Annotated in this window: 57 protein-coding genes (2 of these 57 cut by a window edge); 41 read left to right on the forward strand and 16 right to left on the reverse strand. The window is 61.3% G+C overall.

The annotated features are described in order from the left end of the window. On the forward strand, positions 1 to 1,172 hold the 3' portion of the coding sequence (rlmN, locus tag EPK99_RS21930; protein WP_128445226.1) for a dual-specificity RNA methyltransferase RlmN. 67 nt of this gene lie to the left of the window's left edge; 1,172 of the gene's 1,239 nt are visible here — the last part of the coding sequence; the start codon falls outside the window, past its left edge; it ends in the stop codon at positions 1,170 to 1,172. Positions 1,173 to 1,395: 223 nt separating this feature from the next. Beyond that, positions 1,396 to 1,521, forward strand: coding sequence for a hypothetical protein (locus tag EPK99_RS25950; protein ID WP_281033489.1), 126 nt, complete (start codon positions 1,396 to 1,398; stop codon positions 1,519 to 1,521). A 1-nt stretch (position 1,522) separates the two neighbouring features. On the opposite strand, the gene EPK99_RS21940 is transcribed toward EPK99_RS25950, so the two are convergent. Both EPK99_RS21940 and EPK99_RS21945 read right to left on the reverse strand, forming a co-directional pair. Further along, positions 1,523 to 2,164 carry a LysE family translocator gene (locus EPK99_RS21940; RefSeq protein WP_128445227.1) on the reverse strand — a complete coding sequence of 214 codons (642 nt, stop codon included), beginning with the start codon at positions 2,162 to 2,164 and terminating at the stop codon, positions 1,523 to 1,525. A 69-nt stretch (positions 2,165 to 2,233) separates the two neighbouring features. Then, on the reverse strand, positions 2,234 to 3,091 hold the full coding sequence (locus tag EPK99_RS21945; RefSeq protein ID WP_128445228.1) for an SDR family NAD(P)-dependent oxidoreductase: 858 nt from the start codon (positions 3,089 to 3,091) through the stop codon (positions 2,234 to 2,236). 125 nt (positions 3,092 to 3,216) lie between these two features. Between EPK99_RS21945 and EPK99_RS21950 the strand changes: the two genes are divergently transcribed. Next, a complete protein-coding gene (locus EPK99_RS21950) occupies positions 3,217 to 3,474 on the forward strand; it encodes a type II toxin-antitoxin system ParD family antitoxin (protein WP_245582531.1) in 258 nt (85 codons plus the stop codon). Between the two features lie 202 nt (positions 3,475 to 3,676). After that, entirely contained in the window at positions 3,677 to 4,900 is a 1,224-nt protein-coding gene (locus EPK99_RS21955; protein ID WP_128445230.1) for an argininosuccinate synthase, read from the forward strand. 70 nt (positions 4,901 to 4,970) lie between these two features. On the opposite strand, the gene EPK99_RS21960 is transcribed toward EPK99_RS21955, so the two are convergent. Then, positions 4,971 to 5,462, reverse strand: coding sequence for a MarR family winged helix-turn-helix transcriptional regulator (locus EPK99_RS21960; RefSeq protein ID WP_128445231.1), 492 nt, complete (start codon positions 5,460 to 5,462; stop codon positions 4,971 to 4,973). A gap of 12 nt (positions 5,463 to 5,474) precedes the next feature. Then, positions 5,475 to 5,639, reverse strand: a complete 165-nt coding sequence (locus EPK99_RS25390) for a hypothetical protein (RefSeq protein WP_164901839.1) — start codon at positions 5,637 to 5,639, stop codon at positions 5,475 to 5,477. Between EPK99_RS25390 and EPK99_RS21965 the strand changes: the two genes are divergently transcribed. The 4 genes from EPK99_RS21965 (at position 5,638) to ppa (ending at position 11,144) form a co-directional block, all read left to right on the forward strand. Continuing rightward, positions 5,638 to 7,725 carry a M3 family metallopeptidase gene (locus tag EPK99_RS21965; protein ID WP_128445232.1) on the forward strand — a complete coding sequence of 696 codons (2,088 nt, stop codon included), beginning with the start codon at positions 5,638 to 5,640 and terminating at the stop codon, positions 7,723 to 7,725. The genes EPK99_RS25390 and EPK99_RS21965 overlap by 2 nt on opposite strands. Before the next feature lie 222 nt (positions 7,726 to 7,947). Further along, positions 7,948 to 9,771 carry a translational GTPase TypA gene (gene typA / locus EPK99_RS21970; RefSeq protein ID WP_128445233.1) on the forward strand — a complete coding sequence of 608 codons (1,824 nt, stop codon included), beginning with the start codon at positions 7,948 to 7,950 and terminating at the stop codon, positions 9,769 to 9,771. A gap of 197 nt (positions 9,772 to 9,968) precedes the next feature. Continuing rightward, positions 9,969 to 10,475 carry a GNAT family N-acetyltransferase gene (locus EPK99_RS21975; RefSeq protein ID WP_128445234.1) on the forward strand — a complete coding sequence of 169 codons (507 nt, stop codon included), beginning with the start codon at positions 9,969 to 9,971 and terminating at the stop codon, positions 10,473 to 10,475. Between the two features lie 132 nt (positions 10,476 to 10,607). After that, a complete protein-coding gene (gene ppa / locus EPK99_RS21980; RefSeq protein ID WP_128445235.1) occupies positions 10,608 to 11,144 on the forward strand; it encodes an inorganic diphosphatase in 537 nt (178 codons plus the stop codon). A 2-nt stretch (positions 11,145 to 11,146) separates the two neighbouring features. Here the strand turns inward: ppa and EPK99_RS21985 are convergent, their stop codons facing one another. Beyond that, the gene (locus EPK99_RS21985) at positions 11,147 to 11,461 is read right to left on the reverse strand and encodes a DUF167 domain-containing protein (RefSeq protein WP_128445236.1); all 315 of its coding nucleotides are present in this window, start codon (positions 11,459 to 11,461) and stop codon (positions 11,147 to 11,149) included. Further along, positions 11,458 to 11,748: a YggT family protein gene (locus EPK99_RS21990; RefSeq protein ID WP_245582524.1), complete on the reverse strand. Its 291-nt coding sequence runs from the start codon at positions 11,746 to 11,748 to the stop codon at positions 11,458 to 11,460. Before EPK99_RS21990 ends, EPK99_RS21985 begins: the two co-directional genes overlap by 4 nt. A gap of 134 nt (positions 11,749 to 11,882) precedes the next feature. Here EPK99_RS21990 and EPK99_RS21995 point away from each other — a divergent pair, with 134 nt between their 5' ends. Further along, entirely contained in the window at positions 11,883 to 13,145 is a 1,263-nt protein-coding gene (locus tag EPK99_RS21995) for an MFS transporter (protein ID WP_128445238.1), read from the forward strand. On the opposite strand, the gene EPK99_RS22000 is transcribed toward EPK99_RS21995, so the two are convergent. The 6 genes from EPK99_RS22000 to hemC form a co-directional block, all read right to left on the reverse strand. Next, entirely contained in the window at positions 13,133 to 13,903 is a 771-nt protein-coding gene (locus EPK99_RS22000; protein WP_128445239.1) for a glutamine amidotransferase, read from the reverse strand. The genes EPK99_RS21995 and EPK99_RS22000 overlap by 13 nt on opposite strands. 13 nt (positions 13,904 to 13,916) lie before the next feature. Continuing rightward, entirely contained in the window at positions 13,917 to 14,411 is a 495-nt protein-coding gene (locus tag EPK99_RS22005; RefSeq protein ID WP_128445240.1) for a tellurite resistance TerB family protein, read from the reverse strand. Positions 14,412 to 14,433: 22 nt separating this feature from the next. Beyond that, the gene (locus EPK99_RS22010) at positions 14,434 to 16,053 is read right to left on the reverse strand and encodes a heme biosynthesis protein HemY (protein WP_128445241.1); all 1,620 of its coding nucleotides are present in this window, start codon (positions 16,051 to 16,053) and stop codon (positions 14,434 to 14,436) included. 14 nt (positions 16,054 to 16,067) lie between these two features. After that, positions 16,068 to 17,429: a COG4223 family protein gene (locus tag EPK99_RS22015; RefSeq protein ID WP_128445242.1), complete on the reverse strand. Its 1,362-nt coding sequence runs from the start codon at positions 17,427 to 17,429 to the stop codon at positions 16,068 to 16,070. Between the two features lie 88 nt (positions 17,430 to 17,517). Then, positions 17,518 to 18,222, reverse strand: coding sequence for a uroporphyrinogen-III synthase (locus EPK99_RS22020; RefSeq protein WP_128445243.1), 705 nt, complete (start codon positions 18,220 to 18,222; stop codon positions 17,518 to 17,520). A gap of 5 nt (positions 18,223 to 18,227) precedes the next feature. Next, a complete protein-coding gene (gene hemC / locus EPK99_RS22025; protein WP_128445244.1) occupies positions 18,228 to 19,157 on the reverse strand; it encodes a hydroxymethylbilane synthase in 930 nt (309 codons plus the stop codon). 71 nt (positions 19,158 to 19,228) lie between these two features. Between hemC and tsaD the strand changes: the two genes are divergently transcribed. From tsaD to EPK99_RS22055, 6 genes are all read left to right on the forward strand, one after another. Continuing rightward, the gene (gene tsaD, locus EPK99_RS22030) at positions 19,229 to 20,326 is read left to right on the forward strand and encodes a tRNA (adenosine(37)-N6)-threonylcarbamoyltransferase complex transferase subunit TsaD (RefSeq protein WP_128445245.1); all 1,098 of its coding nucleotides are present in this window, start codon (positions 19,229 to 19,231) and stop codon (positions 20,324 to 20,326) included. Next, the gene (locus EPK99_RS22035; RefSeq protein WP_128445246.1) at positions 20,323 to 21,306 is read left to right on the forward strand and encodes an NAD(P)H-dependent glycerol-3-phosphate dehydrogenase; all 984 of its coding nucleotides are present in this window, start codon (positions 20,323 to 20,325) and stop codon (positions 21,304 to 21,306) included. The genes tsaD and EPK99_RS22035 overlap by 4 nt, the downstream gene beginning before the upstream one ends. A gap of 33 nt (positions 21,307 to 21,339) precedes the next feature. Beyond that, entirely contained in the window at positions 21,340 to 21,669 is a 330-nt protein-coding gene (locus EPK99_RS22040; protein ID WP_128445247.1) for a YciI-like protein, read from the forward strand. A gap of 8 nt (positions 21,670 to 21,677) precedes the next feature. Further along, complete coding sequence (locus EPK99_RS22045; RefSeq protein WP_128445248.1) at positions 21,678 to 22,118, forward strand: EVE domain-containing protein; 441 nt, start codon at positions 21,678 to 21,680, stop codon at positions 22,116 to 22,118. A 7-nt stretch (positions 22,119 to 22,125) separates the two neighbouring features. After that, complete coding sequence (locus EPK99_RS22050; RefSeq protein ID WP_128445249.1) at positions 22,126 to 22,773, forward strand: class I SAM-dependent methyltransferase; 648 nt, start codon at positions 22,126 to 22,128, stop codon at positions 22,771 to 22,773. Between the two features lie 66 nt (positions 22,774 to 22,839). Continuing rightward, positions 22,840 to 23,130, forward strand: coding sequence for a DUF1330 domain-containing protein (locus EPK99_RS22055; protein ID WP_128445250.1), 291 nt, complete (start codon positions 22,840 to 22,842; stop codon positions 23,128 to 23,130). A gap of 2 nt (positions 23,131 to 23,132) precedes the next feature. Here EPK99_RS22055 and EPK99_RS22060 read toward each other — a convergent pair whose 3' ends face one another. Continuing rightward, a complete protein-coding gene (locus tag EPK99_RS22060) occupies positions 23,133 to 23,684 on the reverse strand; it encodes a hypothetical protein (RefSeq protein ID WP_128445251.1) in 552 nt (183 codons plus the stop codon). 283 nt (positions 23,685 to 23,967) lie between these two features. Between EPK99_RS22060 and sdhC the strand changes: the two genes are divergently transcribed. The 15 genes from sdhC (at position 23,968) to EPK99_RS22135 (ending at position 40,499) form a co-directional block, all read left to right on the forward strand. Further along, positions 23,968 to 24,360, forward strand: a complete 393-nt coding sequence (gene sdhC / locus EPK99_RS22065) for a succinate dehydrogenase, cytochrome b556 subunit (protein ID WP_128445252.1) — start codon at positions 23,968 to 23,970, stop codon at positions 24,358 to 24,360. A 12-nt stretch (positions 24,361 to 24,372) separates the two neighbouring features. Continuing rightward, entirely contained in the window at positions 24,373 to 24,753 is a 381-nt protein-coding gene (gene sdhD, locus EPK99_RS22070) for a succinate dehydrogenase, hydrophobic membrane anchor protein (protein ID WP_128445253.1), read from the forward strand. Positions 24,754 to 24,760: 7 nt separating this feature from the next. After that, a complete protein-coding gene (gene sdhA, locus EPK99_RS22075) occupies positions 24,761 to 26,617 on the forward strand; it encodes a succinate dehydrogenase flavoprotein subunit (protein WP_164901840.1) in 1,857 nt (618 codons plus the stop codon). Between the two features lies 1 nt (position 26,618). Then, the gene (locus EPK99_RS22080; RefSeq protein ID WP_128445254.1) at positions 26,619 to 27,542 is read left to right on the forward strand and encodes a hypothetical protein; all 924 of its coding nucleotides are present in this window, start codon (positions 26,619 to 26,621) and stop codon (positions 27,540 to 27,542) included. Next, entirely contained in the window at positions 27,535 to 28,314 is a 780-nt protein-coding gene (locus EPK99_RS22085) for a succinate dehydrogenase iron-sulfur subunit (RefSeq protein WP_128445255.1), read from the forward strand. Before EPK99_RS22080 ends, EPK99_RS22085 begins: the two co-directional genes overlap by 8 nt. 157 nt (positions 28,315 to 28,471) lie before the next feature. Continuing rightward, the gene (locus tag EPK99_RS22090) at positions 28,472 to 29,005 is read left to right on the forward strand and encodes a protease inhibitor Inh/omp19 family protein (protein ID WP_128445256.1); all 534 of its coding nucleotides are present in this window, start codon (positions 28,472 to 28,474) and stop codon (positions 29,003 to 29,005) included. A 24-nt stretch (positions 29,006 to 29,029) separates the two neighbouring features. Continuing rightward, on the forward strand, positions 29,030 to 30,193 hold the full coding sequence (gene zapE / locus EPK99_RS22095) for a cell division protein ZapE (RefSeq protein WP_128445257.1): 1,164 nt from the start codon (positions 29,030 to 29,032) through the stop codon (positions 30,191 to 30,193). 173 nt (positions 30,194 to 30,366) lie between these two features. Next, a complete protein-coding gene (mdh, locus tag EPK99_RS22100; protein ID WP_128445258.1) occupies positions 30,367 to 31,329 on the forward strand; it encodes a malate dehydrogenase in 963 nt (320 codons plus the stop codon). Between the two features lie 20 nt (positions 31,330 to 31,349). Then, positions 31,350 to 32,543 carry an ADP-forming succinate--CoA ligase subunit beta gene (gene sucC / locus EPK99_RS22105; protein WP_128445259.1) on the forward strand — a complete coding sequence of 398 codons (1,194 nt, stop codon included), beginning with the start codon at positions 31,350 to 31,352 and terminating at the stop codon, positions 32,541 to 32,543. Between the two features lie 20 nt (positions 32,544 to 32,563). Further along, entirely contained in the window at positions 32,564 to 33,466 is a 903-nt protein-coding gene (sucD, locus tag EPK99_RS22110; RefSeq protein ID WP_128445260.1) for a succinate--CoA ligase subunit alpha, read from the forward strand. 186 nt (positions 33,467 to 33,652) lie between these two features. Beyond that, positions 33,653 to 36,652, forward strand: a complete 3,000-nt coding sequence (locus tag EPK99_RS22115; RefSeq protein ID WP_128445261.1) for a 2-oxoglutarate dehydrogenase E1 component — start codon at positions 33,653 to 33,655, stop codon at positions 36,650 to 36,652. Between the two features lie 54 nt (positions 36,653 to 36,706). Beyond that, entirely contained in the window at positions 36,707 to 37,960 is a 1,254-nt protein-coding gene (gene odhB / locus EPK99_RS22120) for a 2-oxoglutarate dehydrogenase complex dihydrolipoyllysine-residue succinyltransferase (RefSeq protein WP_128445262.1), read from the forward strand. A gap of 27 nt (positions 37,961 to 37,987) precedes the next feature. Further along, positions 37,988 to 38,401, forward strand: coding sequence for an MAPEG family protein (locus EPK99_RS22125; protein ID WP_128445263.1), 414 nt, complete (start codon positions 37,988 to 37,990; stop codon positions 38,399 to 38,401). A gap of 33 nt (positions 38,402 to 38,434) precedes the next feature. Then, the gene (lpdA, locus tag EPK99_RS22130; RefSeq protein ID WP_128445264.1) at positions 38,435 to 39,841 is read left to right on the forward strand and encodes a dihydrolipoyl dehydrogenase; all 1,407 of its coding nucleotides are present in this window, start codon (positions 38,435 to 38,437) and stop codon (positions 39,839 to 39,841) included. Between the two features lie 133 nt (positions 39,842 to 39,974). After that, positions 39,975 to 40,499 (forward strand): DUF2867 domain-containing protein, encoded by a 525-nt coding sequence (locus tag EPK99_RS22135; RefSeq protein WP_128445265.1) that lies wholly within the window; start codon positions 39,975 to 39,977, stop codon positions 40,497 to 40,499. Here EPK99_RS22135 and EPK99_RS22140 read toward each other — a convergent pair. Then, the gene (locus EPK99_RS22140; RefSeq protein ID WP_245582525.1) at positions 40,483 to 41,562 is read right to left on the reverse strand and encodes a TraB/GumN family protein; all 1,080 of its coding nucleotides are present in this window, start codon (positions 41,560 to 41,562) and stop codon (positions 40,483 to 40,485) included. The two genes, EPK99_RS22135 and EPK99_RS22140, sit on opposite strands and share 17 nt — an antisense overlap. 84 nt (positions 41,563 to 41,646) lie before the next feature. Beyond that, on the reverse strand, positions 41,647 to 42,582 hold the full coding sequence (locus tag EPK99_RS22145; protein WP_164901841.1) for a tyrosine recombinase XerC: 936 nt from the start codon (positions 42,580 to 42,582) through the stop codon (positions 41,647 to 41,649). Positions 42,583 to 42,720: 138 nt separating this feature from the next. On the opposite strand from EPK99_RS22145, the gene EPK99_RS22150 reads away from it, so the two are divergent. From EPK99_RS22150 to EPK99_RS22185, 8 genes are all read left to right on the forward strand, one after another. Then, positions 42,721 to 43,644 (forward strand): GNAT family N-acetyltransferase, encoded by a 924-nt coding sequence (locus EPK99_RS22150; RefSeq protein WP_128445267.1) that lies wholly within the window; start codon positions 42,721 to 42,723, stop codon positions 43,642 to 43,644. Positions 43,645 to 43,693: 49 nt separating this feature from the next. After that, a complete protein-coding gene (locus EPK99_RS22155) occupies positions 43,694 to 45,916 on the forward strand; it encodes a primosomal protein N' (protein ID WP_128445268.1) in 2,223 nt (740 codons plus the stop codon). A gap of 70 nt (positions 45,917 to 45,986) precedes the next feature. Then, positions 45,987 to 46,370, forward strand: coding sequence for an AGROH133_08824 family phage infection protein (locus tag EPK99_RS22160; RefSeq protein WP_128445269.1), 384 nt, complete (start codon positions 45,987 to 45,989; stop codon positions 46,368 to 46,370). 261 nt (positions 46,371 to 46,631) lie between these two features. After that, positions 46,632 to 47,198, forward strand: coding sequence for a F0F1 ATP synthase subunit delta (locus tag EPK99_RS22165; RefSeq protein WP_128445270.1), 567 nt, complete (start codon positions 46,632 to 46,634; stop codon positions 47,196 to 47,198). Next, positions 47,198 to 48,727, forward strand: a complete 1,530-nt coding sequence (atpA, locus tag EPK99_RS22170; protein ID WP_128445271.1) for a F0F1 ATP synthase subunit alpha — start codon at positions 47,198 to 47,200, stop codon at positions 48,725 to 48,727. Before EPK99_RS22165 ends, atpA begins: the two co-directional genes overlap by 1 nt. A gap of 40 nt (positions 48,728 to 48,767) precedes the next feature. Further along, complete coding sequence (locus EPK99_RS22175; RefSeq protein WP_128445272.1) at positions 48,768 to 49,655, forward strand: F0F1 ATP synthase subunit gamma; 888 nt, start codon at positions 48,768 to 48,770, stop codon at positions 49,653 to 49,655. 24 nt (positions 49,656 to 49,679) lie between these two features. Continuing rightward, positions 49,680 to 51,110: a F0F1 ATP synthase subunit beta gene (gene atpD, locus EPK99_RS22180; RefSeq protein ID WP_128445273.1), complete on the forward strand. Its 1,431-nt coding sequence runs from the start codon at positions 49,680 to 49,682 to the stop codon at positions 51,108 to 51,110. A 111-nt stretch (positions 51,111 to 51,221) separates the two neighbouring features. Then, the gene (locus tag EPK99_RS22185; RefSeq protein ID WP_128445274.1) at positions 51,222 to 51,629 is read left to right on the forward strand and encodes a F0F1 ATP synthase subunit epsilon; all 408 of its coding nucleotides are present in this window, start codon (positions 51,222 to 51,224) and stop codon (positions 51,627 to 51,629) included. Between the two features lie 81 nt (positions 51,630 to 51,710). On the opposite strand, the gene EPK99_RS22190 is transcribed toward EPK99_RS22185, so the two are convergent. Continuing rightward, complete coding sequence (locus EPK99_RS22190) at positions 51,711 to 52,604, reverse strand: LysR substrate-binding domain-containing protein (RefSeq protein WP_128445275.1); 894 nt, start codon at positions 52,602 to 52,604, stop codon at positions 51,711 to 51,713. A gap of 106 nt (positions 52,605 to 52,710) precedes the next feature. Between EPK99_RS22190 and EPK99_RS22195 the strand changes: the two genes are divergently transcribed. The 3 genes in view from EPK99_RS22195 to EPK99_RS22205 are tightly spaced (at most 10 nt apart) and all read left to right on the forward strand, a layout consistent with a single transcriptional unit that may run on beyond the window. Then, complete coding sequence (locus EPK99_RS22195; RefSeq protein ID WP_128445276.1) at positions 52,711 to 53,856, forward strand: iron-containing alcohol dehydrogenase; 1,146 nt, start codon at positions 52,711 to 52,713, stop codon at positions 53,854 to 53,856. Between the two features lie 10 nt (positions 53,857 to 53,866). Next, entirely contained in the window at positions 53,867 to 55,366 is a 1,500-nt protein-coding gene (locus EPK99_RS22200) for an aldehyde dehydrogenase (protein ID WP_128445277.1), read from the forward strand. A 6-nt stretch (positions 55,367 to 55,372) separates the two neighbouring features. Continuing rightward, positions 55,373 to 55,865, forward strand: the 5' end (the start) of a protein-coding gene (locus EPK99_RS22205) for a mandelate racemase/muconate lactonizing enzyme family protein (RefSeq protein ID WP_128445278.1). Its footprint extends 632 nt past the window's final position; only the first 493 of its 1,125 coding nucleotides appear in the window; it begins with the start codon at positions 55,373 to 55,375; the stop codon falls past the right edge of the window.

The raw sequence follows: 55,865 nt of genomic DNA on the forward strand, positions 1-55,865 counted from the left end.
TCAGCACCAAGCCATCGCTGATCGGCCTGACGCGTGACGATATGGCTGCGGCCCTCAAGGAAAAGGGCGTTTCCGACAAGCAGGTGCGCATGCGCGTGAGCCAGCTCTGGCACTGGCTTTACATCCGCGGCGTTTCCGACTTCGACGCGATGACCAATGTCGCCAAGGATATGCGCGAGATGCTGAAGCAGCATTTCACCATTGCACGCCCGGAGATCGTCGAGGAGCAGGTGTCGAACGACGGCACGCGCAAATGGCTGTTGCGGTTTCCGCCCCGCGGTGCCGGCCGCCCGGTCGAGGTCGAGACAGTCTATATTCCCGAAGAAGGGCGCGGCACGCTCTGCATTTCCAGCCAGGTCGGCTGCACGCTGACTTGCTCCTTCTGTCATACCGGAACTCAGAAGCTGGTGCGCAACCTGACGGCGGAAGAAATTCTGTCGCAGTTGCTGCTGGCGCGCGACCGGCTGGGCGATTTCCCCGGCACGGACACGCCGGCCGGCGCCTATGTGCCGACCGGTGAGCGGAAGGTCACCAATGTGGTGATGATGGGCATGGGCGAGCCGCTCTACAATTTCGAGAGCGTCAAGAAGGCGCTGTTGATCGCGACGGACGGCGATGGGCTTTCGCTCTCCAAGCGTCGCGTGACGCTTTCGACGTCAGGCGTCGTTCCGGAAATCTACCGGACCGGCGACGAGATCGGCGTGATGCTGGCGATCTCGCTGCATGCGGTGCGTGATGAGCTGCGCGACATGCTGGTGCCGATCAACAAGAAATATCCGCTGAAGGATCTGATCGAGGCCTGCCGCAACTATCCGGGGCTTTCGAACGCCCGCAGGATCACGTTTGAATATGTGATGCTGAAGGACGTCAACGACAGCCTGGAAGACGCCAAGGGCTTGATCCAACTGCTCAAGGGCGTGCCTGCAAAGATCAACCTGATCCCGTTCAACCCCTGGCCCGGCACGAATTACCAGTGCTCAGACTGGGCGACGATCGAAAAATTTGCCGACTTCATTAACCAGGCGGGCTATGCCTCGCCGATCCGCACCCCGCGCGGCCGCGACATTCTTGCCGCCTGCGGCCAGCTGAAGTCGGACTCGGAGCGCATGCGCAAGACGGAGCGTCTCGCCTTTGAGGCGATGATGATCGCGGGCCACGGCGAAGACGACTGATAAGCAATCTCGTCCGAAACGAACGGACCAAGCTTACCGCGACCTATTTCAATGGCGCCGCTGTTGCCGTAGCGGCGGTCGGAACCTTGGCGCCGCTGATCTCCAGCCTCAATACACCAGCCGGCATCCCAAATCTTTCGACAGCGATCTCTTGTCTCGTTTGTCTTTTTGCGTCCGGCATACTACATTTTATAGCGAGGCGTCTGTTGAAAGGGTTGATCGAATGAACATCCCAGAGTTCCTGACATTCCTGATCATGCCTGTCGGATTGATTATCTTTGCGGCAATCATGCTTTACGTCACACGGCAAGACCGTATCGACGCAAAGAAGAAGGCGTCGTCGCGCTGACTCACCGCGACTGCGTCAGAAAGATCTTGGCGGCAAAGACCGAGAACACTCCGGCAAACGTATAATCGATGCCGCGCAGGACCTTGGGATTGGCTTGAAGCCAACCTGCAAGCTTGTCTGCAGCCACAATGGCCGCGATGTTGACCGGCATGCAGATGACGATGAAATAGAAGCCCAGGAAGATAAGCTTTTGGGTCACTCCCGGGTCGCCGGCCGTGACAAATTGCGGCAGGAAGGTCATGAAGAAAATGATGACCTTCGGGTTCAGCAGGTTGACCCAGAAGCCCGTCGAAATATTGCCGAGCGCGCTCGTCTTTCCCTGATCGACCCGCTGCACCGAAAGGCTCGATCCGTAGCGGATGGCCTGGATCGCCAGCCAGAGAAGATATCCCGCGCCGCCGGTCTTCAGAATGAAGAAGGCAGTCGGTGACGCGGTAATGAGCGCAGAAATACCAAAAGCCACGAGCAGGGTGTGGCAGACAACCCCAAGGCTCGTTCCGACGACGACAAAAAGAGCCGGCTTCGGGCCCTGTGCCAGCGCGCGGCTGATCGACAAGGTCATGTCAGGCCCGGGCGTCAGGGCAAGGAGCAGGCCAGCGGCAGTAAACGCGATAAGGGTCGCAAGACCAGGCAGGAAATCCATGATGTACTCGAAAGCCGGACGCGGGAACGCATTTGATACCCGGCTTTGGAAACAATGCCAATCGGTCGATCAGCGCCGGGAAATGAATTCCCTGGAGGCTTCCGCGTGATCCGGATGCCAGCGTGACAGGGGAGGGCGGTTCTCGACGATATCGCCAATAGCCCAAAGCATGCGCCGCTCATCCGTTGCACGATCGACATCGTTGTCGGGGCAGAGGATGTAGAAATCGCCTCGTTCGAGGCTCTCCAGCATGAACTCTGCCGTCTGCTTCGGCGTCCAGGCACCGGCCGGCTTTTCAGTTCGCTCACCCTTAGTGAGCCCGGTATAGACGAAGCCGGGGATCAGCAGATGTGCGCTGACCTGACTGTTCGGCGTGTTGCGCAATTCATGCTGAAGGGCTTCGGTGAAGGCTTTGACACCGGCCTTTGCGACATTGTAGGCCGGGTCGCCCGGCGGCGTGGTAATGCCTTGCTTGGAACCGGTGTTGATGATGAGGGCCGGTTCTCCATGCGCGATCATGGCCGGTCCGAAAATACGGCTGCCGTGGATCACGCCCATCAGATTGACCCCGAGCACATTGTCCCAGTTGACCTGCGGGCCGAAGATGCTGCTTCCCGGCTGGATGCCGGCATTGTTCATCAGCACATGGACACGGCCGAAGCGCTGAACCACCGTGCGCTCCAGTGCCTCGATCTCATCCGGCCTGGACACGTCGGTGCCAACCGCGGCGACGTCCTGATCACCATCGTCCGCCAGTGCGGCGACCTCTCGGCAGGCCTCGGCCAGCCGGTCGCCTTCCAGATCGGCGAGCACGACGGACATGCCGAGGCGTGCGAATTCCTTGGCAGCGGCAAGCCCGATGCCGGATGCGGCGCCGGTCACGACGGCGACATTGTCCTTTTTCAGAGCCGGATGAGTTATGGCCATGGATAGTCTCCTCTAACGACGCTGCTGTTCAAAGGTCTTGCGGGATATGGTAGCTTATCAGAACCTGTCAACATGACGGCTATGTCACAGCGGAGCGTCCCATGGGCGAAATTAGTTTGATCAAGGTGGATGAAGGGCTGGCGGATTTCGTCCACCAGCAGATCGAAAACGGCGCCTTTGGTTCAGAAAGCGAAGTGATCGAGGCCGCCTTGCGGCTGCTTCAGGAGCAAGATCAGGACGCGATCGAAGCCATCCGCGCGGCCATAGCCGAGGGCGAGGCATCGGGCGAGCCGCAGCCGTTTGATTTCGACGAGTTTCTCGCCGAGATGCGCCGGAAGCACATCGATCAAGCCGGACGAGCTGCAGACTTGCTCCACCCTTGATCTCCCACTGGATCATCCACAGGAAGCCTGCCTGTAGGTTCTGATCGTCCGCATCCTCCATCAGCGCAGGAACCTGCGTAGCCACCTGTGACTTCCGTACTTCGCTTCCCCTTGCGTGGCTTGGCAAACTCGCTAAAAGTGCCGCCATCCCAAAAGCCGCGCGCTCATGCGCCCCCCACCCGCAGACGGACCTGAAACCGACATGGCACTTCCGAAAGACGTAAAGAAAGTCGTCCTCGCCTATTCCGGCGGCCTCGATACCTCGATCATCTTGAAATGGCTGCAGACCGAACTCGGCGCCGAAGTCGTGACCTTCACCGCCGATCTTGGTCAGGGCGAGGAGCTGGAGCCTGCCCGCAAGAAGGCCGAGATGATGGGCATCAAGGAAATCTACATCGAGGACGTGCGCGAGGAATTCGTCCGCGATTTCGTTTTCCCGATGTTCCGCGCCAATGCCGTCTACGAAGGCGTCTATCTGCTCGGCACCTCGATTGCCCGTCCGTTGATTTCCAAGCACTTGATCGAGATCGCCAGAAAAACCGGCGCCGACGCGATCGCGCACGGCGCGACCGGCAAGGGCAACGATCAGGTTCGCTTCGAGCTTTCCGCTTACGCGCTGAACCCCGATATCAAGGTGATCGCGCCCTGGCGCGACTGGAGCTTCAAGAGCCGCACTGACCTCCTCGAATTTGCCGAGAAGAACCAGATCCCGGTTTCTAAGGACAAGAAGGGCGAGGCGCCGTTCTCCGTCGACGCGAACCTCCTGCACTCTTCGTCCGAAGGCAAGGTTCTGGAAGACCCATCGGTCGAGGCGCCGGAATATGTGCATATGCGCACCATTTCCCCGGAGGCCGCGCCCGACAAGGCGACCGTCATCAAGGTCGGCTTCCGCAAGGGTGACGCCTGCTCTGTCAACGGCGTCGAGATGTCGCCGGCGACCCTGCTTGCGACCCTCAACGATTACGGCCGCGACAACGGTATCGGGCGTCTCGATCTCGTCGAGAACCGCTATGTGGGCATGAAGTCGCGCGGCGTCTACGAGACCCCCGGCGGCACGATCCTGCTCGCGGCACACCGTGCGATTGAGAGCATCACGCTCGATCGCGGCGCCGCTCATCTCAAGGATGAGCTGATGCCGAAATACGCAGAGCTGATCTATTACGGTTTCTGGTTCTCGCCGGAGCGCGAAATGCTGCAGGCCCTGATCGACAAGAGCCAGGAGCATGTGGAAGGCGAAGTGACGCTGAAGCTCTACAAGGGCAATATCATGGTCATCGGTCGCGAAAGCAAGAAGTCGCTCTATTCGGACCAGCTGGTCACCTTCGAGGACGACCAGGGCGCCTACGACCAGAAGGATGCAGCCGGCTTCATCAAGCTCAATGCGCTGCGTCTGCGTACGCTCGCCAAGCGCAACCTGTCCAAGTAAATCCGGCCAAATTGCAAAGGCTCGCTTCCCGTATGGAATGCGAGCCTTTTCATTGTCTCCTGAACGAGGATCAGTCGTTTTGCTCGTCGGGAGTACCATGGTTGAACGTCTGAAGATTGGCGTTGAAGCTTTTCAGGGTTTCAGCCAGGAGGTCGCAACGTTCCTCGTCCATTCCCTGCGTGGCGCGGGCAAGAATATCGCCCAATTCTTGCCGTATGGCAGCCAGCATGTCGATTGAAGCGGGTGTGAGATTGATCCGTTTCGCGCGTCGATCGACGGTGCATGGTTGGCGCTCCACCAGCCCCAAAGCCTGAAGCTTGTCGAGGTAGGTGCAGAGCGTCATCGGTTCCACCCCCATGCGCAAAGCGATGTCGAGTTGCCGGCTGCCGTCCGTCGCGGCGATGTTGATGAGGGCGCGCGCTTCCCCCGGCGTCAGCCCAAGCCCCGATTGGGCTACCCGCTTTTCGAGGGCGGTGCGTAGTAGGCGTGCAGCATCCCCGATCAGGAAAGCCAGTTGCCCAATATCAGCCGGGGGATGTGTGCGGTTGTCAGAGAGTTTCATAAGTCGGGCTTACTATCTTTCCGGCAAGGGCGGAATTGAATTCACCGTGTGCGTGGCGTCATCAACCGCGCTCAGGCGGCTCGACAGATGGTCGTCAAATCCCCATGTTGAGATAAATGCGGATTCTTGCCGCTTTTCCCGAAGCATACGGACCATCTGTTTGAAAGGCTCAATCATGGATCATCTCTCCCTCAATCCTGCCCTTGTGAAATGGCGCGGACATCACGGCCTGCCGCAGTTCGATCAGGTGAAGGACGAGGATTTCGCGACCGGCTTCGAGGCCGCATTGGCGGCGCACGAAGCGGAGATCGATGCGATTGCCGATCATCCGGACGAGCCGAGTTTCGACAACACGGTCGTGGCCATGGAGGTCGCAGGCGACGAGCTTTCACGGGTCTCGGCGCTGTTCTGGAACAAGGCCGGCGCCCACACCAACGAGAATATCCAGGCGCTTGAGCGGGAAATCGCGCCGAAAATGTCGCGTCATTATTCCAAGATCGGCATGAATGCGGCCCTGTTCTCCCGCATCGACCGGCTTTGGGAAACGCGCAAGGATCTCGATCTGACCCTGGAGCAGGAGCGTGTGCTGGAGCGCCACTGGAAGGGTTTTGTGCGGGCAGGCGCCAAGTTGCCGAAGGAACAGCAGGAGCGCCTTGCCAAGATCAACGAGACACTGGCCGGACTTGGAGCAAACTTCGGCCAGAACGTACTGGGCGATGAGAAGGCGTGGTCGCTGAAGCTGACCGATGAAGCCGATCTCGACGGCCTGCCACCCTTTCTGCTCGACGCCATGCAGTCGGCGGCCCGTGAGCGCGGCGAGGACGGCGGCTATATGGTCACGCTGTCACGCTCGATCATCGAGCCCTTCCTGACATTTTCGACACGTCGCGAGTTGCGCGAACAGGCTTTCCGCGCCTGGATTGCGCGCGGGGCCAATGGCGGCGAGCGCAACAATCTGGAGATCGTGCGGGAAACGCTCGCCTTGCGGGCGGAAAAGGCGAAGCTTCTCGGCTACGAGAATTTCGCTGCCTTCAAGCTCGACAACACCATGGCAAAGACGCCCGAGACCGTGAACGAGTTGCTGCGCAGCGTCTGGGACAAGGCCCGCAGGAAGGCGCTGGAGGAGGAGGCAAGCCTTGCAGGCCTGATTGCCGAAGAGGGCGGGAACCATCCCGTCATGCCGTGGGACTGGCGTCATTACGCCGAGAAGCTGCGTGAGCGGATGTTCGATTTTTCCGAATCGGAGCTTAAGCCTTACCTGCAGCTCGAGAAGATCATCGAGGCCTGCTTCGACGTGGCCAACAGGTTGTTCGGCGTCACCGCAGTCGAGGTCAAGAACGTACCGGCCTATCATCCGGACGTGCGCGTGTTCGAGATCCGCGATGAGCAGGGCGATCTGAAGGCGCTGTTCCTCGGCGATTACTTCGCCCGCTCCTCCAAACGGTCCGGCGCCTGGATGAGCTCGTTTCAGGCTCAGCACAAGCTGCCGCTGAAGAGCGGGTTACAGGGTGAACTGCCGATCATCTATAATGTCTGCAATTTCGCAAAGCCCGCTGAGGGCAAGCCGGCGTTGCTGTCGCTCGACGATGCCCGCACGCTGTTTCACGAGTTCGGCCATGGCCTGCATGGCATGTTGTCGGACGTCACCTATCCCTCCGTTTCAGGAACGAGCGTTGCCCGCGATTTCGTGGAACTGCCGTCCCAGCTCTACGAGCATTGGCTGACGGTGCCGGAGATCCTCACGAAATACGCCGTTCATTACCAGACGGGCGAGCCCATGCCGAAGGCGCTGCTGGACAAGGTGCTGGCCGCCCGCACCTTCAATGCCGGGTTTGCCACCGTGGAGTTCACGTCCTCCGCCCTGGTCGATATGGCCTTCCACACGCGGGAGCCGGCCGACAGCCCAATGGACGTACAGGAGGCCGTGCTGCAGGAGCTCGGCATGCCGCAATCCATCGTCATGCGCCACGCGACTCCGCATTTCCAACACGTGTTCTCCGGCGATGGCTATTCCGCCGGATATTATTCCTACATGTGGTCGGAAGTGCTGGACGCCGATGCCTTCGCAGCCTTCGAGGAGTCGGGCAATGCCTTCGACCCGGTCATGGCCCGCAAGCTCAAGAACAATATCTACTCGGTGGGTGGGTCGATCGATCCGGAAGATACCTACAAGGCCTTCCGCGGCAAGCTGCCGGACCCAGGCGCCATGCTGAAGAAGAAGGGTCTGGCAATGGCCGAACAACTGATGGGCAGCGACGCTTAAGGACAGGTCAACATGTTTTGAAGCAGGCTGTCCTTCCTGAAGGATGGCCTATTGCTGTGAAACCATGGAAGACTACATAAGGCCGTATCCATGCTGCGATGCGGCCTGCAGGAGAGCATCGTCGCTCGCCCCCTTTCGCAAATGCGAAAAAGCAGGTAAGAGGCCGCCAAGCGAATTCGGCGCCTCCCAAGCATTGCGCCCCAAACCTTAGAGATCCTGACTATGAAAATGCGAAATATCGCAATTATCGCACACGTCGACCATGGGAAAACGACCCTGGTTGATGAAATCCTTAAGCAGTCCGGCTCGTTCCGCGAAAATCAGCGCACCGTCGAGCGCATGATGGATAGCAACGATTTGGAAAAAGAACGCGGCATTACCATTCTTGCCAAGGCGACCTCCATCGAGTGGAAGGGCACCCGCATCAACATCGTCGATACGCCCGGCCACGCCGACTTCGGCGGCGAAGTGGAACGTATTTTGTCGATGGTGGATGGCGCCATCGTTCTGGTGGATAGCTCGGAAGGCCCGATGCCGCAGACCAAGTTCGTGGTCTCGAAGGCGCTGAAGGTCGGCCTTCGCCCGATCGTTGCGATCAACAAGATCGACCGTCCGGACGGACGCCACGAAGAAGTCATCAACGAAGTCTTCGACCTGTTTGCCAATCTGGATGCGACCGACGAGCAGCTCGACTTCCCGATCCTCTACGGTTCGGGCCGCGATGGCTGGATGAATGTCAGCCCGGAAGGTCCGAAGGATCAGGGTCTTGCTCCGCTGTTGGACCTGGTGCTCAAGCATGTGCCGGAACCCAGCGTCGGCGACGAAGACGGTGCTTTCCGCATGATCGGCACGCTTCTCGAAGCCAACCCATTCCTCGGCCGCGTCATCACCGGCCGTATCCATTCCGGCTCGATCAAGCCGAACCAGTCCGTCAAGGTTCTGAGCCAGGATGGCAAGGTGGTCGAAACCGGCCGCATTTCCAAGATCCTCGCCTTCCGCGGTATCGAGCGCACAGCCATCGATGAAGCCCATGCGGGCGATATTGTCGCCATTGCCGGCCTGTCCAAGGGCACGGTTGCCGACACGTTCTGCGATCCGTCGGTCACCGAAGCACTGGAAGCACAGCCGATCGATCCGCCGACCGTCACCATGTCCTTCCTCGTCAACGACAGCCCGCTGGCCGGCACCGAGGGCGACAAGGTCACCTCGCGCGTCATCCGCGACCGTCTGTTCAAGGAAGCAGAAGGCAATGTCGCCCTGAAGATCGAGGAATCCGAAGGCAAGGATTCGTTCTTCGTCTCCGGTCGTGGCGAATTGCAGCTGGCCGTCCTGATCGAGACCATGCGTCGCGAAGGCTTCGAGCTTGCCGTGTCGCGTCCGCGTGTCGTCATGCACAAGGATGAAGACGGCAATGTTCTGGAGCCGATCGAAGAAGTCGTGATCGACGTCGATGAAGAGCATTCCGGCGTGGTCGTGCAGAAGATGTCCGAACGCAAGGCCGAATTGGCCGAGCTTCGTCCGTCCGGCGGAAGCCGTGTCCGTCTCAAGTTCTTCGCGCCGACCCGTGGCCTGATCGGCTACCAGTCGGAACTGCTGACCGACACGCGCGGCACCGCGATCATGAACCGTCTGTTCCATGATTATCAGCCTTACAAGGGCGAAATCGGCGGCCGTACCAACGGCGTTCTCCTGTCCAACCAGTCCGGCGAAGCCGTCGCCTACGCGATGTTCAACCTGGAAGACCGTGGCCCGATGATCATCGAGCCGGGTGAAAAGGTTTATGCCGGCATGATCATCGGCATCCACAGCCGCGATAACGACCTTGAGGTCAACGTGTTGAAGGGCAAGCAGCTCACCAACATCCGTTCGGCCGGCAAGGACGAGGCCGTGCGCCTGACCCCGCCGATCCGCATGACGCTTGACCGGGCGCTTTCGTGGATCCAGGACGACGAACTGATGGAAGTGACGCCGAAGAATATTCGTCTTCGCAAGACCTATCTCGACGCCAATGATCGCAAGCGTTTCGGTAAGGCGAAGATCGCCTGATCCTCGCTTCAGACGCAGTCTTTTGGACCCCGGCAGCGATGCCGGGGTTTTTCTTTGTCTGCCGGCAGTGGGTCTTGCTGCAAAGGTTAAAAACGAGTTAACTTTCCGATGTCGTCCACATGAGAAGTCTGTGGGCAATCCAGCCGGATCAGCGATTAGGATGGTGGAGCGCCCGCGGCAGGACCTAAAGTCGCGTTATGAAGACGTTGTCGATCGATGTCCGGCGGGCCGAACCGCAAGATGCCCGCGCCATTTCGATGGCGCATCGGGAGTCTTGGGAGCAGGCCTATGCCGGTATCATACCCCACAAACCGTTGATCCAGATGCTGGAGCGGCGGGGCGAAGGCTGGTGGCGCAAGGCAGCCAGTGGCCCTGCCACACTGCTGGTGCTGGATGTGGCGGGCACGATTGCCGGCTACGCCACCATCGGTCTCAACCGGTCGCGGGCGCTGCCCTTTGACGGTGAGATCTACGAGATCTACCTGCGGCCGGAATATCAGGGCATCGGGCTTGGGCGACGGCTGTTTGGGGAAAGCCGGCGGCTGCTGAAGTCGCTCGGCTGCGAGGGGCTCGTCGTCTGGTGCCTGGAAGACAGCGAGCATGCCATCCGCTTCTTCCGCCGCCATGACGGTGCAGATACCGTGGAAGGCATGGAAGACTTTGGCGGTACGAACCTCAAGAAGATCGGGTTCGTCTGGCAATGACTGCCGAGGCCTTTGTCGCCTCTTGTGGCGATGGCGGCTGGGAATGCCTGCGGCCACGCTGAAGGCGTGTTGCCTTGCGGGATAAATCCCGCTATCGACGCATAACTTCAGTGAACCTTATCGGGGAAGAGAATGCGTATCGATGCAATTTCCGTAGGCAAGAATCCGCCTGAAGACGTCAACGTGATCGTCGAAGTGCCGGTCGGCGGTCATCCGATCAAGTACGAGATGGACAAGGAAGCCGGCGCACTGGTCGTAGACCGCTTCCTTTATACGCCGATGACGTATCCGGGCAATTACGGCTTTGTGCCGCATACGCTTTCCGAAGACGGCGATCCGATCGACGTGCTGATCTGCAACACGCGTCCGCTCATTCCGGGCTGCGTCATCAATGTTCGCCCGATCGGCGTCATGGTCATGGAAGACGACGGTGGTCAGGACGAGAAGATCATTGCCGTTCCTGTGCCGAAGCTGACCCAGCGCTACGACAAGATCAAGAATTACACCGATATGCCGGAGATCACGCTCAAGCAGATCGAGCACTTCTTCACGCATTACAAGGATCTGGAGCCCGGCAAGTGGGTGAAGATCGAAGGCTGGCAGGATGTCGATGTCGCCAAGAGGCTGATCGTCGAAGCCATCGAGCGCTTCAACGCTGACAAGAAGTAGGCTCAGCTCTTCAGAAGACCATCGAGCTTTCTCTGCAAATCCTCCGGGTCGCCCTCGATCCGGAGGATTTTTTTGCGCGCTGTTTCGCCGGAGAGGATCGAGACCGAGGATTTGGGGATCTTGAGCGCCTTGGCAAACAGCTCGATCAGCGCCTTGTTGGCCTTGCCGTCTTCCGGCACTGCCGATACCCGCGCCTTGATGAAGCTCTCACCGTCGGCCGCCACCGCAATGCCGTCCAGAGCATTGCGGCCCGCGTTCGGTATCACCCGAATCGCGAGCCGCAAATGATCGGAATGCCTGCTGAAAGGGCTGCTCAAGCAACCAGCGGATAGAGGCTGGTCCACATCAGCGAGCGCAGGAAGAAGATGATCAGCAGCACGATGATCGGAGAAAGATCGATACCGCCAAGGTCCGGCATGACGCGGCGGATCGGGCGCAGAACCGGCTCCGTCACGTTGAACAGGAAGCGGCCGATCGCATCCACGAACTGGTTTCTCGAGTTGATAACGTTGAAGGCGTAGAGCCATGAGAAGATGGCGCTGGCGATCAGCACCCAGGTATAGAGGTTCAAAGCCAGATCAATGGTCTGAAACAGGGCGAGCATGCACGTCTCCATTTCGTTGTTGACAGACATGTAGACATTGGGGAACTAACGAGCAAGTGCCGCTCCTGGCGTCATCGCAGCATGTTTAACGACGGTACGCCCAGCGTTCGTCTTGCCCGGTCGAAAGAGCCTCCATGTCCCTTCCCGCATCGGGTGATCGTTTCGCGGCCTTCAGACACCGATCCTACACCCGCTTCTTTCTTGCCCGGTTCTTCTCCGCCTTCGCCATTCAGATCGTCAGCGTCTCCGTCGGCTGGCAGATGTATGACGCGACACGCAACCCGCTTTACCTCGGGCTGATCGGCCTCTTCCAGTTCCTGCCGTCGCTGGTGCTCATCCTGGTGACGGGTACGGTCGCGGATCGGTACAATCGCCGCATGATCGTCGCGGCCTGCATGGTGGTCGGCGGGATATGCTGCGCGGCCCTGCTGGGTCTCACCATTGCGGATGCTTTTTCGCCTTTGCCGGTGTTTTGCATCCTCGTCGTGTTCGGGATAGAGCGGGCCTTCATGGGACCGGCGGTGCAGTCGCTTGGGCCAAACCTCGTTCCTGCGGAGGATCTGCCCAACGCCGTCGCCTGGAACTCTTCATCCTGGCAGACCGCCTCCATCCTTGGCCCCGTCATCGGTGGCCTGCTCTATGGGTTGAGCGCGACCTCAGCCTATACGATCGCTTTCCTGCTGATGGTCGTCTCCGGCATTCTGGTCTTCATGATCCCGAAGCCGGCTCAGCGCACGTCCGGCGCGGAAGTCAGTTGGGAGCAGATCCTGGCTGGTTTCCGGTTCATCCGCCACGAAACCATTGTGCTCGGCGCCATCTCGCTCGATCTGTTTGCGGTTCTCCTCGGCGGCGCGGTCGCTCTCATGCCGATCTTCGCGCGCGATGTGCTGGACCTCGGTCCCTGGGGCCTCGGGCTGCTTCGGGCAGGCCCGGGCGTCGGCGCTATCGGCGTCGCAATCTGGCTTGCCTTCCATCCTATCCGGCATCATGCAGGGATTGCGATGTTCGTCGGTGTCGGCCTGTTCGGCCTCGGCACGCTGATCTTCGGCCTCTCGTCGACGCCCTGGCTTTCGATCGCCGCGCTGATGCTGATGGGCGCGTCCGACATGATCTCCGTCTATGTCCGGGAAACGCTGATCGCGCTCTGGACGCCGGACGAAGTGCGCGGCCGCGTCAACGCGGTCAACATGGTTTTCGTCGGCGCTTCCAATGAGCTCGGCGAGTTTCGTGCAGGCACCATGGCGTCCGTGTTCGGCGCCGTCCCGGCCGTCGTCATCGGCGGCATCGGAACGCTCGCCGTCGCGATCATCTGGGCTGCCAGCTTTCCGAAGCTGCGCCGCATCGACAACCTGGCCGCTCCCGATCAGCCCGAGGACCAACCGCCTCAGCAGGCCTGAAGATCCGCGTGGCGCGCGTCAGGACGCATCTCGTTTAGTGCTTGCCGCCCGCAGAAGACGAGGTCGAGGAAATTCCAGAGCCAGTCCCTGAGGGGCTGATCGAAGATCATCCGGCCGTCCAGATGCTGTTGGCCCTTTTGGGCATTGGGCATCTCGAAACGTTTTTCACCATGAACGACCCAACGGTGCATCATGGCCCGGGTCAGCTCCGCATGGAACTGCAATCCCCAGGCATTGTCGCCGTAACGGATAGCCTGGTTGGGATATACGTCGCCTTCCGCCAGCAGTTTGGCACCGCGGGGCAGATCGAAGCCCTCGCGGTGAAAATGATAGACCATCCTCGGCCACGGCATGAGGAGCCTGCCCTGTTCCGTTGCCCGTAGCGGATACCAGCCGATTTCGGTGAGCTCGTCGCGATGGGCGGCAACATTGCCGCCGAGGTGACGCACCATCATCTGCGCGCCGAGGCAGATACCCAGATAGGGCTTGTTCTCCGTAAGGGGGACACCGATCCAGTCGATCTCGGCCTTGACGTAAGGTTCCGGATCGTTCGCGCTCATCGGTCCGCCGAAGATCACCGCGCCGGAATGCCTCTCCAGCGTATGGGGAAGGCTGTCGCCCAACACAGGGCGGCGGATGTCGAGGGGGAACCCCTTGTCGAGCAGCATCTGTCCAACGCGGCCCGGCGACGAACGCTCCTGGTGGAGCACGACGAGCACGGGCAGATGTACCCTTGGACCGGAAGCAGGCATCAGCATGAATTAAGAACCCTTACTCTCCTCCCGCTTCGGCTCCCACCATGTCCTCTTCGCCCGCCTGGGCCGCAGCGCGCTGGCGCTGCAGAACCCGGTCGCGCGCAGAAACGCCCAGGAGATCGGCAATGCGCCAGATCACGTGGTCCTCGATTTCGCTGCGCTCGCCATCTGCGTAGACGATGTCCCACAGGATCCCGAGAAGCTCGATACGGTCGTCCTCGTTGACGAGGTGCCGTCTCAGATCGGATGTGAAGCGGTAATAATCAACCGCTTCGCTGCCGGCCTCCTGGCCCGCCTGGATCAGATGCTTCAAGCGATCGTCGCTCAAATCGTAGCGGTCGCGCAGAAGGTCACGGAATTTCTGACGTTCCTTATCGGAAATATTGCCGTCGGCCTCCATGACCTGGAAACAGAGCGCCACGAAGGCAACCCTTGGATCGTCGGGCGCAAATTCCTGCGGCTGGTGAGGGGCGGTCAGAGTGTGGAGGAAGGCCTGGATTCGGTCTAGCATCTCGTCCTCAGGCCCTCGGACTTCAGAAGAGCCGGAGCCTTGTTGCAGATTTCTCGGCGTGTTGATCTTTCACACCGGGATCATCCGGTGCGTTGCCAAAAAAGGGAACGGCCTCCCTCTTGTTTTCGGGCGATTTTTGCTCCTGCGGCATCACATTCCCAGCCGCTGGTGGTTTTGCTGCAACAGCAAACTCCTGTTCTTTTGGCTTGGGAGCTTCCGGAGAGGCAAAGACCTCGACCGCAGCTACCTTTGACGCAACTGGTTCAGGATGACGTTCCGGTTCTTCCGCAACAGGAGGCAGGGTCGCAATGGCTCGTTCGGCGCCAGCCGAACCCTCTTCCACAGGTCCTTCGACCTGACCGAAGGGGATCTTCCACTCGAAGGCATCGATGCGGCCCGTCACCGGGGACACGGGCAGCCAGCGCTCCGAAACGAAGCCGTCAGCCACCCAGGAAGGATCGCGTGGCGCCCGTAATGCCTGCGCCATCCAGTGGCGGATGCGGCCCTGATCGCCGGTCTCGGCCTCCTCGATATCGGCCAGCAGGAGATAGGCGGCCTCGCGCGGCGCCATGCGGGCAGCAGCCTCGGCCTTAGCTCTTGCCTTCTTCAGCTCGCTGGCATCCAGGGCTGCTTGCGCGACCGCAAGCAGGGATTCGACATTATTGGGGCGCAGCGCTTCGAGCCTATCCGCACGCTTCAGCCGATCGATGGTGCTGTCGCCGCTGCGGGCACGAACATAGGCCTGGGCGATCTCGGGATGCGGCTGAAGCTTCCAGACGCCCTCCAGCACGGAGGCCGCCTTGCGAACATTGTCTTCGCGGAGATAGCTTTTGGCTGCGATCACCGCGGCGGGAACCAGATCCTTGGCGAGCTTCAACGCTGCCATGGCATCATCGCGCGCGCCCTTCGGATCGCCTTCCAGGCGCTCTCCCGCCTTGGCGGTTAGGAGTACGGCCTTCCAACGATCCGCCTGCGGCTTTTCGATGATATTCGCCATGCGCTGCTGGTCGAGAAGGCGGATAGCGTCCTCCCAGCGGCCGGACTGGCTGTGCGCCTCTAGCGTGGCTTGTGCCGCCCAGGGCAGATAGGGCGCGTGTTCGACCGCTCTTTCTGCATATTGCCGCGCGGCCTCGTTCGCGCCCAGCCGGCGGGCTTCCATGTAGAGACCGCGCAGACCAAGCTCACGGGTTTCCGGGTCGTTCGACATGTCCTCGAATTTGCGGCGGGCATCGTCGTGCTTGCCTTCGATCAAGGCAGTCTGCGCTTCCAGCAAGTGGATCAGCGGCTCCTGATCGGCGCTCAGCAGACCGCGCGTACGAAGGCTCATCTTGCGGGCGAGAAGCGAATTTCCGGCGCCGGCGGCAATCAGGCCGGTGGACAGAGCCTGGTAGCCGCGATCCCGCTTGCGGGAGCGAAAATAGCGGCGAACCGAGTGCGGCGAGGTCCAGATGACGCCAATGATCCACCAGAGGATCATGACGGCGGCAATCAGGACAACCACCATCGTGGCAGCCACCATGAGGCTCGTCTCGATAAGGTGATCCTGCCAGGTGATCGTGATCAGGCCGGGACGGTCTGCAAGCCAGGAAAAACCCCAGCCAAGGCCCAAGACGACAAGAAGAAAAACAAACAGTCTGATCATCCGGTGTTCAATCCTCAGCCTTTTGTGCCGGCAACGGCGCGCGTCAGGGTTCCGTTCACGAGATCTTCCACCTGTACCCGCGCATCGAGCTTGCGCTTGAAGTCCTGGCCGGCCGCCTTGGCGGGCTCGGGAAGGTTACTCCATTCGCGCGCGGCGGCCGCGAGATCCCCGTCGCGAACAGCGTTTTCGATGCGAGCGACGACAGCCTCGGGCGTGGAGCCTTCGACCTGGCCCACCTGCCGGACCTTTACGACAGAGGCAGCCGACGAGAAGAGGCGCGCTGCCAGGCCCTGGTTCGGAGCGGGCTGCTCGGCAGCCTCCAGCATGGCGTCTGCAGCTGGCGAAAAATCGCGTTGCAGTTCGGCGCGGGAGGGCACGCCGGACGCCGCGAAATCGTGCAACTGCGCGACGACCGGGTCGTCGGCGGCCACATTGGCGAATGTCTGAAGTTCAGGCTCGAAAGGACCGCCGCGATCGATAGCGGCTTTCAAGGCTGCTGCGGCGACTGCGCGCGCGACCTGCTGTTCCGGACCGCGGTCGTTGATCTTGGCTTCCGCTTCATTCAACCGGCGTGCAAGTCCTGCATCACTGCTGGCTGTGGCCTGGGTTGCCGAGCGGACGTCCTGAAGCTGCTTTTCGAGAGATGCGAAGCGCTGCTGCATCTCCTCGGACGCTCCGCTGCTGGCTTGAGCCTGCTCCAGCGCCTGGATGCGGGCGGTCAGTGGCTCATCTCCAGCAGGACGTTGCTTCAGTGCCTCGATCTCCTGTCGAAGTGCATCGAGTTCCGGCGAAGGAGCGGAGGAAGCGTTCCGGCTGTCGTCGCTGGAGGCTGCAGGCAGATAGCCGGCATATTGCATACTGCCGGCCAGGAAGAGGGCGACGAGGCCACCGAAGATGCCGGAGGCGACCATTGCAGGCACCGAAGAGCCGGCGCGTGGCGAAGCGGACGGTTCCCGCTCATACGAATGGGACGGCTCCGGCTCGAAACTGGAAGGTTCAGGCTTCCAGTCGCCCTTCGTACCGGTCGGCTTGGAATCTAAAGTTGCAGGCTCAGGCTCATGGCCGGGCAAGGCAGCCTGTTCCATCAGAGTTTCTTGCCCCAACGGGGTTTCCGCAACGGTGTGGTCCAATGGCGGCGTCTCCGAAGCTGTACTCGATGCAGCTTCTCCGCCTTGCTCGTGAGGAGCATCATTTGCGGCGCTCGCCAAGGGAGCATCATTTGCGGCGCTCGCCAAGGGAGCGTCGGGCGCGGCCGTCTCGTCGCTGTCATTGCTGCGAACGGGCTCCGAGACCACCCGTGATTCCTCGGGCGTCAGGTCGATCGTCACGGGGTCCTTGTCTGCCTTGGATCGGCGGGGTGGTTGTTCCTGTACCATCTCGACCTCTTTTCGCGTCTGATGACAGAAACTAGTGGGCGGCATTGTGGAAAGAAAGGGGCGTCAGACGTTTTGCTGTGCGGCGCATCTAAAGGAGTGCAAAAATCCCGTCTTCGTCAGGCCGTGCGGCGACCCTGACATTATGGTGAAGCTGCGTGGGTATGCGCTCAAGCACAGCGTCGCTGATAACCAAAACCATCAGGTTCCGCAGGCGGACGAGATGACGTGCCGGGCCGTCGAAGAAAAGACGGGCGCTTTCGGCCGAGTAGAGCAGAACCGCGTCCGCCTCCCGATCGTCGAGCCTGGCCCCGATCTCCGCGAGGTCGTAGGCTATCGGCAGCATGCGATAGATCTCGGCCACATGCAGGGGCACGTGTTTTTCTGAGCAGGCGGCCTCGAAATGGGGCGAACGGGGATTGCCCGCGAGGTAGAGGACGGGGCGGCTCCCGGCTTGGGCTGCAATAAGGTCGGCCAGACCACGCCCGCCGCCCGGCCCGGTGCGGATATCCGTGAACCCCAACTCCTCCGCCGCCTGTGCCGTCGCAGTTCCGACCGCAAAGACCGGGGTTGCGAGGTGAGAGCCCAGATCATCCTTATGGTTTGACAGCGCTCGAAGAGCTTCGGCGCTGGTCACCGCCAGGACTGCATGCGGCTGCGCAAGCGCGCGCATTACCGCCTCTTGATCATGTAGGGCTTTCATCAACGGAATCAGGACGGGCTCATGCCCGAGGCTTTTCAGCCGCTCGGCGGTGCCGCCGGCGCTATATTCGGGGCGGGTGACGATAACCCGCATGGCTGTCAGGCCCAGCCTTCGAAGAAGCCCGGACCCGCGGCCGCACGAATGGCTTCCCCGGCACTGCGGCCGAGAGTTTCCGCTTTCGTTCGTGTGCCGTCCATTTCGATGCTGTGTTCCTGGCGGCCGTCCGGCGTCAGGATCAGGCCTGAGAATTTCAGGCCCTCGCCATCGCAGATGGCATAGCCGCCGATCGGCGTACGACAGGAGCCATCGAGCGCTGTCAGGAAGGCGCGTTCGCAGGAGACCGCATCGAAGGTCGGACGATCGTTGACCGCTTCCAGCAGGGCGTCGATCCTCGAATCGCCAATGCGGCTTTCGATGCAGATCGCCCCTTGCGCCGGCGCCGGCGGAAAATCGGCGGGGTCGAGCAGTTCGGTCACCACCTCTTCCCGCGTCAGTCGCTTCAAGCCGGCATAGGCGAGCAGCGTTGCATCCACATGGCCTTCGTTCAGCTTACGCAGGCGCGTGCCGACGGAGCCGCGGAAGATCGTCACCTGGATATCGGGGCGTATGCGGCGGATCAGCGCCTGGCGTCTCAGCGAAGCCGTTCCTACCAGTGCGCCATCCGGAAGCGCCATCAGAGTCGGCGCCGTGCGGCCTATGACTGCGTCGCGGATATCCTCGCGCGGCAGATAGGCGGAGATATACAAGCCTTCCGGCAGTGCGGTCGGCATGTCTTTCGACGAATGCACGGCGAAATCCAGGTCGCCCGAGAGGAGTTTTTCCTCAAGCTCCAAGGTAAACAGGCCCTTGCCGCCGATTTCGCTCAAAGGGCGATCGGTGATGCGGTCGCCGGTCGTGGACATCACGACGATCTCGAACATCTCCTCCGGCAGGGCATGCGCCGCCATCAGACGTGCGCGTGCCTCCGCGGCCTGGGCGAGGGCGAGCGGGCTGCCTCGCGTCCCGATCCGGAAAGGTTTCGTTTGCATCCGCGTCATTCCATTGTTACCGGAGGGCTTCGTAGACCGGTTTCCCCGGCATCGCAATTATCGATAGGCGCATGGCGAGTTTTCTTCGCATTCTCGGGATCGAAACAAGCTGCGACGAAACGGCTGCGGCCGTGGTGGCGCGTCACGAGGACGGACGCGGCGAGATCTTGTCCGACGTGGTCTTTTCCCAGCTGGACGAGCACAGCCTCTATGGCGGTGTGGTGCCGGAGATTGCGGCGCGCGCCCATGTGGAAGCGCTCGACGGTCTCGTGGAGGAGGCGCTGCACCGCGCCAATGTGTCGCTACAGGATGTGGACGCGATTGCCGCGACCTCCGGCCCGGGATTGATCGGCGGGCTGATCGTCGGGCTGATGACTGCCAAGGCGATTGCGCGGGCGGCCGGCAAGCCGCTGTTCGCCATCAACCATCTTGAAGGTCATGCGCTGACGGCGCGGCTGACGGACGGGCTGTCATTCCCTTACCTGATGCTGCTCGTCTCCGGCGGGCATACGCAGCTCGTGCTGGTGCGCGGCGTCGGCGAATATGAGCGCTGGGGCACGACCATAGACGATGCGCTGGGCGAGGCCTTCGACAAGACCGCCAAGCTGCTGGGCCTGCCTTATCCCGGCGGTCCGGCGGTGGAAAAGGCTGCCCAGAAGGGCAATTCGGACCGGTTTTCTCTGCCGCGGCCGCTGGTGGGCGAAGCGCGGCTCGACTTCTCCTTTTCGGGCCTGAAGACAGCCGTACGTCAGGCAGCGACCGATATCGCGCCCTTGAGCGATCAGGACGTGGCCGACATCTGCGCCTCCTTCCAGAAGGCGATATCGCGCACGCTGCGGGACAGGATCGGGCGCGGGCTTGCCCGCTTCAGCCGAGAATTTGCGGCACTCGACGTGGACCCGGCGCTGGTGGTGGCGGGCGGTGTCGCCGCCAACCAGGACATCCGCCGGACGCTGCAGGCGCTGTGCCTGGAGCATGGTTTCCGCTTCATCGCACCGCCGCTCCGGCTGTGCACGGATAATGCCGCGATGATTGCCTGGGCCGGGCTCGAGCGGCTTGCGGAAGACATGCCGACCGATACGTTCGACGTTGCGCCGCGCTCCCGCTGGCCGCTGGATGCGCAGGCCCAGACGCTGCTCGGCTCCGGCAAGCGGGGTGCCAAGGCATGAGTGAGCGGATCGCGGTGATCGGAGCCGGCGCGTTCGGAACCGCCCTTGCCGCGGTGATGGCGCTGGAAGGCCGGCATCCTGTAACGCTTGTCGGACGCGACCCGGCGCTGATGACCGACCTGCGCAACGAGCGCATCCACGATGCGGCGCTTCCTGGCGTTCCTTTGCCGGACGTGCTGGAGTTTTCCGCCGAGCCCGATGCAGTCGAGCAGGCGCACTTCGTGCTGTTTGCCATGCCATCCCAGGCACAGCTCGATGCCGCCCGGCACTACGGTCCCTATCTTGGCGCCGATGCGGTTGTGGTCACCTGCGCCAAGGGCATAGACAGGGCAAGTGGGCGCATCCTGACGGATGTGCTGGAAGTGGCCCTGCCGCATCACGCGGTGGCTGCTCTTTCCGGGCCTGGATTTGCGGCGGATATCGCCCGCGGACTGCCGACCGCCATGGCGATCGCTGCCGCTGACGAAGCCATTGCCGAACGCCTGGCTGCTGGGCTCTCGTGCCGCAGCTTCCGTCTTTACCCTTCAGCCGACCGGATCGGCGTGCAGCTCGGCGGAGCGCTCAAGAACGTCCTGGCAATCGCCTGCGGGATCGTGGAAGGCGCCGGTCTTGGCGAATCCGCGCGGGCGGCACTGATTTCCCGCGGACTTGCGGAAATGTCGCGCCTTGTGGAGGCGATGGGCGGCAGGGCGGATACTGTCCGTGGCCTGTCGGGCCTCGGCGATCTCGTGCTGACGGGGACGAGCCACCAATCCAGAAACCTGCGCTTCGGCATTGCGCTCGGGCAGGGCACGCCCCGGGAGACGGAAGGCGGCTTGCTAGTCGAGGGCGTGTTTGCGGCCTCTGTCGCAGCCAGGCTGGGCGTAGAGTTTTCCGTGGACCTGCCGGTCACCGATGCCGTCGCCGCGATCATCGACGGCAAGCTTGGTATTGCCGACGCGGTCGAGCGCCTAATGGCCCGGCCGATCACCACCGAATAGCCGAGACGACAATTATTCCAAAGGAGAGACCCGATGCTGTTTGCCTTCCTCTGCACCGACAAGCCGAACCATCTCAATGTCCGCATGGAAACGCGGCCGGCGCATCTGGAGCATCTCAACACGCTGAACGCCAGCGGCCAGCTGAAATTCGCCGGGCCTTTCCTCGATGACGAAGGCAAGCCGAACGGCAGCCTGGTGGTCGTCGATGCGGCCGACATGGCGGCGGCGCGGACGCTTGCCGAAGCCGATCCTTACTACCTCGCCGGGCTGTTCGAAAAGGTTGACGTCAAGCCGTGGAGCTGGACGATCAACAACCCTGGCAACAAACCTGGCAACAACCCTGGCAACAACCCTGCGAACTGAGGCGAACCATGGCCTACTGGCTCTACAAGTCGGAACCCTCGGCCTGGTCCTGGGAACAGCAAAAGGCGGCGGGGGCCAAGGGCACCGAATGGACAGGCGTCCGCAACTACCTGGCACGCAACAACATGCGGGCCATGAAGATCGGCGACAAAGGCTTCTTCTACCATTCCAACGAGGGCCTGGAGATCGTCGGCATCGTGGAAGTCTGCGCCCTGTCGCATCCGGACTCTTCGGCCAAGGGCGATCCCAAATGGGACTGCGTCGATATTCGCGCCGTCATGGATGTGCCGAAGCCCGTGACGCTGAAAGAGATCAAGGCCAATTCAAAGTTCGAAAAGATGGCTCTGGTGACGTCGATGCGGCTTTCGGTGCAGCCGGTCATGGATGAGGAATATCTGGAGATCTGCAGGCTCGGCGGTATCGACAAGCCGCCACGCTCTTCCGATTGACTCGATCTTGAAGACCGACCCCCGGACCTTCATCCTTGCCAATACGACGCTCATGCGCCCTCCGCATGTGCCGGAAATACGCCTGCATCTCGCCAGCGAGGCGCATGAGCTTTGGCAGAAGACGGAGGAGGATCTGGAGGAAATCGGCCTTCCGCCACCGTTCTGGGCCTTTGCCTGGGCGGGAGGGCAGGGGCTCGCCCGTTTCGTGCTGGATCATCCCGATGTGGTTGCGGGTAAATCCGTGCTGGATTTTGCCAGCGGGTCGGGCCTCGTCGCCATCGCCGCCAAGCTTTCCGGTGCTTCCGGCGTACTCGCCGCCGATATCGACCCGTGGGCAGAAAGCGCGATCGCTTTGAATGCGCTGGAGAACGGTGTCGAGATCTGCTTCACGTCCGAAAACCAGATCGGCAGGTCCACGGAAGCGGACATTATACTGGCGGGAGATGTTTTCTACGACCGGGATTTCGCTGATGTGCTGATCCCCTGGTTCGCGGCGCTTGCCGGCGAGGGAAAGCTGGTTCTGGTGGGCGATCCGGGCCGCAGCTATTGTCCCCGGGAGCGGCTGGAGCAACTCGCTGTCTATGAAGTGCCGGTGACCCGGGCGCTGGAGGACAGCGAGGTCAAACGCACGACGGTCTGGCGGTTCGTATCGTGAGTTAAATTTGCAGCCAGTGGCCGACGGGCGCTATGGTTGCGGTCTTAAGTGAGAGGAAAAAGCAGGATGGCCAAAGCATATTGGGTTGCCACATACCGATCCGTCACCGATCCGGATAAGCTTGCGGCCTATGCCAAGCTTAGCGGTCCCGCAATCAATGCTGCGGGCGGACGCATTCTGGCGCGAGGCCTGCCGTCACAGGTCTACGAACTGGGTCTCGAACAGCGAACGGTGCTGATCGAATTCGACAGTGTAGAGCAGGCGCGCGCCGCGCATGACAGTTCCGCCTACCAGGAAGCCCTGGCCTTGCTCGAAGGCGGCGCCGAACGCGACATCCGCATCATCGAGGGCATCTGACGTCAACGCCCGCCGCGGATGACGCAGACGCCTTCTTCATAGAAGCAGGCGTCGCGTGCGGCGAAGCGCTCGCTGCCCTCGTTCTGGTTCACGTGAATGATCTTGGCGCGGGGCGCCCGAAACACAGGGATGGCCGCGTCGTCGTCGCGATAGCCGCGATCGAAGTAGACGCCGTTTCCATCGTCGCGATAGGCCCATGTGGAGCCGGCCCAGGTGGCGCCGCTACGCTCGGAACCGGTGAAGTCGCGGTCGCTTTCGAAGCGCCGGATCGAGCGGTTGCGGCTCAGATCGGTACTGTCGGCAAACTGGCGGCGAGCCGTATGGTTGTTATGGCGGTCCCAACGGTCGTTGCGGACCCACTGCCGATGATGCCGTCCACTAAAGGTGTTGCCCACAAATTCGGAACTTCCGAAGTGGCGCCCGTGGTGGGCATGATGCCGGTCCAGTCGATGACCCCGCTCTGCGGCTTCCGCGCCCGCCGCCGTCAACGTGGCAGCAACAAGCATAAGGCAGGCCAGCGCCGCCACCACAGATTTCATCCGATTCGCGATCATGGCGAACTCCTGCATACAAGGTTAACCATTGGTTAACACAAACTGGCGCAGCAGGATCGGGCGGCAACGATTTCTTCGTCTTTTATGGTTAACGCTGGAATGGGTGAGCGGGTGCGAAGGACTTGACAATCACACAATCGATTAAATTTCAGAATGGATCTAAATGTTCTTGTCGTCAGACATCCGTGAGCATAAACCACGCTCATGATGCAATGCACATTTCTTCAGCGTGCATTGCCGGGCGTCTGCCCTTTGACACTGCATACGACGCCGCGAGGTTCTGATGGCGAATGTGACGAATAACCGGCCCCTGTCGCCGCATCTGCAAATCTACCGCTTTATTCCCACCATGGCGATGTCGATCGTTCACCGTATTACCGGTGCGGCGCTCTACTTCGGCACCTTGCTGGTCGCCGCCTGGCTGATTGCCGCGGCCTCGGGTGAGGAGCACTTCAACCAGGTCAACTGGCTGTTCGGCTCGATCATCGGCCAGATCGTGCTGTTGGGCTATACCTGGGCGCTGCTCCACCATCTGCTGGGCGGCCTGCGCCACATCATGTGGGATCTCGGCTACGGCTTCGAGAAAGAGTTTTCCACCAAGCTCGCCAAGGGCAACCTCATCGCTTCCATCGTGCTCACGGTGGTGGTCTGGGCAATCGTGCTGATCATTCGCTGAGGAGATAGTTCAATGGACATGCGTACTCCCCTCGGCAAGGTCCGCGGGCTGGGCTCCGCAAAGAGCGGCACCGAGCATTTCTGGCGCGTTCGCACCACCTCGATCGCGCTCGTGCCCCTGCTTCTGTTCTATATCGTGTTCCTGATCCTGTATGGCGGCCGGCCCTATCCGGAAGTCGTCTCCGCGCTTTCCAATCCCTTCGTAGCGACCATCAACGGCCTGACCGTGATCGCCAGCATCGTGCACATGCGGCTCGGCATGGAAGAAGTGATCCAGGACTATATTCATAACGAAGTCACCAAGATGGCGTTGTTGATCCTCAACGCATTCTTTTCACTGCTGGTCGGCGGCCTCTGTCTTTTCGCCGTCCTGAAAATCGCATTTGCAGGATAATCCCGCCATGGCATCCGTTACCCCTATTGCCCCGAATGGCGCCGCTCATAACGGCAAGGCCTATACCTATGTCGACCACTCCTACGACGTGATCGTCGTCGGTGCCGGCGGCGCCGGTCTTCGCGCCACGCTCGGCATGGCCGAACAGGGCTTCAAGACGGCCTGCATCACCAAGGTGTTCCCGACCCGGTCCCATACGGTAGCGGCACAGGGCGGCATCGCTGCCTCGCTGCAGAACATGACACCGGATAGCTGGCAGTGGCATCTCTACGACACGGTCAAGGGCTCCGACTGGCTGGGCGATGTCGATGCCATGCAGTACATGGTCATGGAAGCGCCCAAGGCCGTCTACGAGCTCGAACATTACGGCGTGCCGTTCTCGCGTAACGACGAGGGCAAGATCTACCAGCGCCCGTTCGGTGGCCACATGCAGAATTTCGGCGCCGGCCCGCCGGTGCAGCGCACCTGTGCTGCGGCCGACCGTACCGGCCACGCCATCCTGCACACGCTTTACGGCCAGTCGCTGAAGCACAATGCAGAATTCTTCATCGAGTATTTCGCGATCGATCTGATCATGTCGGATGACGGCCGCTGCACCGGCGTCGTCGCCTGGAACCTCGACGACGGCACGATCCATCGCTTTGCCGCCAAGATGGTGGTGCTGGCGACCGGCGGCTACGGCCGTGCCTATTTCTCGGCGACCTCGGCCCATACCTGCACCGGCGACGGCGGCGGCATGGCGGCACGCGCCGGCATTCCGCTGCAGGATATGGAATTCGTGCAGTTCCACCCGACCGGTATTTACGGTTCCGGCTGTCTGATCACCGAAGGCGCACGCGGGGAGGGTGGATATCTCGTCAACTCCGAAGGCGAGCGCTTCATGGAGCGCTATGCGCCGTCCGCCAAGGACCTTGCCTCGCGCGACGTGGTGTCCCGCTGCATGACGCTCGAAATCCGTGAGGGTCGCGGCGTCGGCAAGAACAAGGACCATATCTTCCTGCATCTCGACCATCTCGACCCGGCCGTGCTGCACGAACGCCTGCCCGGCATTTCCGAGAGCGCCAAGATCTTCGCCGGTGTCGATGTGACGCGCGAACCGATCCCGGTTCTGCCGACGGTGCATTACAACATGGGCGGCATCCCGACCAATTACTGGGGCGAGGTGCTGAACGCCGATGGCGACAACCCCGAACGCATTCTGCCCGGCCTGATGGCCGTCGGCGAAGCGGGCTGCGCCTCGGTGCACGGCGCCAACCGCCTCGGTTCCAATTCGCTGATCGACCTGGTCGTGTTCGGCCGTGCGGCCGCCATGCGCGCCGCCCAGGTGGTCGATCGCACCGGACCGATCCCGGCGCTGAACGTGGCCGCCTGCGACAAGATCATGGAACGCTTCGACCGTGCCCGGTATGCGAGCGGCGGAACGCCGACCGCCGTTCTGCGCGACAAGATGCAGCGCGCCATGCAGGAAGACGCAGCCGTGTTCCGCGCACAGGAATCGCTGGAGTCCGGTTGCCGCCGGCTGTCTGAGATCTGGACCGAGCTGAAGGACATCAAGGTCACCGACCGCTCGATGATCTGGAACTCGGACCTTGTCGAGACGCTGGAACTGCACAATCTGATGGCGAACGCGATCACCACCGTCTACGGCGCCGAGGCCCGCAAGGAAAGCCGCGGCAGTCATGCCCGCGAAGACTACACATCCGGCCCGTTTGCCGGCCGCGACGACGTTAACTGGCGCAAGCATACGCTGGCCTGGGTGAACGAGGCGGGCGACATCAAGCTCGACTACCGCCCTGTCCATACCGAGCTGATCGCCGAGGGCATCGACGCCTACAAGATCGAGCCGAAGGCCCGGGTATATTAAAATGATTCGACTAACGGGCCCGACCATTAGGCGAAATTTGCGAGCCTTATGGGCTGAAGTGGTTGGGATACCCTATGAGCCTGCATTTACAACAATCAATGCAGCGCAACAGATTAATTTCGAGCGCAGCAGCAAGGGGTTTGACGGTGGGTTGCTGAGCTGGATACAGGTCGTTGATGAGGTTTCGTTTTGGCTGGCTTCGTTAAGCATGGCCTTAGAAGATGAGCATAATTCCGATAATAAAAGAGATTTGGTTTGCCGATTTATGATCGGTGGCCTCTCTGCCCATATGAACGCTGTTCGTACTCTGGTCATAGCGGGATTTGATGTTCCCGCAAAAATGCTTGTGAGACAGATAGAGGAGCATTGCTCCCTTCTCATCCTCCTAATGGACGACGCTGAACTTTGTAGCGAGTTTCATCATCATCATGAGCCAGAAGCCTCCAACAAGTTCTGGCACAAGCATATATCAAAAGGAAAGCTGGAGAAGAAGATTAACGAGAAATTGAAGGCGCGGAATCCGGAACTTTCTGACGCTGTAGCTGAGCTAGGTGATTGGCTGAAAGAGGAGCGGCTGGTATTGTCTGCCGCTTCACATCCTTCTTTCTTGGCTTCCGCAATGACTGTCGCTGCTGGAGCAAGTAGTGGCAGAGGGGGTGGCGGAGTGTTCGGATTCGCTGACGCAGCTTCCGCCAGAACGCTAAGAGTTCTGTTCTACCACCTATTTCTATTGATGTGGGTACAGCAACATTCGTTTCAATATCTTGTGAATAAGATCGACATTTGCAGTGGAAATCCTTTTGGCGAGCAAGTCCATAAAAGGCGCGACTTTGTGTATCGGCTGATGCTCTTCGTTGCGATAAAACAAGATGAATTGCCTCTGCAGCCAAAGTTTATCGAAGATGAGGACCTGGAACATGGTTGAACTCGCTCTCCCCAAGAATTCCCAGATGACCGAAGGCAAGGTCTGGCCGAAGCCGGCCGACGCCAAGAACGTCCGGGAGCTTCGGATCTATCGCTGGAACCCGGACGACGGGAAGAACCCCAGCATCGACACTTTCTACGTGGATGTGGACGATTGCGGCCCGATGGTTCTGGACGCCCTGCTCTACATCAAGAACAAGGTCGATCCTTCGCTGGCGCTGCGGCGCTCCTGCCGCGAAGGCATCTGCGGTTCTTGCGCCATGAATATCGATGGCTCGAACACGCTCGCCTGCACCAAGGGCATGGAAGACATCAAGGGCACGGTGAAGATCTATCCGCTGCCGCATATGCCTGTGGTTAAGGATCTCGTCCCGGACCTCACCAATTTCTATGCGCAGCACCGGTCGATCGAACCCTGGCTGAAGACGGTTTCGCCGCCGCCCGCCAAGGAATGGAAGCAGAGCCATGAGGACCGGCAGAAGCTGGACGGCCTCTACGAGTGCATTCTGTGTGCCTGCTGCTCGACATCCTGTCCCAGCTACTGGTGGAATGGCGACCGTTATCTCGGTCCCGCCACCCTGCTGCAGGCCTATCGCTGGCTGATCGACTCCAGAGACGAAGCCAAGGGCGAACGGCTCGACAACCTCGAGGACCCCTTCCGGCTCTATCGCTGCCACACGATCATGAACTGTGCCCAGACCTGCCCCAAGGGTCTGAACCCGGCCAAGGCCATTGCGGAAATCAAGAAGATGATGATCGAGCGCCGCGTTTAGTGGGTTTTGGCTTCACGATCTGATGTTTATTGGCGGTCCGGTGGTTCACAGGACCGCCAAATTGTTCCAGTAGAGCTTGATTAACGATATCTTTACGATAATTCGGTCCCATTTAATTGGCACTTGGTGTCGGTGGGCCTGAAACAGGAGTTGGATGATGCAGTTCAGATATGCGGCGACGGGTCTTCTTCTCGCCTTGGCGCTTGCCGGTTGCCAGCGGACGTCATCCAGCCCCTATAGCGATCTGCCTTCACAGCCCGCTCCGCTCCAGGCCCAGCCGGTGCCTTCCGTTCAGGGAAGCCAGCTTCCGCCTCCCGGTGGCACGGACCAGAGCCAGTTCCCGTCGGCACCGGCCAATAACACGATGATGGCCTCTGCCAATCCGGCAGCCGGCGCGCCGGGCAGCGCACTGGACGTCAAGAAGGAAGGCATGGTCGGCAACTGGCGTATTTCCAATGGCGGCGCCTCCTGCGACATGTTCCTGACGCTGACCAATCTCGGCGGCGGATCGCGCGGCGGCACACGTGGTTGCTCCGGAGAGCTGACGGCAATGGGCTCCTGGGAAGTGTCCGGCAAGGCCGTGCAGTTCAAGAGCCGCGCCGGCGACGTGATCGGTACTGTCTACAAGAGCGCCGACAATCGTTATGACGGCACCACGGCCTCCGGACAGCCGCTCAGCCTCAGCCGCTGATCTGCGGCGGCAGAGGGCGTCCGAGTGGAACCCATTCCCGACTATACGTCGAGTGTCGCTGAAGAGCTGAAGGCGCTCGCAGTCTCGGGCGCGCTGACGCCGGATGCGGCGCAGATGCAGGTGGCCGCCAAGCTCGACCATGTTCTGACCTGCCTGAAGGAAACCAAGCCGGCCAAGAAGAGCAGCGCTCTCGGCTGGCTGTTTGCCCGGGGAAGCGGAAAGCCGCGCAAGATCCGTGGGCTCTACGTGCATGGCAGCGTCGGGCGCGGCAAGACCATGCTGATGGACATGTTCTTCAAGAAGGCGCCGATCGCGCGAAAACGCCGCGCGCATTTCCACGAGTTCATGGCCGACGTCCATAGCCGCATTCACGAGCATCGGCAGAAGCTGAAGAGGGGCGAGACCCGTCAGGCCGATCCCGTGCCACCCGTGGCCGCTGCGCTGTTTGCGGAAGCGGAACTGCTCTGCTTCGACGAGTTCTCCGTCACCGACATTACCGATGCGATGATCCTGGCGCGGCTGTTCACCGAACTGTTCGGCCTCGGCTGCGTGCTGATCGCCACATCGAACGTGGCGCCCGACGATCTCTATCGGGAGGGACTGAACCGCAGCCTCTTCCTGCCTTTCATCGGGCTCCTGGAAACGCATGTGGATGTGGTGACGCTCGATTCGCCGACCGACTACCGCATGCAGAAGCTGGCAAACCTCCCTGTCTACATCTCTCCGCTCGATGCGCGGGCGGATGCAGCCATGACTGCTGCCTGGAACCAAGTGACGGATGGGGTGAAAGGCGCGCCGGTCGAAGTGCCCCGCAAGGGCCGCAGCATCCATGTGCCGCTGGCGGCAGGCCGGGCCGCCCGCTTTTCGTTTTCAGACATATGCGAGAAACCGCTTGGCGCTGCTGACTATCTGGCGCTTGCCGAGCGCTTCGACCAGATCTTCGTGGAGCACGTCCCGCAACTGGGGCCGGAAAAGCGCAACGAGGCCAAGCGCTTCATCAATCTCGTCGATACGCTCTATGACAATACCGTGCGGCTCTACGTGTCCGCCGAGACGTCTGCGGAAGATATTCTGACGGAACGGCGCGGCACGGAAGGCTTCGAATTCGATCGAACGGTTTCCCGCCTGTTCGAGATGCGAAGCGCCGACTATCTGGCGCGCCACCAGGCGGAACGCGCCGAAGCTTAACACTTTCGTGACGGAATATCTTACGTTTACGTAAGATATTTTCGATCTAAACGTTTGAAAAACTTAGCTCTGAAATAATTCATTGCCATTTTCCAAGTATAGAGCTATGCGAATGCCACCCGATGGCCTGCCATGGCCTTGCGGTGAGAAGGATCTTGAAAGGAAGCTTTTCGATGGCGCGCAAGAAGATCGCACTTATTGGTTCCGGCATGATCGGCGGCACCCTGGCTCACCTGGCCAGCCTGAAAGAACTGGGCGATGTCGTCCTGTTCGACATTGCTGACGGCATTCCGCAGGGCAAGGGTCTCGACATCGCCCAGTCCGGCCCCGTCGAAGGCTTCAATGCCAAGCTCACCGGCGCCAGCGATTACGCTGCGATCGAAGGTGCCGACGTCTGCATCGTGACCGCCGGCGTTGCCCGCAAGCCGGGCATGAGCCGCGACGACCTGCTCGGCATCAACCTCAAGGTCATGGAACAGGTCGGCGCCGGCATCAAGAAATATGCCCCGAACGCCTTCGTGATCTGCATCACCAATCCGCTTGACGCGATGGTCTGGGCGCTTCAGAAATTCTCGGGCCTGCCGAAGAACATGGTCGTCGGCATGGCCGGCGTACTGGACTCGGCCCGTTTCCGTCTGTTCCTGTCCGAAGAATTCAACGTCTCCGTCCAGGATGTGACGGCGTTCGTTCTCGGCGGTCATGGCGACACCATGGTGCCGCTCGCCCGTTATTCGACCGTTGGCGGTGTTCCGCTGACCGATCTCGTCAAGATGGGCTGGGTCACCAAGGAGCGCCTGGAAGAAATCATCCAGCGCACCCGTGACGGCGGCGCAGAGATCGTCGGCCTACTCAAGACGGGCTCGGCCTATTACGCACCGGCCGCTTCGGCGATCGAAATGGCTGAATCCTTCCTCAAGGACAAGAAGCGCGTTCTGCCGGCTGCCGCCTACCTTTCGGGCCAGTATGGCGTCAAGGACATGTATGTCGGCGTGCCGACGATCATCGGTGCCGGTGGCATCGAGCGCATCATCGAAGTCGAATTCAACAAGGACGAAGAAGCGGCTTTCCAGAAGTCCGTCGGCGCGGTCGCCAGCCTCTGCGAAGCCTGCGTCGCCATCGCTCCGGCTCTCAAGTAATCCAGACAGGATAGAGACTCATGAATATTCACGAATACCAGGCCAAGGCTCTGCTGAAGGGCTATGGCGCGCCGGTCGCCGCGGGCGTGCCGATCCTGAAAGTGGAAGAAGCCGAAGCCGCTGCAAGGTCGCTTCCCGGTCCGCTTTACGTCGTCAAGAGCCAGATCCATGCCGGCGGTCGCGGCAAGGGCAAGTTCAAGGAACTCGGTCCCGATGCCAAGGGCGGCGTTCGCCTGGCGAAGTCGATCGAGGAAGTCGTCGCCCATGCCAAGGACATGCTCGGCAACACGCTGGTGACGGCGCAGACGGGCGAGGCCGGCAAACAGGTAAACCGCCTCTATATCGAAGACGGTGCCGACATCGACCGCGAGCTATATTGCTCGATCCTGGTCGACCGCTCGGTCGGCAGGGTGGCTTTCGTCGTTTCGACCGAAGGCGGCATGGATATCGAGGCTGTCGCCCATGACACGCCCGAGAAGATCCACACGATCGCCATCGATCCGGTCGCTGGTGTGACCGCCGACGACGTGACGAAGATTTCCAACGCTCTCGAACTGAACGGCGCTGCCGCCGAAGACGCCAAGTCGCTCTTCCCGGCGCTCTACAAGGCCTTCGGCGAAAAGGACATGGCTCTTCTTGAAGTCAATCCGCTGATCGTCATGAAGGACGGCCATCTGCGCGTTCTCGACGCCAAGATGTCCTTCGACGGCAATGCGCTGTTCCGCCACGACGACGTCAAGGCGCTGCGCGACGAGACCGAAGAAGACGCCAAGGAAATCGAGGCTTCCAAGTGGGACCTCGCCTATGTGGCACTCGATGGCAATATCGGCTGCATGGTCAACGGCGCCGGTCTCGCCATGGCGACGATGGACATCATCAAGCTTTACGGCAAGGAGCCGGCAAACTTCTGCGACGTCGGCGGTGGCGCCGGCAAGGAGAAGGTCGCTGCAGCCTTCAAGATCATCACGGCCGACCCGAAGGTCGAGGGCATCCTCGTCAACATCTTCGGCGGCATCATGAAGTGCGACGTCATCGCCGAAGGCGTTGTCGCTGCGGTTCAGGAAGTGGGTCTCAAGGTTCCGCTCGTGGTGCGCCTCGAAGGCACCAATGTGGAGCTTGGCAAGAAGATCCTCAACGAGTCCGGTCTTGCGATCACGGCCGCCGACGACCTGGACGATGCTGCGAAGAAGATCGTCGCGGCGATCAACGGCTGATTTTGAAGGACCGGAAATAAATGTCCATTCTCGTCAATAAAGACACCAAGGTCCTCGTTCAGGGCCTGACCGGCAAGACCGGCACCTTCCACACCGAGCAGGCGCTTGCCTATTACGGCACCAAGATGGTCGGCGGTATCCACCCCAAGAAGGGTGGCGAAACCTGGACCGGCTCCAAGGGCGAGAGCCTGCCGATCTATGCGACCGTTGCCGAAGCCAAGGAACGCACCGGCGCCGATGCGTCCGTGATCTACGTTCCGCCGGCAGGCGCTGCGGACGCGATCATCGAGGCGATCGAGGCCGAGATCCCGTTCATCACCTGCATCACCGAGGGCATCCCGGTCATGGACATGGTACGTGTCAAGGCTCGCCTTGAAGGCTCCAAGTCCCGCCTGCTGGGTCCCAACTGCCCGGGCATCCTGACCCCTGAAGAGTGCAAGATCGGCATCATGCCGGGCTCCATCTTCCGCAAGGGTTCGGTCGGCATCGTTTCCCGTTCGGGAACCTTGACCTATGAGGCCGTGTTCCAGACCTCGAACGAGGGCCTCGGCCAGACGACGGCTGTCGGCATCGGCGGCGATCCGGTCAAGGGCACCGAGTTCATCGACGTGCTGGAAATGTTCCTTGCGGACGACGCCACGCAATCGATCATCATGATCGGCGAAATCGGCGGTTCGGCCGAAGAAGACGCGGCGCAGTTCCTGATCGATGAAGCAAAGAAGGGCCGCAGGAAGCCCATGGCAGGCTTCATCGCCGGCCGTACCGCTCCGAAGGGCCGCACCATGGGTCACGCCGGCGCTGTCGTATCCGGCGGCAAGGGCGATGCGGAATCCAAGATCTCGGCCATGGAAGCGGCCGGCATCAAGGTATCGCCTTCCCCGGCTCGTCTCGGCAAGACCCTGGTTGAAGTCCTCAAGGGCTGACGCCACATAAAGGACAATCGCTGCCGATAGTTCGGTGGCGATTGTTTTCCCAAGAAACGGACAGGATGACGCTTTCGCCCTGTCCGCTTCGGCGTCTTCAGAAGACGTCATGCAGAGAATGCGGCATGCCGGAACAGATCCGGTTCCTATCACGTCAGGAGGCGGGCGCGGCGCTCGCGAAAGACCATGGCACGTCAAGAAGCCAACGAGCAGTTTCTCATCACATCCTTCCTCGATGGCGCCAATGCGGCGTATATCGAGCAGCTTTACGCCAGGTATGAGAGCGATCCCAATTCGCTTTCGCCGGAATGGCAGGCCTTCTTCAAGGCTCTCGCAGACAATCCCGAAGATGTGAAGAAGGCGGCCCAAGGCGCATCCTGGCAACGCAAGAACTGGCCGATTGCGGCCGGTGGCGATCTGGTGTCCGCACTCGACGGCAACTGGCCGGTGGTCGAAAAGGCCATCGAGACGAAGGTCAAGGCGAAGGCCGTCGAAACGGCTGCCGCATCGGGCAAGCAGATCAGTGACGCCGACGTGATGCAGGCGACGCGCGACAGCGTGCGCGCCATCATGATGATCCGCGCCTACCGCATGCGCGGCCATCTGCATGCCAAGCTCGACCCCCTCGGCATTGCCAGCGCAGTGGAAGACTATAACGAGCTTTCGCCGTCGGCCTACGGCTTTACCGAAGCCGATTACGACCGCAAGATCTTCATCGACAACGTGCTCGGTCTCGAATTCGCGACGCTTCGCGAGATGATCGAGATCCTGGAGCGTACCTATTGCTCGACGATCGGCGTCGAGTTCATGCACATCTCCAATCCGGAAGAAAAGTCCTGGATCCAGGAGCGTATCGAGGGTCCCGGCAAGGGCGTCGAATTCACGCCCGAGGGCAAGAAGGCGATCCTGTCGAAGCTGGTCGAGGCGGAAGGCTACGAACAGTTCCTCGACGTGCGCTTCAAGGGCACGAAGCGCTTCGGTCTCGATGGCGGTGAGAGCCTCATCCCGGCTCTGGAGCAGATCATCAAGCGCGGCGGCCAGGAAGGCCTTGAAGAGGTCGTGCTTGGCATGGCCCATCGCGGCCGCCTGAACGTGCTCACCAACGTGATGCACAAGCCGCATCGCGCCGTGTTCCACGAGTTCAAGGGCGGTTCCTTCAAGCCGGACGAAGTCGAAGGCTCGGGCGACGTCAAGTACCATCTCGGTGCCTCTTCGGACCGCGAATTCGACGGCAACAAGGTTCACCTGTCGCTGACCGCCAACCCGTCGCACCTGGAAATCGTCAATCCGGTGGTGATGGGCAAGGCGCGCGCCAAGCAGGACATGCTGGCCAAGACCGCCGACAAGGATGGCATCATTCCGCTGTCGGAACGTTCGCGCGTCCTGCCGCTGCTGCTGCATGGCGATGCCGCCTTCGCGGGGCAGGGCGTGGTCGCCGAAATCCTCGGCCTGTCGGGTCTGCGCGGCCACCGCGTTGCCGGCACGATGCACGTCATCATCAACAACCAGATCGGCTTCACCACCAATCCGGGCTTCTCGCGGTCCTCGCCTTATCCGTCGGATGTGGCCAAGATGATCGAGGCGCCGATCTTCCACGTCAACGGTGACGATCCGGAAGCGGTCGTCTATGCGGCTAAGATCGCCACCGAATACCGGATGAAGTTCCACAAGCCGGTCGTGCTCGACATATTCTGCTATCGCCGCTTCGGCCACAACGAGGGCGATGAGCCTTCATTCACGCAGCCGAAGATGTACAAGGTCATCCGCGGCCACAAGGCCGTGGCAGAGATCTACGCCGAGCGCCTGATTGCGGAAAACCTGCTGACTGACGGCGAGTTCGAGAAGATGAAGGCCGACTGGCGCGCCCATCTCGAAGCGGAATTCGAAGCCGGCCAGAGCTACAAGCCGAACAAGGCGGACTGGCTGGACGGCAAGTGGTCCGGTCTGCGTTCTGCCGACAATGCCGACGAACAGCGGCGTGGCAAGACCGCCGTTCCGATCAAGGAACTGCGCGAGATCGGCCGCAAGCTCTCGACCGTTCCGGAGGGCTTCAACGCCCATCGCACGATCAAGCGCTTCATGGAAAACCGCGCTCAGATGATCGAGACGGGCGAAGGCATCGACTGGGCTATGGCGGAAGCCCTAGCGTTCGGGTCGCTGGCCGTCGAAGGCACGAAGATCCGGCTATCGGGCCAGGACGTCGAACGCGGCACCTTCTCGCAGCGTCACTCGGTGCTCTACGACCAGGACAGCGAAGAGCGCTTCATCCCGCTTGCCAACCTGTCGCCCAGCCAGGCACGCTACGAAGTCATCAATTCGATGCTTTCGGAAGAGGCGGTGCTTGGCTTCGAATACGGTTATTCCCTGGCGCGGCCGAATGCGCTGACGCTATGGGAAGCTCAGTTCGGTGACTTCGCCAACGGCGCGCAGGTGGTGTTCGACCAGTTCATCTCGTCGGGCGAACGCAAGTGGCTGCGCATGTCGGGCCTCGTCTGCCTCCTGCCGCATGGTTATGAAGGGCAGGGACCGGAGCACTCGTCGGCACGCCTCGAGCGCTGGCTGCAGATGTGCGCCGAAGACAATATGCAGGTTGCCAACTGCTCAACACCGTCCAATTATTTCCACATCCTGCGCCGCCAGGTGAAGCGCGACTTCCGCAAGCCGCTGATCCTGATGACGCCGAAGTCGCTGCTGCGCCACAAGCGCGCAACCTCGACGCTTACGGAAATGGCGGGCGAATCGTCATTCCACCGTCTGCTGTGGGACGATGCGGAAGTCATCAAGGACGGCCCGATCAAGCTCCAGAAGGATGCCAAGATCCGCCGCGTGGTGATGTGCACCGGCAAGGTCTATTACGACCTTCTGGAAGAGCGCGAGAAGCGCGGCATCGACGACGTCTACCTGCTGCGCATCGAACAGCTCTATCCGTTCCCGGCCAAGGCGCTCATCAACGAGCTCTCGCGCTTCCGCAATGCCGAGATGGTCTGGTGCCAGGAAGAGCCGAAGAACATGGGCGCATGGGCGTTCATCGACCCTTATCTGGAATGGGTTCTGGCCCATATCGACGCCAAGTATCAGCGCGTCCGGTATACGGGCCGTCCGGCTGCCGCTTCTCCGGCAACGGGCCTGATGTCGAAGCATCTCGCCCAGCTCGAAGCCTTCCTCGAAGACGCGCTTGGCGGCTGATTTCAGCCGCCCTCCCAAACGTTCGAAACAATCTGACAACCACGGAAACAGATCATGGCCACCGAAATCCGCGTCCCTACTCTCGGCGAGTCCGTCAGCGAGGCAACTGTCGGCACCTGGTTCAAGAAGGTCGGCGATACGGTGAAGGCCGACGAGCCGCTCGTCGAACTTGAAACGGACAAGGTGACCGTCGAGGTGCCTTCTCCGGCTTCGGGCGTTCTTGTCGAGATCGTCGCCCAGAACGGCGAAACCGTTGGCCTCAGCGCGTTGCTCGGCCAGATCCAGGAAGGTGCCGCCGGCTCGGCGACCGCCGCCCCGGCTGCAAAGCCTGCTGAAGCCGCGCCTGCGCCAGTTGCAGCCGCAGCTGCTCCGGCACCTGCCGCCGTTGCCTCTTCGGCTGCTTCCGCGACCTCGATGCCGCCCGCACCGGCTGCTGCCAAGGTTGCGGCCGACAACAACATCTCGACATCGGATGTCGATGGGTCTGGCAAGCGCGGCCAGGTGCTGAAGGGCGATGTGATCGCCGCTATCGCCAAGGGGTCGTCGGCACCGGCTGCTCCTGCTGCCGCTCCCGCCGCACCCCGGCCGGTCGCCACTGCCGAGGATTCGGTGCGTGAAGAGCGCGTGAAGATGACGCGCCTGCGCCAGACGATCGCCAAGCGCCTGAAGGATGCGCAGAACACGGCCGCCATGCTGACCACCTATAACGAGGTGGACATGAAGGCGGTGATGGACCTGCGCACCAAATACAAGGACGTCTTCGAGAAGAAGCATGGCGTGAAGCTCGGCTTCATGGGCTTCTTCACCAAGGCCATCACGCATGCGCTGAAGGAACTTCCGGCCGTCAACGCCGAGATCGACGGCACTGACATCATCTACAAGAACTACTGCCATGTCGGCATGGCTGTCGGCACGGACAAGGGCCTGGTGGTTCCGGTCATCCGTGATGCCGACAAGATGTCCATCGCGGAAGTGGAGAAGGAACTGGCACGTCTTGCCAAGGCCGCGCGCGATGGCTCGCTGTCGATGGCGGACATGCAGGGCGGCACCTTCACCATCACCAATGGCGGCGTCTACGGATCGCTGATGTCTTCGCCGATCTTGAACGCGCCGCAGTCCGGCATTCTGGGCATGCACAAGATCCAGGAGCGTCCGGTCGCAATCGGCGGCCAGGTGGTGATCCGCCCGATGATGTATCTGGCACTGTCCTATGACCACCGGATCGTCGACGGCAAGGAAGCCGTGACCTTCCTGGTTCGCGTCAAGGAAAGCCTGGAAGATCCGGAACGTCTGGTTCTCGACCTCTAATCCGGTCGCATATCAAGGGAGAGCAGCATGGAACCCGCTTCGGTAAACGCCACGCATGTCGTGGTCCTGTTATGCCTTAGTGTCTTCCTGCTGCTCTTCCACATTCTCCTGCAGGGCTTTCTGGCGACGCGTGAGCTGGGCTCGACCTGGAATGCGAGCCCTCGGGACGACAACAAGCAGCCGGCAGGCTTTGTGCCCGGCCGCGCTGCCCGCGCTTCCAAGAATTACCAGGAAACCTATCCCGCCTTCATCGGGCTTCTTCTCGGTCTTGCCTTTATCGGCGATGCGTCCGGCTGGGGCGTGCTCGGTGGCTGGCTCTGGTTGGTCGCCCGCATCGTCTATGTCCCGCTCTATCTCGCCGGCATTCCCTATATCCGCTCTCTCGCGTGGGTCTTAAGTATTGTCGGACTGATCATCATGATGTTCGCCCTGCTGACCTAAGCTCACGGGCGGTTCAGGAAAAAGGATTTTAAAATGGCTTATGATGTCGTCGTCATCGGTAGCGGCCCGGGCGGTTACGTCTGCGCGATCAAGGCAGCCCAGCTCGGCCTCAAGGTCGCGGTGGTTGAAAAGCGTGCGACCTATGGCGGAACCTGCCTCAATGTCGGCTGCATCCCGTCCAAGGCATTGCTGCATGCTTCCGAAATGTTTGCGCATGTGGCGCATGGCGTCGATCAGCTCGGCGTCGAGGTGGCAGCACCGACGCTGAACCTCGGAAAGATGATGGCGCACAAGGACGCCACGGTGAAGTCGAATGTCGATGGCGTCGCCTTCCTGTTCAAGAAGAACAAGATCGATGGCTTCATCGGCACCGGTAAGATCGTGGCTGCGGACAAGGTTTCGGTGACGGCCGAGGACGGCAAGGTTCAGGAGCTGGAAACCAAGAACATCGTCATTGCCACCGGTTCGGATGTCGCCGGCATTCCCGGCGTCAACGTCGATATCGACGAGAAGGTCATCGTCTCCTCGACCGGCGCCATCGCGCTGGACAAGGTGCCCGGCCATCTCATTGTCGTGGGCGGCGGTGTGATCGGCATGGAGCTTGGGTCGGTCTGGTCGCGGCTCGGCGCCAAGGTCACGGTTGTCGAATATCTCGACAAGCTGCTGGGCAGCATGGACAGCGACGTCTCCAAACAGTTCCAGCGCATGATGGCCAAGCAGGGCATGGAAATCCGCACCGAGGCCAAGGTGACGGGCGTCGAAAAGACGGCCACCGGCGCCAAGGTGACCTATGAGCCGGTCAGGGGCGGCGACGCCGTGACGCTTGAAGCCGACGTGGTGCTGGTCTCCACCGGACGCAAGCCCTATACGGATGGGCTCGGGCTGGACACGGTCGGCGTCGCGCTCGACAATCGCGGCCGCGTTGAAATCGACGGCCATTTCAAGACCAATGTCGCCGGCATCTATGCGATCGGCGATGTGGTGAAAGGCCCGATGCTGGCGCACAAGGCCGAAGACGAGGGCGTGGCGCTTGCCGAAATTCTCGCCGGGCAGCATGGCCATGTGAACTACGACGTCATCCCGAGCGTGGTCTACACGCAGCCGGAAGTCGCATCCGTCGGCAAGACGGAAGAAGAACTGAAGGCTGCGGGTATCGCCTATAAGGTGGGCAAGTTCCCCTTCACGGCAAACGGCCGCGCCCGCGCCATGCTGGCAACGGAAGGCTTCGTGAAGATCCTGGCCGACAAGGACACAGACCGGGTTCTCGGCGGTCATATCGTCAGCTTCGGCGCTGGCGAGATGATCCACGAGATCGCCGTGCTGATGGAATTCGGCGGCTCGTCCGAGGACCTCGGCCGGACCTGCCATGCCCATCCGACCATGTCGGAAGCGGTGAAGGAGGCGGCGCTCGCCACGTTCTTCAAGCCGATCCATATGTGAGGCAAAACGTCCTTTAAGATAAAAGCCGCTGCCTTATAGGCGGCGGCTTTTCGGTTTGGGCTAGCGACGTCAAGCCGCAGGACTGCTTTTCGTTTCTGCTAGAGAACTGCGACGTCAGATCGTATGGTCAGGAATGAGAACCGTCAGCGATCTGTCCAGAAAGCTTTTATTCAGCCGGCCGCTATTGCCGCACCCAGCGCTCCCCGATGCCGACTGGGCAGATTGCTACACGACTGAGGTGACCAGTCAAAGTCTGACAGCAATAGAGGCTGCGTATCTTGCCCTTACCCATTTTCCTTCCTGGGCTAGGCTATTGTTAGGCCTGCGTAACCATATCGTTTCGATATTTGGTCTGAAGTCATCTGAAAGTCTTGCCTCATCTGCACGTGAATCGATTGGCTTCTTTCCCGTAGTCAGTAAATCTGACCACCAAGTGGTGGCCGGTTTCGATGACGAGCATCTGGATTTCAGGGTGATTATCGATGTCGTAGACGCCGGTGAGGACCGGAAATTGGTCGCGGCCACAACGCTGGTGTACCGGAAAATCCTGCTCGGCCGGATCTATATCGCCGTCATCACACCGTTTCATAAGCTGATCGTAAAGGCGATGCTGCGAAATATGCAAAAGCGGCTGTGCGCAGTCAGTTCACTGCCGTAACCGTATAACCTTGCCGCCGGATCAGTTCGACCAGACCTTCGCGGTCGGGCAAGTGGAGGGCGCCGACGGCGATGAAGACACCGCCTTCGGCCAGAATGGGTGCGGCGCGGTCGGCCATATGGTGATTGCGCTGGCGCACCACCAATTCCTCGAACTGGGCATAGCCGGCCTCGTCCCCGCCCTCGGGTGTAGCGCGCTTCAGAACCGGAATGGTGAGGCCGATATTGCCGGAAAGATAGAGCTCGGTCATGGTCTCGAAGACATCGTCCATCCTGGAGCCGAGTTTGATGGTTTCGATCAGCGACTTCAGGTGAAGGTCCATCGGTATGGCGGCAAGCGTCGAAAGCTGTTCAGCGAAGGTTTCCAGACCTTTTACCGGCTTGCCCTTGGCGGCCGCATCGAGGGCGATCTGCTTGTCGAGAAAGGATGCATTTTCGGCCTTACGCGCCGTTTCGCAGGCGGGCAGGGAAATCGCTGATGCCAGCATCCACGGCTTCATGCGCGATACGGCGGACAGGGGGATGCCCCTTTGCTTGAGGTCGGCTGTGAGAAGGGCGAGATCGTCCTTCGAGAGCAGCGTTTCCAGCGACCGGCCGTCGGTGAACATGGTGAGATCAGGGTTGGCGAAGATGCCTGCCATGGCCTTCTTCTCGTCAAGGATTTCGTCCGACTCCACCACAATTGTTCGGGCGGCGGCACTCGCTTCGGCAGCGCCCGGCGGCATGCGCAGCACCCGGGGGTCTGTCACGTGCATGGTGCCGAGCAGGTAGGATGGCGACAGGCCCGGCTTCTCGATCTTCCAGAAAATGGACTTGCCGTTGGGAATGCGGTCCGCTTCGGCAATGACTTCAGCGTAGGTTGCAGGGTTCTGCGCCTTCATGTCTTCCAGCAGATTGTGTCCGCCGCAGGCGCCGTCTTCAGCGAGGGCCGGTGCCAGTATTCCAAGGACGATGAGGAATGACAGGAGCGCCAGGACGTGCAGCCCTGCCAGCAGCCACAGGGTCAGGTCCTGGGCGCGTTTCAGTATCATCGCGATCGAGGAGGGCAGGGCGGCGGCAATCATCACGTCATCCGTCTGAAAATCGATCCCGGCACCTTATGGTGCGGGGCTCCACGACCTCTTAACGCGGCTGGTAAATTTTCCGTTTCAAGCCCGCGGATGAGCCCGGTCGTAAACCTCCAGCAGTCTAGCCGTATCGACGCCGGTATAGATCTGCGTGGTGGACAGGCTGGCATGGCCAAGCAGATCCTGGATCGTGCGCAGATCGCCGCCGCCCGCGAGAAGATGGGTTGCGAAAGAATGCCGCAGCGCATGCGGCGTTGCGGTTTCCGGCAGGCCGAAGGCGCCGCGCAGCTTTTGCATCTCGCGCTGGATTATGGCGGGCTGCAGGGGGCCACCTCTGGCCCCACGGAAAAGCGGTTCATCAGGCGGCAGGTGGAAGGGGCAGAGCGTCCGGTAGCGGGTGACCGCCTCCAGCACGACGGGCAGGAGCGGCACGATACGGGTTTTGCCGCCCTTGCCGTTGACACGAAGCGTTGTCGTTCCCTCGGTCAGATCCGCAGGGCGCAGGGCCAGCGCTTCGGAAATGCGCAGGCCGCAGCCATAGAGAAGCGTCAGCACGGCGGCATCGCGCGCCGCAAGCCAGGGTTCCTCCTGCAGTTGCGCATCGGTCGTGACGATGTTGAGAGCCTGGCTGTTGGTCAAAGGCTTGGGCAGCGATTTCGGCTGTTTCGGCGCACGTACGGCGCCTGCGGCTGCTGCGTTGATCAGGCCCTTCTTTTCCAGATGCCGGAGAAAGGACCGCAGGCCGGCGAGATGGCGTCCGAGCGAACGCGGCCCTGAACCTTCCCTTCTGCGGTGAGCGAGAAAGGCGCGCAGATCGGAAGGGCGCAGGTTGCGGATGTCGGAAAGACTTGCCGGGCCGCCGACATGGGCGGTAAGGAAAGCCAGAAATTGCCGCGTGTCCCGCTCATAGGCATCCAGCGTATTGGCCGCGAGCCGCCGTTCGCCGGTCAGGCTCTCCAGCCACTCCCTACGTCGTTCCATGAGCTCGGGCGCTGCGATGATCAGGAGTTCGTTCAATTTGCGGCCTGTTGAATTCGATCGGATAAGGCACCAGATTGCTCTCAACGCTGTTACGGAATCCCTAAGCATCGGTCACGATGTTACTGTCGATCTTACCAAGGGACGGGCGAGCCGGTCTCACATGCTGGAGTTATCATGGCGCGCCGCAGTTCCCTGACGACCTTCGGGCAGCTTGCGGAAGCGATTGCCCTGACTTCTCAAGGACAGCCAGGCCATATTGTGGATACTTTGATTGCCGAACGCGGACAGCGGATCGTCAAAAGCCCGTTCTGGCCGGTGATGCGCCCCTTCCTTTACACCGTGCTGCGTTATGGCAGGGCGATCGAGTTTGCGGATGACGTGGCGCCTCTCAACGGGTTCCAGTGCTTCCAATATATGAGCAATCTGCTGAAGCTGCAGATCACGGCGCGGCATGTGGAGCGCGTCCCAGCAAGCGGGGGCTTCATCCTGGTCAGCAACCACCCGACAGGCATTGCCGATGGCGTGGCCGTGTTCGATCTGCTGAAGAGCCGCCGTCCCGACATGATGGTGTTTGCCAATCGCGACGCGGTGCGGGTCAATCCGCGCTTTGCTGAAATGATCATTCCGGTGGAATGGCGGGAGGAGCACAAGAGCAAGCTCAAGACCCGCGAGACGCTGGTGCTGACCAACAAGGCTGTGGACGAGGGCAAGGCGATGGTGCTGTTTCCCTCCGGCCGGATCGCCTATTGGGACGATGGCCGGCTGAACGAGCGGCCATGGAAGACTTCGGCCGTCGGGCTCGCCCGCAAGTATAATCTGCCCGTGGTGCCGATCCATATCCGGGCCCGCAATTCCGGCCTTTTCTATTGGCTCGCCAAGTGGTCTACCGAGCTTCGGGACATGACCGTCTTTCACGAGCTGCTGAACAAGAAGGGTAATCACTTCGACTTCGCGGTCGGGCATGCGATCCCGCCCGAGGCGCTGGAGGGCGATGTCGTGGAAGTCACGAAGGCCCTTGAAAACCATACGGTGCATGAGCTTGCGGCGGATGGCGATGCCCGGTTTTCCGCTGTTGCGGATGTTGCGTCCGCAGCCTGACGTCAAATCCGGTGTTCACATTTGTTCCTCCTCAGGGCATGGTCACGCCATGGCCATAGATTCGTCCAGTCTTTTCGGTTCGCTGTTTGAGGCGCCCGCGGTCACCCGCGTCGTGCCGGTTCTGGTGCCCCTGCCAGTGCCGGTTGCCTATAGCTATGCCGTGCCGGAAGGGGTGCATGTGGAGCCCGGTTCGCTGGTGCAGGTGCCCATCGGCCCGCGGCAGGTCATCGGCGTCGTCTGGGAGGGTGACAATGACGAAAAGCTCGATCCGAAGAAGCTGAGGCCGATCACCCTCGTGTTCGATTGCCCGCCCCTGTCCAAGGAGATGCGCGACTTCATCGACTGGGTGGCCAGCTATACGCTGTCACCGCCGGGACTGGTCGCACGCATGGCGATCCGCGCACCTGCCGCACTCGATCCCGAGGCGATGGTGGAGGGGCTGCGCTATATCGGCGGGCAGCCGGAGCGCATGACACCGGCACGGACACGGGTACTGGACCTCGCAAAGACGCAGGATCATCCGTGGACCCGTAGCGGTCTCGCGCATGCGGCGAATGTCTCGTCAAGCGTGGTCGATGGTCTCACCGCGCAGGGCGTGTTCGAGACGATCTTCCTGCCGCCGCCGCCGGTGGTGGCAAGACCCGATCCGGATTTCACCCCGCCCCGGCTCGAAGGGCCCCAGAAACAGGCGGCCCAGGACATCGTCTCCGCCGTTCACAAGGGAGGTTTTTCCGCGGCTTTGATCGATGGCGTTACGGGCTCAGGCAAGACGGAGGTCTATTTCGAGGCGATTGCCGAGAGCCTGCGGCAAGGCAGGCAGGTGCTGATTCTGCTGCCGGAGATTGCTTTGACGCCGGCTTTCCTTGAGCGGTTCGAGGCGCGCTTCGGGGCAAAGCCGGCGGAATGGCATTCGGATCTTGCGCCCCGCATGCGCGAAAAGGTCTGGCGCGGCGTGGTGACCGGCGAGGTGAGGGTTGTGGCGGGCGCGCGATCCGCCCTGTTCCTGCCCTTCGAGCAGCTTGGCCTGATCGTGGTCGATGAGGAGCACGACCCTGCCTACAAGCAGGAGGACCGCGTCTTTTACAATGCGCGGGACATGGCCGTGGTGCGCGGCCGGATCGGTGATTTCCCGGTCGTGCTGGTCTCCGCCACGCCTTCAGTCGAAAGCCAGGTCAACGGGTTGGCCGGACGATACAACACCGTCCATCTGCCGACACGGTTCGGGGAGGCGGCGCTGCCGGATCTGCATCTCGTCGATATGCGCCGGCACCCGCCCGAGCGTGGCGGTTTTCTATCTCCGGTACTGCTACGGGGCATCAAGCGCACGATTGAGAAGGGCGAGCAGGCGCTGCTCTTCCTCAACCGGCGGGGCTATGCGCCGCTGACGCTCTGCCGGGTCTGCGGCCACCGCTTCCAGTGCCCGCAGTGCTCGAGCTGGCTGGTGGAGCACCGCTTCCGAAGCCAGATCCAGTGCCATCAATGCGGTTATGCCGAACGGACCCCGGAAGCCTGCCCGGATTGCGGCACGCTCGATCATCTGGTTGCCTGCGGCCCGGGCGTGGAGCGCATTGCGGAAGAGGTGGAGAAGCATTTTCCACAGGCGCGAACCATCGTCATGTCGTCGGACATGCTCGGCGGCGTCAAGCGCATGCGCCTTGAGCTGGAGGCGATCGCCAAGGGTGATGTGGATATCGTCATCGGCACGCAGCTGGTTGCCAAGGGGCACAACTTCCCGCTGATGACGCTGGTCGGGATCGTGGATGCCGATCTCGGCCTTTCCAACGGCGATCCGCGAGCGGCGGAGCGGACCTTTCAACTGCTCAGCCAGGTGACGGGACGCGCGGGACGAACGGGTCTGAAGAGCCTTGGCCTGATCCAGACCTTCCAGCCACAGCATCCGGTGATGCAGGCAATCGTTTCCGGCGATGCTCCTGCCTTCTACGAGCGGGAAATCGAGGAGCGGCAGAAGGCGATCCTGCCGCCCTTCGGACGCCTTGCTTCGCTGATCGTATCCGCCGATACCCGCGCAGAGGCCGAAACTCATGCCCGCGGACTACGGGCTGCGGCGCCTTCCGTCACCGGTATCTCGGTGCTTGGGCCGGCAGAGGCTCCGCTTGCCCTAGTGCGGGGGCGCCACCGCTTCCGGCTGCTGGTTCACGGACGGCGCAATTGCGACATGCAGGGCTTTCTCAAGGCGATGATCGCACAAGGGCCAAAGGCCAAGAGCTCGGTCCAGATCCAGCTGGATGTCGATCCGCAGAGTTTTCTCTGATCGCTTTCCTTTGCGCCGTGTTCGAAGGTTCGGCTAAAGTCCCGCCCGAATCGAGCAATGCGAGGATGCCATGGAACTCTACTTCCCGACCGAACTGGGCGAACAACTGGCCTTTATCGGCGCATCCGCAACGGCGCTGCTGGGCCTCGTCATCCTGCTTCTCCCCGGCCCGGTTCTCCGACTCGCCGCCTTTCAGGTTGGAGACGTGCGGCCGGAGGGCTACGGCTCAGTGCGCGCTGCCGGAGCGCAATATATCGCGCTCGGTGTGCTGCCCATTCTTCTGGCTCAGGACTGGTTCTACATGGCGCTCGGCATCGCGCTCGGATTGGGTGCCGGCGGACGGCTCGTCTCCTTCGTGTTCGACCGCGGCCTCACCCTTCGCAACGTACTGATATTTCTTCTCCAGGTTGTCCTTGCCGCGGGCCCTCTCGCCTATGTCTTCGGATACGTCTGACGCGGCCATCCGCGACCACGCCAGGCGCATGAGCGGGTTTGCCCGCAATAGTGCAGAAAAGTTCCCCAAGTCCTTGGCTCTCAGGCTTTTTCCAGGGGCAGGCGTGTTGCGAGTCCCTACATCCTATGCTAGACGGACCGCGAAAGTCGGAAAGGGTAGGGCGGAGGCTCTGCAGGTTCTGAGAAAAAATCAAATCAGTTCAAGGCCTTGCTCGACTTAGTATCAGGTTGTGGCGCTTGGATGGCAGTAGAGGGGGAATCTGTGCCCGTGGCTGACACGTCCCAGCATATTTCCGGTGTTGCGGAGCGCTATGCTTCTTCGCTTTTCGAACTGGCGCTGGAAGCCGGATCCGTTGACGCGGTCAGTGCCGACCTCGACCGGTTCCAGGCGCTGATGGATGAGAGCGAAGACCTGCGTCGCCTGGTCGCGAGCCCTGTATTTTCCGCCCAGGAACAGCGTGGCGCGATTTCGGCCGTGGCCGAGAGAGCCGGCGTCTCCGGCACGGTTGCCAACTTCCTGAAAGTTGTAGCGGGCAATCGCCGTCTTTTCGCTCTGCCCGGCATGATCCGCGCATTCCGCATGATCGCTGCAGAACATCGCGGCGAAGTCACCGCGGAAGTCACTGTTGCTCATGCCCTGACCGCTGAGCAGGAAAATGAACTCAAGTCGGCGCTGAAGGGCGTTACCGGCAAGGATGTGATCATCGCCGTTACGGTCGATCCGTCCATCCTCGGCGGGCTGATCGTCAAGATCGGTTCGCGCCAGATCGATACCTCCCTTCGTACCAAACTTTCCACCCTCAAGCTTGCATTGAAAGAGGTCGGTTGATGGATATCCGTGCAGCGGAAATTTCCGCAATTCTGAAGGACCAGATCAAGAATTTCGGCCAGGAAGCCGAAGTTTCGGAAGTCGGTCAGGTCCTGTCCGTCGGTGACGGTATCGCTCGCGTCTACGGCCTCGACAATGTCCAGGCCGGCGAGATGGTCGAGTTTCCGGGCGGCGTGCGCGGCATGGCGCTGAACCTCGAAGCCGACAATGTCGGCGTCGTTCTCTTCGGTTCCGACCGTGAGATCAAGGAAGGCGACATCGTCAAGCGGACCGGCGCCATCGTGGACGTTCCGGTCGGCCCGGAATTGCTTGGCCGCGTGGTCGATGCTCTGGGCAACCCGATCGACGGCAAGGGCCCGATCAATGCGACCCGCCGTTCGCGCGTCGACGTCAAGGCTCCCGGCATTATTCCGCGCAAATCGGTTCATGAGCCCATGTCGACCGGCCTCAAGGCTATCGATGCGCTTATCCCGGTTGGCCGCGGCCAGCGCGAACTCGTCATCGGCGACCGCCAGACCGGCAAGACCGCCATCATTCTCGACGCCTTCCTGAACCAGAAGGCAATCCACGACAACGGCCCGGACAACGACAAACTGTTCTGCGTGTATGTCGCCATCGGCCAGAAGCGCTCGACGGTTGCCCAGTTCGTGAAGGTGCTCGAAGAGCGCGGCGCGCTTCAGTACTCGATCATCGTGGCTGCCACGGCTTCCGACGCTGCTCCGATGCAGTATCTGGCGCCGTTCGCCGGATGCGCCATGGGCGAATACTTCCGCGACAATGGTCAGCATGCCCTGATCGCCTATGACGACCTGTCCAAGCAGGCTGTCGCCTACCGCCAGATGTCGCTTCTGCTGCGCCGTCCGCCGGGCCGCGAAGCCTATCCGGGCGACGTCTTCTATCTGCACTCGCGTCTTCTCGAGCGCGCTGCAAAGCTTTCCGACGAGCGTGGTGCTGGTTCGCTGACGGCTCTGCCGGTCATCGAAACCCAGGGCAACGACGTGTCGGCCTTCATTCCGACCAATGTGATCTCGATCACCGACGGCCAGATCTTCCTTGAAACGGATCTGTTCTACCAGGGCATCCGCCCGGCGGTGAACGTCGGTCTGTCGGTTTCGCGCGTTGGTTCCGCTGCGCAGATCAAGGCGATGAAGCAGGTTGCCGGTTCGATCAAGGGCGAGCTTGCCCAGTATCGTGAAATGGCTGCGTTCGCGCAGTTCGGATCTGACCTTGACGCGTCCACCCAGCGCCTGCTGAACCGCGGCGCCCGCCTGACCGAACTTCTGAAGCAGCCGCAGTTCTCGCCGCTGAAGACCGAAGAACAGGTTGCGGTGATCTTCGCCGGCGTCAACGGCTACCTGGACAAGATCGCGGTTGCCGATGTCGGCAAGTTCGAGCAGGGCCTGCTCTCCTACCTTCGTTCGGAAGGCAAGGCAGTGCTCGATACGATCCGCACAGAAAAGCAGGTCTCGGACGACACGAAGGCAAAGCTGAAGTCGGCTCTCGACGCCTACGCCAAGTCGTTCGCCTGAAACGGATCAAGCTCCACTAAGCCCAAGGAACCGATAACGGATGCCTTCACTTAAGGATCTGAAAAACCGGATCGCCTCCGTCAAGGCGACGCAGAAGATCACCAAGGCGATGAAGATGGTCGCCGCGGCGAAGCTGCGCCGTGCGCAGGAGGCGGCCGAAGCGGCCCGTCCTTACGCGGAGCGGATGAACAAGGTGCTGGCCGGCCTGACGGCTGCCAATGCCGGCAATGCCGAGGCGCCGCTGCTGCTTTCAGGCACTGGCAAGGATCAGGTTCACCTTCTGGTGGTCGCAACCGGCGAACGTGGCCTGGCGGGGGGCTTCAATTCCTCCATCATCCGCCTGGCTCGCGACCATGCCTTGAAACTTCTTGCCCAAGGCAAGACGGTGAAGATCCTTACCGTCGGCCGCAAGGGCAATGATGTGCTGCGCCGCTCCTTCCGGGAGAACATCGTCCACTACATCACGTTCCGCGAAGTCAAGCAGCTGGGTTTCGTTCACGCTGACGAAGTGGCCCATAAGGTGCTGGAGATGTTCAGCGCGGGCGAGTTCGACATCGCCACGCTGTTCTTCGCGCGCTTCCAGTCGGTGATCGCGCAGGTGCCAACGGCCCAGCAGATCATTCCGGCGAAGTTCGAGGCAAGCGAGGTTTCCGGAACGGCTAACCCGGCTTCCGCGCTCTACGAATACGAGCCGAGCGAAGAGGAGATCCTCGAGGACCTGCTGCCGCGCAACGTGGCCGTGCAGATCTTCCGGGCATTGCTCGAGAACAACGCTTCTTTCTATGGTGCGCAGATGTCCGCAATGGACAATGCTACGCGCAATGCCGGTGACATGATCAACAAGCTGACCTTGTCCTACAACCGTCAGCGTCAGGCGCAGATCACCAAGGAACTCATCGAAATCATTTCGGGCGCGGAAGCGCTCTGAGGTAGGAAAAAGAGGGTAAGAATCATGGCTACCGCAACGGGCTCGTCCCTCGGCAAAGTGACTCAGGTTATCGGCGCCGTCGTTGACGTCGCATTCGAGGGCGATCTGCCCGCCATCCTGAACGCTCTGGAAACCGACAATAACGGCAACCGCCTCGTTCTCGAAGTCGCGCAGCACCTGGGGGAAAACCAGGTCCGCACGATCGCGATGGACTCCACCGAAGGTCTCGTGCGTGGCCAGCCGGTCAGCAATACGGGCTCTCCCATCTCGGTTCCGGTCGGTGAGCAGACCCTCGGCCGCATCATGAACGTCATCGGTGAGCCGGTAGACGAAGCAGGCCCGCTCAACCGGGACCACCTGCGCTCCATCCACCAGGATGCTCCTTCTTACGTCGAGCAGTCCACGGAAGGTCAGATTCTCGTCACCGGCATCAAGGTCGTGGACCTTCTCGCGCCTTACGCCAAGGGCGGCAAGATCGGCCTGTTCGGCGGCGCCGGCGTCGGCAAGACCGTTCTCATCATGGAACTCATCAACAACGTTGCGAAGGCACACGGCGGCTATTCCGTGTTCGCAGGCGTCGGTGAGCGTACGCGTGAAGGCAACGACCTTTACCACGAAATGATCGAATCGGGCGTCAACAAGCACGGCGGCGGCGAAGGCTCCAAGGCTGCGCTGGTTTACGGCCAGATGAACGAACCGCCGGGCGCCCGCGCCCGCGTCGCGCTGACCGGCCTGACCATCGCTGAAGATTTTCGCGACAAGGGCCAGGACGTTCTGTTCTTCGTGGACAACATCTTCCGCTTCACGCAGGCCGGCTCGGAAGTATCCGCTCTGCTGGGCCGCATTCCCTCGGCCGTGGGCTATCAGCCGACGCTTGCCACGGACATGGGCCAGATGCAGGAACGCATCACAACCACGACCAAGGGCTCGATCACCTCGGTTCAGGCCATCTACGTTCCCGCCGACGACTTGACCGACCCGGCACCTGCAACCTCGTTCGCCCACCTGGATGCAACGACGGTTCTGTCGCGTTCGATCGCCGAAAAGGGCATCTACCCGGCCGTCGATCCGCTCGACTCGACCTCGCGCATGCTCGACCCGCTGGTTGTCGGCGAAGAGCACTACGAAATCGCCCGTAAGGTGCAGACGACGCTGCAGCGCTACAAGTCGCTGCAGGACATCATCGCCATCCTCGGCATGGACGAATTGTCCGAAGAGGACAAGATGACCGTTGCCCGCGCCCGCAAGATCGAGCGCTTCCTGAGCCAGCCGTTCTTCGTCGCCGAAGTCTTCACCGGTGCGCCGGGCAAACTGGTTGCGCTCGAAGACACGATCAAGGGCTTCAAGGGCCTCGTCAACGGCGACTACGACCATCTGCCGGAAGCCGCCTTCTACATGGTCGGCTCGATCGAAGAAGCCATGGAAAAGGCCAAGAAGCTGGCGGAAGCCGCTTAATCTTGGACAAGACGGCGCGCGGGAGACCATCCGGCGCGCCATTCCTGCATAAGACACGCAAGCCCGCGACAGCATCAAAGCCGCGTGGGAAGAACAGGGAAGTGGACCGTCATGGCCGACGCTTTCAATTTCGAACTGGTTTCGCCTGAGCGCCTGCTCGTTTCGGAGAAGGTCTCCGAAGTGGTGATCCCGGCGACGCTCGGCGAAATGACCGTGCTTGCCAATCATGCGCCGACGATGACGACGATCAAGCCGGGCGTCGTGACGGTGAAGCTTGCTTCCGGGAAGGTCGACAAATACGTCGTCTTCGGCGGCTTCGCGGACATCCTGCCGACGAGCTGCACGCTGCTGGCTGAATCTGCCGTGCTGGCGACCGACCTGACCCGCGATACGCTGCAGCACCGCATCGATGCGACACGCGCCCAGATCGGCAATGCAACCAGCGACGAGCATAAGACGAAGCTTGAGCATTTCCTCGCCGAACTGACGCATATCAACGGCGCTGTCATTCCCGGCTGAGCTACCAAAAATATCTTCTTCAAAAGGGCGGCTGTGAGGCCGTCCTTTTGCGTTTCGGCGGAGCTGTGGAGGGTCTCTGCATCAGCTGCCCAGCAGGTGCTGATGCAGCCGGGCGGCACCAGGAGAGAGCGAGCGGTAGCGCGGCATACCCAGGTAATAGCCATAGCCCGTGTCCAGCGGTTCCGTGCCAAGCTCCACAAGCGCGCCGGAGCCAAGGTCTTCTGCGATCAGACCACGGCTCCCGAGGGTTACGCCTTCCCCGCGCAGGGCGGCGTCCACTGCCAGCGAATAGGTCGAGAACGACAGACGTGGTGTGATGCGGGCCTTCGGCGGGTGCGGCAGGCGTCCGAACCACTGCCGCAGCGAAATCCAGTGCGCATTGAAGCGCTCGTAATCGATCAAGTCGAGAGCCGCAATCTCCTCTGCTTTGAGGGTGGCGGCCTCCAGTCCGCGCCGTGCTAGATAACCTGGGGATGCGACCGGAACCAGGACCTCCTTCACCAGCAATGTCAGGTTCCAGCGCGGATGTTCCCCGGTCGAGTAGAGGATGACGAGGTCATTGGCCTCGGACGCAAGTTCCGAGGGCGCGTCGGTCGTGAGCAACCGCACGGAGATGCCCGGGCTTTCGTTGTCGAAATCCTTGAGCCGCTTGGCAAGCCAAAGATGGGACACGGAACCGCTTGCGGCAATCGAGATGATCTCGCGTCCGCCGCCCCGGAAGGGCTCGAGGCTTTCCTCCAGGTAGTCCAGTGTGGCGCGCACCCGCTGGAACAGCCGCTCGCCTTCCGGCGTCAGGCTGAGATTGCGGCCGCGACGGGTGAAGAGCTTGGCGCCCAGCTGTTCCTCAAGGCCCTGGATGCGGCGGCTGACGGCTGCCTGGGTGATATGCAGCTCCCGCCCCGCGCGGGAGAAATTCATGAACCGGCAAGCCGCGTCGAAAACGCGGAAGGCTTCAAGCGGTATCCTTTCCAGCATCAGCGTCTCCATGATCTCAGATCATCAAATAGCCCGAAAAACGGATGGATTTGAAGAGCTGAAATTGTGGTGCAGATTGGAATCCTATCTGGCGGCAGGGTTTCTCATGCAATTTTCGACTTCTTTCATTCCAGACATCCATTTCGGTGCAGGCTCATTCAGCGGATTGGCGGATGCGGCGGCTGGCTTCGGCGGGATCAAGACGGCCGCCGTCGTGATCGATGGCTTTCTCGCATCCACCGGCGTTGCAACGGCGTTGGCCGATGCGCTGGCCTCCAAGGGCATCGACGTGCGGGTCTATAGCGAGTTTTCGGGCGAGCCGAAGCTTGCACATCTGCAGGCGGCGACGGCTGTTGCATCCGGCTGTGACCTCGTGATTGGTGTGGGCGGCGGGTCGGCGCTCGACATCGCCAAGGTCGCGGCCTGCTGCGCTGCTTCCGGCGAAGATCCGATGGTCTACGCGCTTGCAGCCAATCCGCTGCCGAAGAGCCCGCTGAAGAAGATCATGGTGCCGACCACGGCGGGGACGGGCTCGGAAACCTCCGCCACCAATATCTTTGCGGGGCCGGAAGGCAAGAAGCTGTGGATATGGGGTGCGGAAACCAAGGCCGATCTGGTCGTGCTCGATCCGGAGCTGACAATTTCATTGCCGGCGCATTTGACCGCCTGGTGCGGCATGGATGCCTTCATCCACGCATTCGAAGCCTGCACGAACCGCAACGCCCATAAGGGCGCGAAGCTTTACGCGCATGAGGCGATGCGGCTGGTGGCCGGCTCGCTTGAAACGGCGGTGAAAGCACCCGGCAACCTCGACGCACGCGGTAAGGTGCTGCTTGGCTCCTGCTATGCCGGCATCGCCATCGACAATTGCGGCACGGCCGTCGCCCATAATATTAGCCACGCGCTGGCGGGCCTGGCGCCGGTGCATCACGGGCTGGCGACGGCACTCGGCTTCGAGGCGACGTTGCCCTGGCTCGTTGAGGCGGACACGGCGGATCTTCAGGCGGCCGCCAAGGCTCTTGGGCTTGCCGATGCTGCGGCCTTGCCGGGCTTCGTGTCCGATCTGATGGACCGTTGCGGCTTCGTCCGGGCGCTTCCGAAGGCGTTCGACGGCTTTACCGCCGCCGACCTTGCCGCAGAAATGCGCGCTCCTGAAAATCAGCCCATGCGGCGCTCGACCGTGCGCGAGATATCCGACGCGGATATCGACACCTTCGCGGAAAAGATCATGTCGCTGCCGAAATCTGCGTGAGGATAAATCCATGACCAAGACCTATACCCGCGACTACTGGAACAGCGCGCTCGATGGCTTGAAGCTGGAAGGCCGGCACTTCATCGGCGGCGAGCATCGTACGGCGGCCTCCGGCGAAACGTTCACGCGCATCCGCCCCATGGATGGGAAGCCTGGCGCCGAGCTGGCCCGCGGGACCACCGTCGATATCGATGCGGCCGTCGCTTCGGCACGGGCGGCGTTCGAAAGCGGCGTCTGGCGGAAGAAGGAGCCGCTGGAAAAGAAGAAGATCATGCTGCGTTGGGCGGAACTGATCCGTGCGCATGGCGAAGAGCTTGCCATGCTGGAGACCCTCGATGTCGGCAAGCCGGTGCTCGCCTCCCTTAATGTGGACGTCCGGCTCTGTGCCGACGGTATCCAATATTATGGCGAGATGATCGACAAGCTCTATGACGAGATTGCGCCGACAGGCCCCAATGCGCGGGCGCTGGTGCGGAAAGTGCCGCTCGGGGTGATCGGGGCGATCACGCCCTGGAATTATCCGATGATCATCGACGCGTGGAAGCTCGGTCCGGCAATTGCTGCCGGCAATTCTGTTGTGCTGAAGCCGGCCGAGCAATCCTCGCTTTCGGCGATCCGACTTGCTTCGCTTGCCGTGGAGGCAGGCCTGCCGGCAGGCGTCCTCAATGTTGTCACCGGTTACGGCGAGGAAGCGGGCAAGCCGCTTGCGCTGCATATGGACGTGGACATGATCGCCTTCACCGGCTCCACGGAAGTCGGAAAGCTGATCATGGGCTATGCGGCGCAGTCGAACGTCAAGCGGGTGGCGCTGGAACTCGGCGGCAAGTCGCCGCTGGTGGTCTTCGAGGATGCCGACCTCGACGCTGCTGCGTCAGCCGTCGCCTGGGGCTGCTTCTACAATTCCGGGGAGACCTGCCATGCCTCGACGCGGCTTCTGGTGCAACGCTCGGTGCAGGACAAGCTGATTGCAAAGATCGAAGCGCTGACGAAGAGCGACATCGCACTTGCGCATCCCTTCGAGCCATCGGCCCAGATCGGCGCGCTGATAGAAGAAGCGCATATGCAGAAGGTGCTCCGCATGATCGCAGTCGGTGAGAAGGAAGGTGCACGCCGTGCCTTCGGCGCCGAGCAGGTACTGTCGGAAACCGGCGGCTATTACATCTCGCCGGGTGTCTTCGTCGATATGACCAACGACATGAGCCTGGCGCGCCAGGAGATCTTCGGTCCGGTGCTCGCGGCCATTCCCTTCGATACCGAAGAGGAGGCCCTGCGGCTCGCCAATGACACGATCTATGGTCTGGCCGGTGCCGTGTTCACCAAAGATATGGACCGCGCCCACCGCTTCTCCGAGGAGATCCATGCGGGTACGGTGTGGATCAACACCTATGACATGTCGAATTTCGCGACGCCGTTCGGCGGCTTCAAACAATCCGGCTTCGGGCGCGACCGCTCCGTGCATGCCATCGACAAATATTGCGACTACAAGACCATCTGGCAGCAATTCGGATAAGGCAAGATGAGCAAGATCGCATCCATCGAAATCTCTCACCACAGGCTCCCGCTCGATCCGCCGTTCAAGGCCAGCTGGGACGGCCGGCCTCGGCATCATTTCGACGCGACGATCGTCAGGGTGCGCGACGAGGACGGGCGGGAAGGGATCGGCTCCGGCGACCTGATGAAGGGTTTCGAAGGCCATGAGGACCTGTTCATCGGCCACGATCCGCGCCATCTGGAACGCCATTACGAAGTGCTGTCGCATATCAACTTCCATTATGGCCGCTGCTGGCCTCTGGACCTCGCGCTCTGGGACCTTGCCGGCAAAGTGACGGGTGAGCCGGTCTGGCGGATGCTCGGCGGCCGGTCGGATCGGGTCCGTCTCTATGCCTCGTCGGGCGTGCTGCGGTCGCCGTCGGAGATGGCCGAGCAGGCGGAGCGCTATATCGAGGAAGGCTTTCCCGCCATGAAGGTCCGCTTCTCTTCGTCCGCCGGCGGGCGATCGAGCTGGCGCG

The organism is Neorhizobium lilium (genome assembly GCF_004053875.1).
Lineage (GTDB): Bacteria > Pseudomonadota > Alphaproteobacteria > Rhizobiales > Rhizobiaceae > Neorhizobium > Neorhizobium lilii.

Bases quoted from the DNA above. Each gene is read 5' to 3' on its own strand.
- EPK99_RS25950 (WP_281033489.1), top strand. From the start codon at position 1,396: ATGAACATCCCAGAGTTCCTGACATTCCTGATCATGCCTGTCGGATTG.
- EPK99_RS21940 (WP_128445227.1), bottom strand. From the start codon at position 2,164: ATGGATTTCCTGCCTGGTCTTGCGACCCTTATCGCGTTTACTGCCGCT.
- EPK99_RS21945 (WP_128445228.1), bottom strand. From the start codon at position 3,091: ATGGCCATAACTCATCCGGCTCTGAAAAAGGACAATGTCGCCGTCGTG.
- EPK99_RS21955 (WP_128445230.1), top strand. From the start codon at position 3,677: ATGGCACTTCCGAAAGACGTAAAGAAAGTCGTCCTCGCCTATTCCGGC.
- EPK99_RS21960 (WP_128445231.1), bottom strand. From the start codon at position 5,462: ATGAAACTCTCTGACAACCGCACACATCCCCCGGCTGATATTGGGCAA.
- EPK99_RS21965 (WP_128445232.1), top strand. From the start codon at position 5,638: ATGGATCATCTCTCCCTCAATCCTGCCCTTGTGAAATGGCGCGGACAT.
- EPK99_RS25390 (WP_164901839.1), bottom strand. From the start codon at position 5,639: ATGATTGAGCCTTTCAAACAGATGGTCCGTATGCTTCGGGAAAAGCGG.
- typA (WP_128445233.1), top strand. From the start codon at position 7,948: ATGAAAATGCGAAATATCGCAATTATCGCACACGTCGACCATGGGAAA.
- EPK99_RS21975 (WP_128445234.1), top strand. From the start codon at position 9,969: ATGAAGACGTTGTCGATCGATGTCCGGCGGGCCGAACCGCAAGATGCC.
- ppa (WP_128445235.1), top strand. From the start codon at position 10,608: ATGCGTATCGATGCAATTTCCGTAGGCAAGAATCCGCCTGAAGACGTC.
- EPK99_RS21990 (WP_245582524.1), bottom strand. From the start codon at position 11,748: ATGCTCGCCCTGTTTCAGACCATTGATCTGGCTTTGAACCTCTATACC.
- EPK99_RS21995 (WP_128445238.1), top strand. From the start codon at position 11,883: ATGTCCCTTCCCGCATCGGGTGATCGTTTCGCGGCCTTCAGACACCGA.
- EPK99_RS22000 (WP_128445239.1), bottom strand. From the start codon at position 13,903: ATGCTGATGCCTGCTTCCGGTCCAAGGGTACATCTGCCCGTGCTCGTC.
- EPK99_RS22005 (WP_128445240.1), bottom strand. From the start codon at position 14,411: ATGCTAGACCGAATCCAGGCCTTCCTCCACACTCTGACCGCCCCTCAC.
- EPK99_RS22010 (WP_128445241.1), bottom strand. From the start codon at position 16,053: ATGATCAGACTGTTTGTTTTTCTTCTTGTCGTCTTGGGCCTTGGCTGG.
- EPK99_RS22015 (WP_128445242.1), bottom strand. From the start codon at position 17,429: ATGGTACAGGAACAACCACCCCGCCGATCCAAGGCAGACAAGGACCCC.
- EPK99_RS22020 (WP_128445243.1), bottom strand. From the start codon at position 18,222: ATGCGGGTTATCGTCACCCGCCCCGAATATAGCGCCGGCGGCACCGCC.
- hemC (WP_128445244.1), bottom strand. From the start codon at position 19,157: ATGCAAACGAAACCTTTCCGGATCGGGACGCGAGGCAGCCCGCTCGCC.
- tsaD (WP_128445245.1), top strand. From the start codon at position 19,229: ATGGCGAGTTTTCTTCGCATTCTCGGGATCGAAACAAGCTGCGACGAA.
- EPK99_RS22035 (WP_128445246.1), top strand. From the start codon at position 20,323: ATGAGTGAGCGGATCGCGGTGATCGGAGCCGGCGCGTTCGGAACCGCC.
- EPK99_RS22040 (WP_128445247.1), top strand. From the start codon at position 21,340: ATGCTGTTTGCCTTCCTCTGCACCGACAAGCCGAACCATCTCAATGTC.
- EPK99_RS22045 (WP_128445248.1), top strand. From the start codon at position 21,678: ATGGCCTACTGGCTCTACAAGTCGGAACCCTCGGCCTGGTCCTGGGAA.
- EPK99_RS22055 (WP_128445250.1), top strand. From the start codon at position 22,840: ATGGCCAAAGCATATTGGGTTGCCACATACCGATCCGTCACCGATCCG.
- EPK99_RS22060 (WP_128445251.1), bottom strand. From the start codon at position 23,684: ATGATCGCGAATCGGATGAAATCTGTGGTGGCGGCGCTGGCCTGCCTT.
- sdhC (WP_128445252.1), top strand. From the start codon at position 23,968: ATGGCGAATGTGACGAATAACCGGCCCCTGTCGCCGCATCTGCAAATC.
- sdhD (WP_128445253.1), top strand. From the start codon at position 24,373: ATGGACATGCGTACTCCCCTCGGCAAGGTCCGCGGGCTGGGCTCCGCA.
- sdhA (WP_164901840.1), top strand. From the start codon at position 24,761: ATGGCATCCGTTACCCCTATTGCCCCGAATGGCGCCGCTCATAACGGC.
- EPK99_RS22080 (WP_128445254.1), top strand. From the start codon at position 26,619: ATGATTCGACTAACGGGCCCGACCATTAGGCGAAATTTGCGAGCCTTA.
- EPK99_RS22085 (WP_128445255.1), top strand. From the start codon at position 27,535: ATGGTTGAACTCGCTCTCCCCAAGAATTCCCAGATGACCGAAGGCAAG.
- EPK99_RS22090 (WP_128445256.1), top strand. From the start codon at position 28,472: ATGCAGTTCAGATATGCGGCGACGGGTCTTCTTCTCGCCTTGGCGCTT.
- mdh (WP_128445258.1), top strand. From the start codon at position 30,367: ATGGCGCGCAAGAAGATCGCACTTATTGGTTCCGGCATGATCGGCGGC.
- sucC (WP_128445259.1), top strand. From the start codon at position 31,350: ATGAATATTCACGAATACCAGGCCAAGGCTCTGCTGAAGGGCTATGGC.
- sucD (WP_128445260.1), top strand. From the start codon at position 32,564: ATGTCCATTCTCGTCAATAAAGACACCAAGGTCCTCGTTCAGGGCCTG.
- EPK99_RS22115 (WP_128445261.1), top strand. From the start codon at position 33,653: ATGGCACGTCAAGAAGCCAACGAGCAGTTTCTCATCACATCCTTCCTC.
- odhB (WP_128445262.1), top strand. From the start codon at position 36,707: ATGGCCACCGAAATCCGCGTCCCTACTCTCGGCGAGTCCGTCAGCGAG.
- EPK99_RS22125 (WP_128445263.1), top strand. From the start codon at position 37,988: ATGGAACCCGCTTCGGTAAACGCCACGCATGTCGTGGTCCTGTTATGC.
- lpdA (WP_128445264.1), top strand. From the start codon at position 38,435: ATGGCTTATGATGTCGTCGTCATCGGTAGCGGCCCGGGCGGTTACGTC.
- EPK99_RS22135 (WP_128445265.1), top strand. From the start codon at position 39,975: ATGAGAACCGTCAGCGATCTGTCCAGAAAGCTTTTATTCAGCCGGCCG.
- EPK99_RS22140 (WP_245582525.1), bottom strand. From the start codon at position 41,562: ATGATTGCCGCCGCCCTGCCCTCCTCGATCGCGATGATACTGAAACGC.
- EPK99_RS22150 (WP_128445267.1), top strand. From the start codon at position 42,721: ATGGCGCGCCGCAGTTCCCTGACGACCTTCGGGCAGCTTGCGGAAGCG.
- EPK99_RS22155 (WP_128445268.1), top strand. From the start codon at position 43,694: ATGGCCATAGATTCGTCCAGTCTTTTCGGTTCGCTGTTTGAGGCGCCC.
- EPK99_RS22160 (WP_128445269.1), top strand. From the start codon at position 45,987: ATGGAACTCTACTTCCCGACCGAACTGGGCGAACAACTGGCCTTTATC.
- atpA (WP_128445271.1), top strand. From the start codon at position 47,198: ATGGATATCCGTGCAGCGGAAATTTCCGCAATTCTGAAGGACCAGATC.
- EPK99_RS22175 (WP_128445272.1), top strand. From the start codon at position 48,768: ATGCCTTCACTTAAGGATCTGAAAAACCGGATCGCCTCCGTCAAGGCG.
- atpD (WP_128445273.1), top strand. From the start codon at position 49,680: ATGGCTACCGCAACGGGCTCGTCCCTCGGCAAAGTGACTCAGGTTATC.
- EPK99_RS22185 (WP_128445274.1), top strand. From the start codon at position 51,222: ATGGCCGACGCTTTCAATTTCGAACTGGTTTCGCCTGAGCGCCTGCTC.
- EPK99_RS22190 (WP_128445275.1), bottom strand. From the start codon at position 52,604: ATGCTGGAAAGGATACCGCTTGAAGCCTTCCGCGTTTTCGACGCGGCT.
- EPK99_RS22195 (WP_128445276.1), top strand. From the start codon at position 52,711: ATGCAATTTTCGACTTCTTTCATTCCAGACATCCATTTCGGTGCAGGC.
- EPK99_RS22200 (WP_128445277.1), top strand. From the start codon at position 53,867: ATGACCAAGACCTATACCCGCGACTACTGGAACAGCGCGCTCGATGGC.